Raw genomic sequence first — 55,089 nt, forward strand, 5'->3', positions numbered from 1 at the left:
ATATGTCTTGTGATGCTATGACTGCCTTTGTGTGGCTATGCGGCTAGTGCACCGTAAGGGGTGGTCGGCAGGTGGCGGCGACGGGGACCCGGGGTGCGAAGGCGCGCGCGGTGACGCAGGCGCTCTTCGAGCGGCTGACCGCCCTGGAGCCCGGGACCGCCGAGCACGCCAGGGTCCGGGGGGCGCTGATCGAGGCCAACCTGCCGCTGGTCCGCTTCGTGGCGCTGCGCTTCCGTAGCCGCAACGAGCCGCTGGAGGACATCGTCCAGGTCGGCACCATCGGCCTGATCCACGCCATCGACCGCTTCGACATGGAGCGCGGCGTGCAGTTCGCCACCTTCGCCATGCCGACGATCGTCGGCGAGATCCGGCGCTACTTCCGGGACAGCGTGCGCACGGTGCACGTGCCGCGCCGGCTGCACGAGCTGTGGGCGCAGGTGCGGACGGCCGCCGAGGATCTGACGGTGACGCTGGAGCGGCACCCGACGCCGGCCGAGATCGCCGAGCGGCTGCGGATCCCGGAGGACGAGGTGCTGGCGAGCATGGACGCGGGGCGCGCCTACCGGGTGTCCTCGCTGGAGGCGGCCAAGGAGCGGGAGGACGGCGGGCAGGGCCCGATCGACCGGCTCGGCTACGAGGACCCGGGGCTGGCGGACGTCGAGCACCGGGCGCTGGTGCGGCACCTGCTGGTCCAACTGCCGGAGCGGGAGCGGCGGATCCTGCTGATGCGCTACTACCGGAACCTGACGCAGTCGCAGATCAGCGCGGAGTTGGGTATGTCACAGATGCACGTGTCCCGGCTGCTGTCCCGAAGCTTCACCCGGCTCCGCTCCGCAAATCCGATCGAGAACTAAGCCTGACGAAGGACCCAACTCCGGGAACTCGCACATCAGCTGTGCCGTTTTATCGACATGAAGCTACGTCGCGTTGACGACGCGTGACATTCTGTGGAAACCGTGTTTGCCGTGGCGGCAGAGCCGGTATCTCCACGAGGGCGCGTTCTCTCGTCCTGTGTCACCGTCAGCGCGCCGCCGCGACCCGTCCACGACCTAAGGGGGTGGCATGTCCGTAGAACTGGGCAGCTCCAAGGTGCTCACCACGACCGGCACGCCGCATGTTCCCGCGCCGCACGTACCCTCGTTGCCGGCCGAAGCTCCCGCGGAGACCGACAACCTCGATACCCGCACCCTCTCCCGTTCACTCTTTCAGCGGCTCGCCACGCTCGACGCGGACAGCCCGGAGCGGGCCTACGTCCGCGACACCCTGATCGAGCTGAACCTGCCGCTCGTCCGGTACGCGGCGGCCAGGTTCCGCAGCAGGAACGAGCCGATGGAGGACATCGTCCAGGTCGGCACCATCGGCCTGATCAAGGCGATCGACCGCTTCGACTGCGAGCGGGGCGTGGAGTTCCCGACCTTCGCGATGCCCACCGTGGTCGGGGAGATCAAGCGGTTCTTCCGTGACACGTCCTGGTCGGTGCGGGTGCCGCGCCGGCTCCAGGAGTTGCGGCTCGCGCTCACCAAGGCGAGCGACGAGCTGTCCCAGCGTCTCGACAGGTCGCCGACCGTGCCCGAGCTCGCCGCCTGCCTGGGCGTCAGCGAGGACGAGGTCGTCGACGGGCTCGCCGTGGGCAACGCGTACACGGCCAGCTCGCTGGACTCCCCCTCGCCCGAGGAGGACGGCGGCGAGGGCTCGCTCGCCGACCGCCTGGGCTACGAGGACACGGCCCTGGAGGGCGTGGAGTACCGGGAGTCCCTGAAGCCGCTGCTGGCCCGGCTGCCGGCCAGGGAGCGGCGCATCATCATGCTGCGCTTCTTCGGCAACATGACGCAGTCCCAGATCGGCGAGGAGGTCGGCATCTCGCAGATGCACGTCTCGCGGCTGCTGACCCGCACCCTGGCGCAGCTGCGCGAGGGTCTGACGGCCGAGGAGTGAGGAGGCCCGGACCGGCGGTGGGCCGCCGGTCCGGGAGAAGAGGGCGCGTGGATCCCACGCCCACGCGTGCCCTCACCCGCTCTCGCGTTTTTCGGAGTTCGGTGTCAGCCCGTCAGCTGAACGCCAGCCAGGCCACCACGGCGAGCACCGTGATCGCGGCCGCGATGCCCAGGATGACGCCGATCCTGGGCCCTGAGGACTGCGGCGCCACCGGCGTCGGCTGCCGGCCCGCCGTGCCGCCGGGGGTTCCCCCCTGGTCGACGAACGCCTGGAACATCTGCGTGCTGCCGGCCGGGTCCGGTTGGTTCGGGCCCTGCGGCGCTTGGGGGTTGTGAGCCATGCCTGCCGACCCTAGCGAACCCCGGCCGGAGCGGAACAGCCCGGTCCGCCTCGTGGCGCGCGTCCGGTTCGGTCCAGACTCTTGAATTGGTCTACGCCAAGCGCTATGTCGTGTACATGAGACGCTTCTCACCCCCACACCTCCGCCGGCTGCTCACCGGCACCCTGCTGCTGGCCCTGGCCGGCGCGCTCCTCCAGACCCCCGCCGGCGCCGCCGCCGAGGCCCCGCCGCCGGACCAGGACCCGGCCCTCGCCGCGCCGCTGGCCGTGGTCTTCGAGGACACCTTCGACGGTCCCGCCGGCACCGCCGTCAACGGCGCCCGCTGGCAGCTGGAGACCGGCGACAACGTCAACAACCACGAGCTGCAGTACTACACGGGCGGCACCAACAACGCCGCGCTCGACGGCCAGGGCAACCTGGTGATCACCGCCCGCCGCGAGAACCCCGGCAACTACGCCTGCTGGTACGGCCGGTGCGAGTACACCTCGGCCCGCCTCAACACCGCGGGCCGGTTCACCGCGCAGTACGGCCACGTCGAGGCCCGGCTGCGGGTGCCGCGCGGCCAGGGCATGTGGCCGGCGTTCTGGATGCTGGGCAACGACATCGGCTCCATCGGCTGGCCGGCCAGCGGCGAGATCGACGTGATGGAGAACGTCGGCTTCGAGCCGGGCACCGTGCACGGCACGCTGCACGGCCCGGGCTACTCGGGGAGCGAGGGCATCGGCGCCGCCTACACGCTGCCCGGCGGCCAGGCGTTCGCCGACGGCTTCCACACCTTCGCGGTCGACTGGTCGCCCGGCCGGATCAGCTGGTCGGTCGACGGGCAGGTGTACCAGACCCGCACCCCGGCCGACCTGGGCGGCGACCCCTGGGTCTTCGACAAGCCGTTCTTCCTGATCCTCAACCTCGCGGTCGGCGGCTACTGGCCGGGCAACCCGGACTCCAGCACCGTCTTCCCGCAGCAACTGGTCGTCGACCACGTCCGGGTCAGCACCTCGGACGCCGGCACGCGCACCGGGCCGATCACCGGACTCGGCGGGAAGTGCGTGGACGTCGCGGGTGCCAACACCGCGAACGGCACCCCCGTCCAGCTGTACGACTGCAACGGCACCGCCGCGCAGTCCTGGACGGTGGGCGCCGACGGCACGCTGCGCGCGCTCGGCAAGTGCCTGGACGTGGTGGACGGCGCCACCGGCGACGGCGCCCGGCTCCAGCTGTGGGACTGCACCGGCGGCCCCAACCAGCGGTGGGTGGTCACGGCCGCCCGGGACATCGTCAACCCGCAGGCCGACAAGTGCCTGGACGTGACGGACCACTCCACCGCCAACGGCACCCGGCTCCAACTGTGGACGTGCGCGGGCACCGCCAACCAGAAGTGGACGGCGCCCTGACACCCGGCCGCGTGACGCCCGGCCCCGTGACGCCCGGCGGCGGCCGGCCCGCTACGGCGCCACCGCCAGCCTGAGCACCGGCACCCCGTCGAGCGTGCGGACCTCCAACCACTCGATGGCCGCCCGCGACATCGGGGTGCCGACCGTCATCGACGCGCTGTTCTCCGGCAGCGCGCGCCAGCTGGCCAGCTCCTCCGTCTCGCCGTCCCTGCCGACCGCGACCAGCACGTACGCGCCGCCCTCGCCGTCGCCGTACTGGCACTCCATCTCCACCCTGGTGCCCCAGTCGGCGTCGGCGAGCGAGACGTCCGCCCGCACCGGCCAGTCGCCGAGCGGCGTCATCGGGCCGCCGGCCGCCACCGGCGGACCGCCGTCCGGCACGCCCTCGCCGTCGGAGCCGTCGCCACCGCCCGCGAAGACCGCCGAGAACACCAGCACCAGGCAGGCCGCGAGCGCCAGCAGCGCGGCGGAGAGCGTGGTCGTGAAGCGCCGGCGGCGCTCCCGCGCCACCCGGGTCAGCAGCCCCGGCAGCAGGTCCTCCGGCGGAGCCGGCTCGACGCCGGCCGCGGCCAACCCGTCCGGGTCGGCCTGGCTGAGCAGCCCGGGTATGCCGGCGAGCTGCCGCACCGACTCGGCGCACCGGTCGCAGCCGCGCAGGTGCTCCTCGAAGTCGGATCTGTCCTGCGGGGAGAGCGCGCCGAGCACGTACGCGCCGTCCCAGGTCTCGAACGGGTCGACGCCCGCTGCCCCCACCCCGTTCATCGGGTCACGCCCTTCTCCTCGAGCACCAGGCGCAGCGCACGGAGGGCGTAGTGCGTCCGGGATTTGATGGTTCCCTCCGCGACGCCGAGGCGGGCGGCGGCCTCGGCCACCGAGTATCCCTGGAAGTAGCAGAGGGTCAGCACCTCGCGGTGGCGCGCGGAGAGCTCCGCGAGGGCGTCGGCGACCAGCCAGCCCTGCACCGCGCGCTCCGTGTCGTCGGGCACGGCGAGCTCGGGGGGCTCGTCGGTGGTTATCTCGGAGCGCGCCGCCGCCGAGCGCCACCCGTCGATGACGATGCGCCGGGCGACGGTGAACAGCCAGGCGCGCGCCGAGCGCGCGGTCTGGTCCAGCACGCCGGGGTGGCGCCAGGCCCGCAGCAGCGTCTCCTGCGTCACGTCCTCGGCCCTCGCCCGGTCGCCCCCGGTGAGGTGCAGGGCGAACGACCAGAGCGCGGCGGCGTGTTGCTCGTGCAGGGCACGCATCAACTCGTCCTCCGCGGCATCGCTCATGCCTGCCCGCCCTGGCCCTGCCCCTGGGCCTGACCCTGGCCCTGGCCCTGGCCCTGGAGCCCGCCGCGGTGCCGGCCCCGGCGGCCGGCGGGCGGCGGCAGGTCCCGCTTCCGCGACCTGGCGGCGTACCGCTGCGCCAGCAGCACGAGCCCGAAGACCACGCAGGCCGCCTCCGTGATCACGCCCCACAGTTCCTCGTCCGTCCTGAACTGCTCCTGGACGTCGAAGAAGCCGACCGTCAGCGACATCACATAGGCGCCGAGGGTGGCGACGCCGAAGCCGACCGCGGCCAGCTCGGGCAGCCAGTGGCCGCGCCAGAGCAGCACGGCGAGCGCGATCACCGGGCCCGCGATCACGTTGACCATGAAGAGCGGCCCGACGACGTCCATGAAGCGGGCCCAGTCGTCCCAGACCACCCAGTGCACCCACGCCGAGCCGATAAGTCCCGCCGCGACCAGCAGTCGCGACAGCCAGCCGATGACCATCCCTCGCTACCTTCCCGCCGCGCTCCCACGACGCACCCACGCTGCCATGCACGCTTCCGTCCGCGCACCCGTTCGCCCCTGACACGAGACGCGCGCCCCCCGGGTTCAATCGCGCGCCGCCCCGTTTCCCCGCGTTTTCCGCCCGGCGTTGAACCCAACCCCGGGCACTCTCGTTTGCTGGGGTATGACAGCGACCTCACACAGCCGCCGCACCGTGCTCGCCGCGACCGCCGCCTCGGCCGGAGCGCTGGCCCTGGCCGCGTGCGGCAGCGACGACGACAGCTCCTCCGGCTCCCCCTCCCCCAGCCAGGCCGCCGACGGCGGCGCCGGCTCGGAGGCCGGCGGGGACGAGGCCTCGGCCGGCTCGGGCTCCGGCTCGGCCGGCGGCACCGCCATCGCCGACGTCGCCGACGTGCCGGTGGGCGAGGCCGTCCCCGTCACCGCCGACGGCCAGGAGGCCATGCTCTTCCGCGCCGACGAGACGACCGTGGCCTGCTTCAGCGCCATCTGTACCCACGCGGGGTGCAGCGTGCAGCCCGAGGGCGTGGAGCTGCGCTGCCCCTGCCACCAGTCCGTCTTCGACGCCGCCACCGGCGAGGTGCTCGGCGGCCCGGCCCCCGAGCCGCTGCCCGCCATCGGGGTGAGGATCGAGGGCGACCAGATCGTCACGGAATAGCCGCCTCCGCCGCCGGGTTTGCCCCGGCATGAGCGCAGACACCCCCACCCTCAAGAGCACGATCGGCGCCTTCGGCGTCTGGAGCGCCACCCTCAAGGCCGAGGAGCCCGGCCGCCGCGCGGAGATCGCCGACGCGGCGGCCGAGCTCGACGAGCTCGGCTACGGCGCCATCTGGCTCGGCGGCAGCCCCGGCGTCGAACAGGCCGTGCCGCTGCTGGACGCCACCCGCCGGATCACCGTGGCCACCGGCATCCTCTCCATCTGGCTGCACTCGGCCGAGGACGTCGCCGCCCGGTACGCCGACGCCGACGAGAGCTCGGGCGGCCGCTTCCTGCTGGGCCTCGGCGTCAGCCACGGCGCCCTGACGGACCGTTACCGCAAGCCGTACTCCGCGATGCGCGACTACCTGACGGCGCTCGACGCCGCGCCGCGCCCCGTCCCCGCCGGGCGCCGGGTGCTGGCCGCGCTCGGCCCGAAGATGCTCGAACTCTCCCGCGACCGCGCCGCCGGCGCCCACCCCTACCTGGTGACGGCCGAACACACCGCCCAGGCCCGCGCCACCCTGGGCGAGGAGGCGCTGCTCGCCCCCGAGCTCAAGGCCGTCCTCGACCCCGAGCCGGCGCGGGCGCTCACCACGGCCCGCGCCTACCTCGCGCGCTACCTCGCGCTCCCCAACTACACCAACAACCTGCTGCGGCTCGGCTTCGCCGAGGAGGATCTCACCGGCGGCGGCAGCGACCGCCTCGTCCACGCGCTCTTCGCGCTCGGCGAGCCGACGACGGTGCGGGCCAGGGCCGAGGAGTTCCTGGCCGCCGGCGCCGACCACGTCGCGCTCCAGGTGGTCACGGGCGACGGACACGAGGACTTCCCGCTCGCCGCCTACCGCGCCCTCGCCGAGGCGCTCCCCCTGAAATAGCCCCGCGGCCCCGATCATGACCCCATGACCACTCCCGACCCCCACCCCCACACCCTCCACCTCGCCCAGCGCCCCGAGGCCGACGAACTCCTCGGCCGCAGCCCGCTGGCCCGGCTCGTCGGCATGCTCCTCGACCAGCAGGTGCCCATGGAGTGGGCCTTCACCGGGCCCTACACCATCGCCCGGCGGATGGGCGGCGACGACCTCGACGCCCGCGAGATCGCCGCCCGCGACCCCGAGGAGTTCGCCGCCCTGCTCGCCACCAAACCCGCCGTCCACCGCTACCCCGGCTCGATGGCGCGCCGGGTGCAGCAGCTGTGCCAGTACCTCGTCGACCACTACGACGGCGACGCCGGCGCGCTGTGGCGTGACGTCGACGACGGCCGCGAACTGCTGCGCCGGCTCAACGCGCTGCCCGGCTTCGGCAAGCAGAAGGCCCAGATCTTCCTGGCGCTCCTCGGCAAGCAGCTCGGCGTCACCCCCACCGGCTGGCGCGAGGCGGCGGGCGCCTACGGCGAGGAGGGCGCCTACCGCTCCGTCGCCGACATCACCGGACCCGACTCCCTGACCCGGGTCCGCGAGACGAAACAGGCCGCGAAACGCGCGGCGAAGTCGTAGCCTCCCCCTCATGCTCCTCGGGGAACTCATCGGCTCCGGCCGCACCGCCGACGTCCACGCGCTGGACGACCACCGCGTGCTGCGCCGCTACCGCGACGGCCGGGACGCCGCCGAGGAGGCCGCGGTCATGGCGTATCTCGGCACCCACGGCTACCCCGTCCCGGCCGTACACCCCGGCGCCCCCACCCCCGCCGACCTGATACTCGAACGCCTCACGGGCCCCACCCTCTTCGCCTCCCTCCTCGCCGGCGACACCCCCATCCCGGCCGGCGGCCGGCTCCTCGCCGACCTCCTCACCCGCCTCCACGCCGTCCCGCCCCGCCACGCCGACCCGATCCTCCACCTCGACCTGCACCCGGAGAACGTCCTCCTCACCCCGCGCGGCCCCGTCGTCATCGACTGGCACGACAGCGCCGAGGGCCCGCCCGGCTACGACCTCGCCGTCTCCGCGATGATCCTCGCCGAGGTCGCCGTCGCCGACTCCCCGATCGCCGGCCCCTCGGCGGCCCTCCTGACCGCCCTCCTCGACGCCCTCGGCCCGACCGCCGCCACCATCCCCACCCACCTCCCCCACGCCCACGCCCGCCGCGCCGCCAACCCCACCCTCCGCCCCGGCGAACACGAGGCGGTGGACGCCGCGCTGTCCCTGCTCCACCGCCAACCTCAAATTTCGCTCTGAGACTGGCGCCCACACACTTCGAGGGGCCCCTGCTCGGGCATGGTGGTGATGTGAAGGCGACCCTGCGGGACCGGACCTGCGTTCGGAGTGTGGTCATGACAGGAACTTCCTCCCCCCTGCCGTCCTCCGTCCCGGAGATCGGCACGATGGCACGCGACACCTCGCGCGACCGGGTCGGCAGAGTCATGGCCCACCTCTACGGCACGATCTGGCTCCGCCCACCCGGCGGCGGCCAGGAATGGACCGCCCGCCCGGAGGACGTCCGCCCCATCAGCGCGAGCGAGTCCCTGAGCCACCGCGTAGCCGAAGCCAACCGCCGCGCACGCAACGCGCGTTGACCGCTGTCGTCGCGGCGATGGTGACCGCCGTCGTCGGCATCGCCGGCACGCTCCTGGCCCCCTGGGTGACCCACCGCGTCAGCCGCCAACAGCGCCTCCTCGACGCCGAACTCGAGGACCGCCGCCGCCACGCCGAGGACCGCCGCACCACCTACATCGCGATGAACCGCGCGTCCCGCCAGTTCCACACCCTCCTCAAGGACGCCCTCCACCGCCTCCGCGACGGCGTCTACACGGACACGGAACGCGACCAACTCGAACGCGCCCGCCTCGACTACCGCGACCGCTACGCCGAGGCCCAACTCATCGCCGCCGAATCGGTCCTCGCCGCCTCCCGCGACCTCAACACCGTCCTGGCGGGCATCGACGCCGCCACCAAACGCATCGACCGCGGCCACCCCCGCGACGGCGAAACCCCCGACCAGGCCCTCCTGGCTCTCAAGGCCGCCGAACCGAAGCTCGCAGCCCTGATCCAAACCATGCGCGCAGAACACGGCACGCCGAGCTAAGGCCCGTCGGCGCGGAGTGCCGCACCTGCTACGAGCACTGCCAACGAGCAGCACGGTCTTGAAACCGTCGTGAGGTAACCCCTCACCGTGCGTTCAAATCCCACCGCCTCCGCCGCGAGAGCCTTGCGAACGGCCCCCGACCAGCGTATCTGGCCGGGGGCCGTCGCAGTTTCCCTCTCCCCGCCGACGACCGTGACTCCCCGCCATTCCCCGCCCGATGGGGCACGCGAGGGGCACGCCGTCGCCTGGGCCGTTGGCCCGTCGTTTGGCCGGTACGCGTCGGTCCACCAGAGGCTGCCTGCCCCGGTTACGGTAGTGGCCGGCATTGGCGGGTGAAGCAATCCCGTATGAGCTTCTGGGCAGAGATCGCCACGCAGTCGCTGGGCGCGCTGGCGGGCACCTTGGTCGGTGGTGCGATCACCGTGTTGGTGGCGCGATGGCAGACGAACAGATCGATCGCGGCTCAGGCAACTCTGGCGACTGCCGAGCACGCGGCCAGCCTGCGACTCGACCAGGTGAGTCAGGACCGTGCCCGGTCGACGGACGCGGCCCGGACGCTTCTGGAACGGTTAGCGGATCTGTACGCTTGGCTGCCGTCCCTGCCTGACGTTTCCGCTGAAACGCCCTACCTGAGCTGCCATGCGCGCGATCAATGCCGCCACGCCATGGAATCCCTCCGGCGAGGGATGATCACCGATCTCTACGCGATCAGCGACCACATGACTCGCGAGCGCTACCGCGAACTCGTGCGTCTCGCCTACGACGTCGGGTGGCGAGAGGTTGGCTCTGGAAACCGCGAGTGACAGGTACGGGACGTCAGGCACTACCTTCGCTACGTCCAGCACTCGCTTGAAGCACTCATCGACGGAAGCCCACTGCCCAGACACGTGGAGCCGCCGATCCTCGACCGGCCCGAAGACGAGCCATGGCAACCACCCGCCGTCCCCTGGCACTGGGGCGACCCCGCCGACGGGAGCTGATCTGGGCGGTCGACGCGAGTCGTCCCGAACTACGGCGGCGCGGGTGCTGAGGTCTGCCGGACTGATCACCAAGTGCCTCGGCCTGGAGAAGGTTGGCTGAGGCCACGGCGGTTGCTGTATGGCGCTGCCGACAACAGGGCTTATCTTCGCTGGGTGGGGCAACGCCAGTTGTCGGAGGCGGACTGAACGCCGTCAGCCCAGTCCAGGGGGACTGCCTCCAGCTCCACGATGTGCTGTCGCCGCTTTGGCTTCAGCGAAGATCGCTTTGCGTGCCGTACTGCCGTGATCAACGTTCCCCTTGGCAAGGATGTGGCGCCGAGCCACCGATTCTCTTATGCCTGCAGACTCATGCTGACCTGCTGAAACAGGTGAACATGAGATCGTTGCATCGCCGGCTAAGTGGTTCGCTGCAGTTCGCTATTCAGCCGAGAAGCCTCGGAGTAGGGTCACTTTCGCGAAGCGTGGCTCCGCGTAGGACGTGTTCGACCGGAAACGGTGCACTTTACAGGCCAGGACGATTGCGAAGATTGGCGCCATCAGTTGGCCGTCGCATCGCACTGGCTCCCCGTCAAGGAAGCGATCAACCCGAGCGCGGTCAATTCGGGCGAATAGAAAATATATAGCATATCGTAGTGAAGGGTGCGATGGTGGCTGACTTTCGTCCATCCTCGGGACTGCGAGGCGCACCTCGCGCTAAAGTGGGCATAGGGCAAACCGCACCTCGTCACCTATGACCGCAACGGGCTGAAATGGCAACTGAAATTCGTATCGAGGATGTTACTTCGTCCTTGGAGTCTGCTCTCTCCGTGTCTTCGTTGGTCCCATTGGCGCAGGGAGGGCAGAAATATGTCTTCGAATGCAAGCTTGAAGAGTTCGAAGCTGTCGCTAAGGTCGTGATGCTTCCGACTGGTCCAGATCACTTCCACGTTTTAGAGCGAGCGCAGCGCGAAGTCGAAATCCTTGCTGCCATTGATTCGCCTAGAGTGGTTTCTGTACTCAGCGAAGTCGTGGAGCTTGAGTATGCTGGGGCCCCATTTGCGGCTGCTTGGGTGGAAAAGCGACTCGATGGTACGGACATGCGCTTCAATTTGGAGGAGCCGTGGGACTCTGATAGATGCGCTCGTCTGCTTGTTCACATTGGGGAGGCGCTAACGGCTTTCCATGAGCAGGATGTTGTGCATCGAGACCTGAGTCCGGCCAATATCCGGGAACTGAGTGATGGGTCATTTGCGCTGATGGATCCAGGGTTGGCCCGTCATCTCGCGAAGAGCGCCCTTACCGGTCTCTATCAGCCAGGAACTCCCGGACATCGAAGTCCGGAACACGTGCCTGGCGGAGACATCCAACCGGTCAGCGATATATTCGCGCTTGGGATCCTTGCTTACCGAGCACTTACGGGAGCACTCCCTATTGACCCACTTGGGTCTGAAGATGAATATTTTCACAGGCTGCGTAATTTTGATTGTCCTGCGGTCGAAATCATGCGGCCCGATATGCCGGGGCCCATGTGTGCCATTATCAACCGTTGCTTGCAGAGGCAGCCCGCTCGACGATTCCTGGACGGTGGAGAATTGCTTGATGAGCTCAAGCTGCTGCCCGATTTCTTCGGCCTCCATTTTCTCGAATCCTAGATCTGGCGGAGGAAATAATGGCGGTATTCATTCAAGATGGTCGGCGAAGTGGTCATTTTAAGTGGTCAGTAGAGGCCATTCAGCGAGGTGCTGCGGATGGAACTGTGATCAGCGCCTTTTGTACGCCGCGTATTCCTCTTCCGCGGAATCGCGACGCTAGCGCAGTAGTCGCAGCGTTGGGTGACCGTGCGGAAATTCTATTCGACCCCATGACCCATGCTCGATTGTTGAGCGGCACAAATAGGCTTGACCTCTACGAGACATGGGGCTTGTGGGGCAACTCAGGGGTCGGTCTAGACAGCACCGTTCGTCAAGTCGAGCACATTGAGCGGGTATTCGCTCGGCAGGTCGAGCTTCAGGTACCCAGACTCGCCCCAACCTTAGCTCTCACATCAAGTCACTCAATGATGGCTGACTACGCGATCAGTACCGCTCGCATTGCCAAAGGCCTCGATGCCACTTGCTACCAAAGCCTTGTTGGGACTACAAGTTTTTATGCTTCCGGTAGTGACTTGGATGCATATGTGGGTAGGCTTGCTGGTCTACGCGCGCCGGTTTGGGTTCTGACCCTCATCCCTGATTCCAGCCCTAATCTGATCGCTGATCTAGCAACGTCAACCGCTGCCTTGGCGGGTTGGATGAGGACGATTCACTCTCTCAGTGCTCGGAGCCGAGTGATTGTTCAAAATTCAGATTTTCTCGGTTTGCTCGCGGTTGCAGCCGGAGCAAACACGATTGGTAGCGGCTGGGATCGAGGAATGAGGGTCTTTGATGCTAGTGGCTATCAGCTGTCCACTCCTGCACCGAGGCGGCCAGCATCTTACGTAACTCAGCAAGGCCTTCTGGCGGTCCTGCGTCGATCGGTCGCAGATGACATTCAGAGGTTGGATAGAGCAGCTGCTGAGCGTCTACGCGGTGGGCCAATGCCCCGAGATGAAGCACACCAGCGCCTTCATCATCTTGCTGTGCTGCGGCGATTGCTAGCCGGTATCCAGCACGTAACCGATCGGCGAGGTTCAGTGGCAACCCTCAAGGGCCACTATGAAACTGCACTAGCAGCCTTTTCCTGGCTTGACAGGCAAATTCCCAATATCGTGCCGCGCGCCGAGGTCGACACATGGGTCAACGCACCTCTGCGGGCATTGGAAGAATATGCTAAGGCAGAGGGAATCTGGTAGGGGTAAAGCCAATCGCGGCGACAAAATGCTCGCTTCCTAGAAGTCGATTGTGCATACCGATTGGAGAAATGCGGGGGCGAATGATCCACTCGTCCCCGCAGGCAAGTCCAAGATGCAATCTGCGCACTGCTTCGAGCAAAGGGGTTTTATCCTTCGGCATTCTCGCTACTACTAGGACGCTCGCATCGCACCATGCTCTGTAGCGAAAAGCCTGCCGCACGCCCGAGCGCCAATCATCCACCTTGGCTTCGAGAGCGTAAATCCGGCCGGTTGGTCTAACTTCTTCAGCTCGGTAGGCCAAACCGTTTCGGAGTATGGCGGCTCCATTTTGCGACAATTCTCGCAATGCTGCTGCTGTCCATTCATCGCTTTTCCCCAATCTCTTGGCAAGTGCCCGTACGCCAGTTCCTTGCTGAAATTTGAGCGTCACTAGCATATGGACGTGAGCTTGCTTCAGTACGGGGGGAATTCCGGAAGCGAGTCGATTCTTCAGCGCTTTTCCTGGCGCGGGCATTACCACCAGGTCGGGAATGCCGACAGGCCCTGGTACTTCTGCCATCATCGCCACGCCGCGATGAGCGCGTGGAAGGGATGCTGCCAGGCTGCGCATCATTGGCGCGAGCGCAGCCTCAATTGTTGGTGTGAATCGAACGCCGGCGGCAGTTGTATTGCTTCGATACTCTACAGTTTCTTGAAAATTGATAGAGACTTGTTGTAGAGACTTCGACCCCATGAGCATCTACACAATTTATCAAACAGCACTGACAGACGCTCGTGGGCGTGGCGAAACGGCAGGTGACCGTGTCAATGCGAGCCGCCCTTGGCCGCAGAGCCCCACGGTCGGTGGAGCGGGTTTGGCCGGTGTCCTGCCTGGGCTGGGGTCGGGCATGGTCACGGGGCCGTACGCTTCCTCAGCTGATCGGGCGGGGCGGAGCCCTGCCCGGTTAATCCGGCCGATGGCCCTCTGGCCTTGCCCGATGAGGGTCCCGGACCGGGCAGGTGGGTAAAGCCGTGGAGCTGACCCTCAGCCACGGCGGACCCCCTTCACCGCAACCAGGGTCGTGCCTGTACTGGTGCGCGGCCGGCGGGCCTGGGTCGGAGCGGGGCGGAGACAGGAGCGGCGGCCCAGGGGCCGCCGCTGCCGCGCACGCCGCGCTTGCGCGGCGCCTTGAAGTCGTAGAGAAGGTTGTAACTCACTCCGGCTGGCGGCGGTGTGGGCGTTGTCGGTCGCGTTCAATCTCGTAGGCGATGGTCTCGGCGCAGTCGAGGACGAGGCGGAGTTTGGTGAGGATGTCTCGGCGGGCCTGGTTCATGAGTTCGTAGTGGTCGGGGCTGTCTCCGTGCGGGGCCCATAGGCCGCGGTGGCCGTGTTCGTTGACGGCGTTGCGGCAGTACTGGATCACGGCGTTCATGGCTACGCGGAACTCGTCGCGGTAGCCCTGCTCGATCTCGGGGCGGAGTGGCGCCTCGTGCTCCTGGTCGTCGCCGTGGGTGGGGTGTTGGTGGTCGGTCATGGGGCCTGCTTGGGAAGTGCGGTGCGGTTGGCGGGCCGTACGGACAGCAAGTAACGAAGGCTGTCTTCGTGGATGGTGTGGGCGTACAACTCGCCCCCGACAAGGAGCGCGAGAGCGTGTTCGTGCTCGGCTTGGTCGGTGAGCCAGTGGTGGGCGATGGCGGCGGCTGGTGGGTCGAGTTGGTCTGCGATGTGCTTGGCGCGCGTATGGAGCCAGCGCATCGCTAGGCGGGGTGTGGCTGCGGGGCAGGAACCGAGCCAGAACGTCCGGTGCCCGTGGGGGTAGTAGGCGATCGCCTCGCACCAGAAGGCCAGGCGGAGTTCGAGGCGGACCGCGCGGGCCCTGGTCAGCATGAGCTGGCCCCTGGTGGCTTGGGGCGGAGTTCGGCGGTGACGGTGTGGCCTTGGTGGTCGCCGTGGATGTGGACCTTGGTCGCACAGGTGGTGACCAGGGCCAAGCCGCGACCGCTGGGGGAGTCCTCGGCAGGGTGCTCGACGTGCGGGTGGCTGGTGGTGCCGCCGGCGTCGGTCACGGTGATGGTGACGGTGGTCTCCGCGTGGGTGACGGCCAGGAGGAAGCTGCCATCTCCGCTCGCGGTGTGGGTGATCGCGTTGGCGCCGAGTTCGCTGACGACCAGGGCGGCGTCGTCCGCGCACGGATGGGTGCCGAGGATGGCTCGGGTCCAGCGGCGGGCCTGGCTGACCTCTTGGGGCAGGCCGGCGAAGGTGCGTCGGTGGGTCGGCATGGTGTCCTCCATCCCTGATGACCTGCGGTCTTCTGCGGCCCTTCGCTCGTTCGGGTCACACCCGGGGGAATGAGCCGTAGAATTAGTACGGGTACCGTACTTCACATACGGAAGCTTGGAGTGCGGGATCGCACTTTTCGTACGGGTGGATGCGGCATAGCGTTCGCCGCAAGGGCGGTGCCTGGCCGTTTCGCCGAAGAGAGAGGAACCGGGATGTTCGGACTGATGGTGCGGTTCACGTGCAAGGACGAGACCACTGCTGCCGCGTTCGATGAGCTGGTGGCGCGGACCGGGGCGCAGATTCGTGCGAACGAACCGGGAACGGTGATCTACACCGTGCACCGCGTTGACGGCCGGCCGCTGGAGCGGATCTTCTACGAGCTCTACCGCGACGTGGCCGCGTTCGAGACGCACGAGTCACAGGAGTACGTGCGGGCCTTCCTCGGCGAGCGGGAGCAGTACCTCGCCTCGACCGAGGTGGACCGCCTGGACTTCGTCTCCGGCAAGGGTGTGGACGTTGAGCAGTGAGTACGAGAAGGCGCTCGGCCGGAAGATCGCCGGCCACCGCAAGCGGCGTGGGCTGTCGCAGAAGGAGTTCGCCGGCCTGTTGGACCGCTCGGAAGCCTGGGTCTCCCAGGTCGAGCGGGGCGTGCGCCGCGTCGACCGGATGACGGTCCTGGTGAAGGTCGCCGAAGTCCTCGACATCCCCGTCGGCGAACTGGCCGCCGAAGCACCGATCGTCGCGTCCGTGGCGGAGGAGGAGGCCCCTGGGGCAGGCCGGTTGCGGCTGGTGCTCAGTGGCGCGCACGCGTTGCGGGCGGTCCTCGGACGGCCGGAGCCGGTGGACGTCGCTGCAGCGCGGGCCAAGGTGGAGCGGGCGTGGTCGTTGACGCACCAGGGTGACTACGCGGAGTTGGTCGCCCTGTTGGAGGGCTTGATTCCTCGGCTGGAGTCGGCCGCTCGGGTGGGCAGCACGGAGGAACGCCCAGAGCTGTTCCGTCTGTTGGCGACCATGTACCAGACGTGCGGGGCCGCGCTGGCCAACATGGGCGAGCCGGACGTCGCGTGGGTCGCCGTGGAGCGCGCCGTCATGGCCGCCGAACGGGCGGGCGATCCGCTGCTGATGGCGGCCGGCGGGTTCCGGTTGTCGGTCGGATTCCTCGGCGCGGGCCGTTACGAGCAAGCGGCGCAGGTCTCCGGCAGCACGGCGGAGGCCCTGGCCGGCGACGAGCGCGTCGAGGCCCTCGCGCTGCGCGGAGCCCTCGCCCTGCAACGCGCCCTCGCCGCCGGACGGCTCAACCAGGCCGAGGAGGCGTACGACCACCTCCGGCAGGCCAGGGAGTTCGCGGCACGGGTCGGTGAAGGGCGCAACGACTACAACACCGAGTTCGGGCCCACCAACGTCGCACTCCATGAAGTGGCCGTGGCCGTCGACCTCGGGGACGCCGGGGTCGCGCTGCGGGCGGCGGCGAGCGTCGACGCCTCGGGGTTGTCCCCGGAACGGCAGGCTCGTTTCGGTATCGACCTCGCGAAGGCCCATGCCCAGCGCCGCCAGATCGACCAGGCCGTCGACGCCCTCGTCAGAGTCCGGGAGTTGCTGCCCGAGATGTTCCGCACCAAGCCCACCGTCAAGCAACTCGTCGCCGACCTGCTCACCATGAGCCCACTGCCGTCCGACCGGCTCCGGGCGTTGGCGGATGAGTTGGGTTCACTCTGAGCGGCGTCAGAGGTGCCGCTTGGCCGCGCGGACCAGGGCGCTGATGGCGTCGCGGGTTTCGCGGCGGCGGGTGTCGAGTTCGGGGCGGCTGTCGGTCCTGGGGAGTTCGGTGACGGCGGCGAGGACGTCCTCGGCGGTGCGGCTCAGGGTTTCGTCGTCCGTCAGCATCTGGACGCGGAACAGGGCCTCCTGCGCCTCCGAACGCAGGTCGTAGGTGCGCGGCCGGACCGCCTCCGGGTCCTCTGGCGGCGGCTGTTCGTGGAGGCAGAACCACAGGTGGATCAGCGAGCGGCGGTAGTTGAGGAGGGTGCCGGCGTAGGTGGCGTAGGCGTCGAGGCGTTCCTGGCGAAGGCGCTCGTCGCGGGTGAAGGCGTGGGTGCGGTCGGTCGTGCGGCGTTGGAAGGCGAGGGTGAGGCCGGAGCCGAGGAGCGTGCCGAGGACGGCTATCGCGCTGGCGATGATGGCTTCCACGCACGGTAGGGGATCACGGGAGGTCGGCGTAGGACCAGCCGGTCCAGTGGGTGATGGTGATCTCGATGACGGGTCCCTCGGGTGGGTGGTCGCGGTACTGCTCGTACTTGGCGCGCAGCCAGGCGATGCGGGGGTCGGTCGGGAGGACGCGGGCCGTGCCGTCGCCGCGGGCCCACCAGAGGTGGGTCCAGTCGTCGTCGTAGTGGTCGACGAGGACGCAGACGCGGGGGTTGGCGGCGATGTTGGCGAGGCGGCGCAGCCGCTGATGCCGTTTCGGCTTGTGGTCGACCGCGGTGACGAGCGTGTCGCCGTGGGCGGCGAACGTGGCCGGGACCTGGTGGGGGGTGCCGTCGGGGGCGACGGTGGCCAGGCGCAGGACGCGGGCCTCGGTGACGAGGTGACGGGCCGTGGCGGGAGGGAGTCGCATGGTCCCGGGATAGCCGCCGGTGGTGACGAAAGCCACCCGAAGTGCGCCGGTTCGCGACTTGGTGCGCCATCTGGATGACCGATACGCTCCGTCAGACAACGAAAGCGCTCGGGGAAGTGCTCATTCCGCCGGACAAGGCGACACGGGCGGCCGTCAGGAGGTTCACCGGTGACTGAGACATCCCCTTTACGAGGTGAAGGGGTCGCCCCGCTGACCCCGTTGCCCGCCGACTTCCGCGCCTTCCACCAGCTCTACCGGCCGGCGTACGTGCGCTGGGCCGAGCTGCACCTCGGCGGTCGGGACGAGGCCGAGGAGGCCGTCGACCGCACGTTCGAGCAGATGGCCGCCGAGTGGGGCGAGGTGCTCCGGGCGGACAGCCCGGCCGGGCACGCCTGGGCGCTGCTCAAGCGGCACACCGAGGAGGCGGCGCGGGCGCGCGGGCGGCGGCCGGTGGTGATGGACACCGCCGCCTTCGAGACCGTGGCCCTGCGGGACGCCGTCGACCCGGTCGGGGAGCTCGCCGAGTCCCTCAGCGTGTACCAGGCCATCCGGGAGCTGCCCGAGCGGCAGCACGACGTCATCGTGCTGCGCTACTGCATCGGCTACAGCACCGCCGAGACCGCCGACATCCTCGGGATCAGCGAGCCCGGGGTACGCTCGACGGCCCGCTACGCGCGGCACCGGCTCAAGGAGACACTGGGGCTGAGCGGCGAGGCGGCGGAGGCGGCGAAGGAGGGCGGTGACGATGAGCAGGTCCATTGACGAGGTGCTCGCCCGGGCGGTGCTCGCCGGCGCGCCGCGCACCTACACCCGGCAGGAGATCGACGCGGCCGAGTCGCGGATAGCGGCCAGGGTCGCCGACCGGACGCGGTGCGGGGCGCTGGACCCCGACCAGATGGCGTGTCCCGGCAGCAGGGCCGCCGAGATCGCCCGCTCCCTCCGGACGCTCTGTCGCACGGTGGTCGAGCAGGAGGGCGCGCTCCAGCACATGGCGGACCTGCTCGGCGGCCGGATCCCCGAGCCGGACGGGGCGCGGGTGCTCGGCTGCGTGCTCCAGCTGGCCGGCCAGGAGGACGGCGCCCGCTTCTGGTGGCAGTTCTCCGCCGGCGCCGGGGACGGGGTCGCCTCCTACTGCCTCTACCTCCACCACCTCACCCTCGGGGAGGAGTGGGAGGCCGAGCTGTGGCACCGGCAGGCCGGGCCCGACCGGCACCCGCACGACCCGGTGGGCGAGCCGGAGGACGGCAGCGACCCGGCCCTCGTGCTGCGGGTGCTGGCCCTGCTGCGCGGCGAGCCGGGCTATCTGACGGCCGCCGCGGCGGCCGTCGTGCACTACGTCCCGGACGCCATGCGCTTCGTCGACGAGATCGAACTCCCCCTCCCCGACGAGGATTTCGCGCAGCGGATCGAGGAGCTGACCGCCTGACGATCATCAGGTGGATCCCTGAGGGTCCCTGACGAAGGACGAGTGCCCCCTCCACCTGTGGGAGGTGGAGCCAGGCCCCCTTCTACACCCTGGGGGGGATGTCCCATCGCGACCTGTGGCCGATCCGCAGGGGGGTCGATGTCTCCTAGTTTGTAAGGCATGACCACGCCCAGGACGGTCCAGATGGGGACCCCGCCGACCTTCACCTCGTATGTGCAGGCGCGCGGCCCGGTGCTGCTGCGCACGGCCCGCTCGCTGACGTCCAACCCGAGCGACGCCGAGGACCTGCTCCAGACCGCCCTCACCAAGACCTACCTGGCGTGGGAACGCATCGAGGACCACCGGGCCCTCGACGGATACGTCCGCCGGGCCCTGCTCAACACCCGCACCTCCCAGTGGCGCAAGCGGCGCGTCGACGAGTACGCGGTCGACGAGCTGCCCGAGCCCGAGCCGCTGCCCGAGCCCGACCCGGCCGAGCGGCAGGCGGTGCGGGACGCCATGTGGCGGGCGGTCGTCCGGCTGCCGGCCAGGCAGCGCGCCATGGTCGTCCTCAGGTACTACGAGGACATGAGCGAGGCCGCCACGGCCGAGCTGCTCGGCGTCTCCGTGGGCACGGTCAAGAGCGCCGTCTCGCGGGCGCTCGCCAAGCTCCGGGAGGACGCGGAGCTGGCGGGGATCGTCGACGGGGTGGAGCGCGCGGACACCGTGCTGGCCGCCGCCTGAACCACGCCCTCAGGGGGTGTCGGGGGATCGGCGCAGCCGCCAGAATCGGCGGGGACAACGTTGTCGACGCGTGCCCCCGGAGGTCCCGTTGTACGGCACCATGCAGGACGTCCCGCTCCTCGTCAGCCGCATCCTCACGCACGGCGCCACGATCCACGCCGGCTCGCGCATCACCACCTGGACCGGCGAGGGGCCGCCGCGCCGCCGCACCTTCGCCGAGAGCGCCGGACGCGCCGCCCAGCTCGCCCACGCCCTGCGCGACGACCTCGGGGTCACGGAGGGCGGCGTCGTGGGCACCCTGATGTGGAACAACGCCGAGCACGTCGAGGCGTACTTCGGCGTCCCGGCCATGGGTGCCGTGCTCCACACGCTCAACCTGCGGCTCCCGCACGACCAGTTGGCCTGGATCATCGAGCACGCCGGGGACCGCGTCGTCCTCGTCGACGGCAGCCTCGTGCCGCTGCTCGCCCCGCTGCTGCCGGCGCTGCCCCGCGTCGAGCACCTGGTCGTCGTCGGCCCCGGCGACCACGCGGCGCTCACCGCCACCGGCACCCGAGCCGCCGTCCACGACTACGAGGAGCTGATCGCCGGCCGCCCCACCTCGTACCCCTGGCCCGAGCTGGACGAGCGCACCGCCGCCGCCCTCTGCTACACCTCGGGCACCACCGGCGAGCCCAAGGGGGTGCTCTACTCGCACCGCTCGGTCTACCTGCACTGCATGCAGATCAACATGGCCGAGTCGATGGGCCTGACCACCGCCGACACGACGCTGCCGGTGGTGCCCATGTTCCACGTGAACGCCTGGGGCATCCCGCACGGGGCGTTCATGTCGGGGGTCAACCTGCTGCTCCCCGACCGCTTCCTCCAGCCGGGGCCGCTCGCCGACATGATCGCCGCCGAACGCCCCACCCACGCCGCCGCCGTCCCCACCATCTGGCAGGGCCTGCTCGCCGAGCTCGCCGAACGCCCGCGCGACATCTCGGCCCTCACCCGGGTCACCATCGGCGGCTCCGCCTGCCCGCCCACGCTGATGCGGGCCTTCGAGGAGCGGCACGGGGTCCACGTCCAGCACGCCTGGGGCATGACCGAGACCTCGCCGCTCGGCACCCTCTGCCAGCCGCCGAGCGGCCTCAGCCCCGAGGAGGAGTGGCCCTACCGCGTCACCCAGGGCCGGTTCGCGGCCGGCGTCGAGCCCCGGCTCGTCGGCCCGGACGGCACGATCCTGCCGTGGGACGGCGTCTCGGCCGGCGAGCTGGAGGTGCGCGGGCCCTGGATCGCCGGCGCCTACCACGGCGGCGCGGGCGCCGAACCGGAGCGCCCGGCGGACCGGTTCAGCCCCGACGGCTGGCTGCGGACCGGCGACGTCGGCGTCATCTCGCCCGACGGGTACCTCACGCTGACCGACCGCGCCAAGGACGTCATCAAGTCGGGCGGCGAGTGGATCTCCTCGGTGGCCCTGGAGAACCACCTGATGGCCCATCCGCGGGTCGCCGAGGCCGCCGTCGTGGCCGTGCCCGACGAGACGTGGGGCGAGCGCCCGCTGGCCGCCGTCGTGCCCGGGCCGGGTGTCGAGGCCGTCGACTACGCCGAGCTGCGCGCGTACCTCGGCGAGCGGGTGCCGCGCTGGCAGCTGCCCGAGCGGTGGGCCACCATCGCGGCGGTGCCCAAGACGAGCGTCGGCAAGTTCGACAAGAAGGCGCTGCGGGCCGGCTACGCCAAGGGCGACCTCGACGTCACCCTGCTGCCACGCCAGAGCCGGGGCGAGGCGGAGGCGGAGACGGATGCGGAGGCCGAGGCCCGGCCGTCCTGACGGCGGCCGGGCCGATCCGAGCTAGTGCGCCCCTATCTTGGTCAGCAGGTCGACGATCCTGGCCTGCACCTCGGGGTTGGTCGACCGCTCGGCCAGGAACAGCACCGTCTCGCCGGACGCCAGCAGCGGCAGCTGGCCCGGGTCCATCTCGGCCGCCGTGTAGACGACGAACGGGGTGCGGCTGAGCATCCCGTTCACCCGCAGCCAGTCGATGATCCCGGCCCGCCGGCGCCGCACCTGGTTGAGGTCCATCACCACCAGGTTGGGCCGGATCTGCGCCGCCACCTCCATCGCCTGCGCGTCCGAGGTGGCGTGCGCGGCCTGCATGCCGCGCCGCTCGAGCGAGGCGGTCAACGCGGCCGCGATCGCCGGCTGCTCCTCGACCAGCAGCACCCGTGGCGGGTGCTGCTCGCTGTCCCGGGGCGCCAACGCCTTCAGCAGCACGGCCGGGTCGGCGCCGTAGGCCGCATCCCGGCTGGCCTGCCCGAGGCCGGCCGTGACCAGCACCGGCACCTCGGCCGCCACCGCCGCGGCGCGCAGCGACTGGAGCGCCGTCCTGGTGATCGGCCCGGTCAGCGGGTCGACGAAGAGCGCCGCCGGATAGGCCGCGATCTGCGCGTCCACCTCCTCGCGGGAGTGCACGATGACCGGCCGGTAGCCCCGGTCCTGCAGCGCCTGCTGGGTCGACACGTCGGGCTCCGGCCAGACCAGCAGCCGCCGCGGGTTGTCCAGCGGCTCGGGCGGCAGCTCGTCGTCGGCGGGCCCGGGCAGCCGCATCGCGCCCTGCGAGGGATCGGTGACCTCCACCGCGCCGTTCGGCCCGTCCAGCGGCTCGGGGCCCTCGGCCGCGCCCTCGGCGGGGGCGCTGATCGCGTACTTGCGGCCGCGGCCCTGGGTGCCGGCCGGGGCCGCCGCCGGCGACTGCGCGGCCTGCTGCTGGCCGCCGCCGCGGGTGTCGTCCGCGGGCGGGGTGGCGAGCTTGCGGCGCCGGGTGGGCTGCGCCGCCGGCTGCGGCACCTGCGGGGCGGGCTGCGGCTGAACGGGCTGCGGCTGCACGGGCTGGGGTTGGGCCGGCTGCGGCTGCGCGGGTTGTGGGCGCGGCGGCCCTGGCCGCGGTGCCGCGGCGGGCAACGCGCCGGCCGCCGGGCGGCGCTCGGGCAGCGCGCCGGCCACCGGCACGCCCTGGCCCAGGGTCTGCACGGCGATGCCCGGCAGCGAACGGTCGGACCTGGCACGGTCGCTGCCCGGCATGGGCAGGGCGCGGGGCGGTCGGACGCTGGGGATCCGCGGCGCGGTGCCGTCGAGGATCGGGCTCGCCGCCACCACCGAGTGCTCGACCGGCGGGGGCTCCTCGGCCCCGGCCTCCTCCTGCGGCCCCTGGGGCGCCTGTTGGGCCTCCTGGACGGCGGGCAGCGCGGGGTTCTCCTGGCCGGGCTGCGGGCCGGCGTGGGGCGGCTGGGGGGCGCCGCCCGGCGGCGTCCCCGGCACGCCGGGCTGGCCCATCGCCGGTTCGAGGCCCACGGGCCCGGCCGGCGCCGGCGGTTGGGCCGGCGGCTGGCCCTGCGCCGGCACCGGCGCCGGGCCGAGCGCGATCGGCTCCTGCGGCGCGGGCTGCCCCTGCTGCTGCGGCAGTTGCACCCCCCCGCCCAGGCTGCCCTCCTGGCCGCCGCCCTGGCCGGCCGCGCGCCGCCGGCGGCCGGTCGGCTGCGCCGCCGGCTCGCCGCCGGGTGCCGGCTCGGCGGGCGCCTCCTCGGCCGGCGGCTGCGCCTGCGGCGCGGCCGTCAGCGAACGCCGCCGCCTGCCGTTTCCGCCGAGGGTCCCGGACTGCTGCTCCGGCACGTGCTCCACCGGCGAAGGACGCTCCTCGGACGCGGCGGCCCTGCGCCGCCGCCCGGTCGGCGGCTGCCCGGCCGGTTGCCCGTCGCTCTGCAGGTGCGCCGGCTCGATCGCCGCCGCGGGCCGGCGGGCCGGGCCGCCCGTGCCGCGTGCCGGCTGCGCCGGCACCGGCATCACCGTCGTGTCGCCACTGCCGTCCCGCACGGCGCCGGCCCCGGTCCCGGGCGCCAGCGTGCCGCCGCCGGCCGCCACCGGGACCTCGAGCACATACGCGGCGGCGCCGCCGACCTCGTGGGTCTGCAACACCCCACCGTGCATCCGGACGATGCCGCGGACGATCGGCTCGTGCACCGGGCTGCCGCCGCCGTACGGGCCACGCACCTCGATCCGCACCACGTCGCCGCGCTGCGCGGCCGCCACCACGATCGTCGAGTCGCCGGCCGGCGCGCCGCCGGCGGCGGTCTGCCCGGTCGCGTCGACGCCGGCCACGTCGGCCACCAGGTGGGCGAGGGCCTGCGCCATCCGCTCCGGGTCGACCTCGGCCTCGATGGGCGGGGCGTGCACCGCGAACTGCGCCCGCCCCGGGCCGATCAGCTCGGTCGCGCCCTCGACGCCCGCCGACACCACCTCGTCGAGCGACACCCGCTCGATCGACAGCTTCTCCCGGCCCTCGTCGAGCCGCTGGTAGCTCAGCACGTTGTCCAGCAGCGTGGTCATCCGCGAGTAGCCGGCGGCGAGATGGTGCAGCACCTGGTTGGCCTCGGGCCACAGCTGTCCCGCCGAGTCGGCGGCCAGCGAGCCGAGCTCGCCGCGCAGTTGGTCGAGCGGGCCGCGCAGGCTCTCGCCGAGCACCGACACCAGCTGGGCGTGCCGGGCCGCCAGCGCGTCGTACTTCCGGCGGTCGCTGAACGCCAGCACCGCGCCCACCAGTTGGTCGCCGTCCCGGACCGGCGCCGTGGTCAGGTCGACCGGCACCGGGCGCCCGTCCCTGGTCCACAGCACCTGGCCGCGGACCCGGTGCTTGCGGCCGGAGGTCAGGGTGTCGTGGAGCGGCGTCTCCTCGAAGGCCAGCGGCGTGCCGTCGACCCGCGAGTGCTGCGCCAACGGGTGCAGTTCCTGGCCACCGAGCTGGCTGGCCCGGTGGCCGAGGATCTGCGCGGCCGCCGGGTTCACCAGCACGATCCGGCCCGCCGTGTCGACGCCGATGACGCCCTCGGACGCGGCGCGCAGGATCATCTCCGTCTGCCGCTGCTGGCGCACCAGTTCGGCCTCGGTGTCCAACGTCCCCGACAGGTCGCGGATGATCAGGACCAACAGCTCCTCGCCGCCGTAGTCGTCCGCGAACGCCGCCTCTATCGCCGAGGCGTAGGGGGAGTGCGCGGAGTTGAGCCCGGCGCTCGTCACCTCGACCTGGAGCTCAACGCCGTCCGTGCGCCGGGCGACCATCCGGGTCGGCCTGGTCCTGGCGGTCGGGTCGTCGTCGGGGCGACGCATCGAGCCGGGGATCCGGCGCGGGTCGAACTCCGGGACGATGTCGAGGAGTCCGCGCCCGACGAGCGGGGCGCCCGGGGCGCCCAGGGTCTCCATCGCGATGGCGTTGGCGTTGACGACGGTGCCGTTACCGTTGACGAGCAACAGCGCGTCGGGCAGCGCGTCGAGTATCGCGGCGAGGCGAGCAGCGCCTCTCGCTGGCCTGCTGCTCACGACGTCGGTTCCTCCCTCTACCCACGTGTCTGTAGTGCACGTCCCGTGCGCGTCATTAGGGAGTCTACGGCCCGCCGCAACGGGCGCGACGGGGCGGCACAAAGTCGCTGTTCAGGCACGTTCAGGGCACCAGCTCGGGAAGCGCGGGCACCAACGCGTCCCAGCGGGCGATCTCGCACCCGTCCGACCTGGTGAACTCCGCGGACACCGACTCGCCTTCCCAGACGCCCTCGACGGTGGCGCGCGCCGGGCCGCCGTACATGTAGGTGCACAGCGTCCCCTCGTCGGTCGTGGCGAACGGCTGCTCGGTGTCGAGCAGCGTCTCGCAGGCCGCGTCGGCCTCGGGGTGGTCGCCGCCGGCCGGGCCACAGGTGAGGGTGTGGGTGCCGTCGACCTCGCCGGCGTCGGCGACGGTGATCACCAGCTCGTGCGAGGGGGCCGCGGCCGGCTCCACCCGCGGCCCGCGCGGCCCCTGCGGGGCGGCGGCCACGACGGCCGACGCCAGCAGGACGAGCGCGACGACGAGACCGTTCTTGTGTGTGTTGGGCATGCTCGGCATGGGGGTGCTCCAGGAGTGTCGGTGTGCGGTGCGTGATCGGATGGTTACTCGATCCTCACTGCTAACGCTCCCGACCGGCGTCCGTTGCGCAACTCGACGCGGCGGCGACACCCCCGTAGGGTGGAATCCGATTGGCTGCGGCCGTTCGGGCTGTGGCATCATTTGCGAGCACGTAGCGACCGCGCTGTCGTGCGAGGAGGCTTCGCCTAGTCTGGTCTATGGCGCCGCACTGCTAATGCGGTTTGGGGTTACCCCCCATCCCGGGTTCAAATCCCGGAGCCTCCGCATCCTCCAGTCGAGCCCCGGCCCATCCCGGCCGGGGCTTCACTGTTTCCGCAGGTCAGAGCCGCCCCAGTGCCCGCCGGGCAACTGATTTCACCCCTGGCCCGCAGTGCTGTAATGTTGTCCCCGCACCGGCCCCCAGGGCCCGGGCGCTCGTAGCTTAACGGATAGAGCATCTGACTACGGATCAGAAGGTTGCAGGTTCGAATCCTGCCGAGCGCACAGTAGGCCAGAGCCCCCGTCGATCACTCGACGGGGGCTTTCGCGTGGGCTCACGTCGCCCGATCGCGGCGGGACGGGAACGGCGACGGCCCCCGACCGCGGTGTGGTCGGGGGCCGTTCGCAAGGCTCTCGCGGCGGAGGCGGTGGGATTTGAACCCACGGTGAGGGGTTACCTCACGACGGTTTTCAAGACCGTTCCCTTCGGCCGCTCGGGCACGCCTCCTCGTGCGCGCCGGGGCGGCGCACTCGGACAGCGTAGCGGCTGTGGGTCACTGGTCTCCCACGCGTTCGCCCAACACGAGGGTGGTGGTGCGCTCCTGGCCGTCGCGCTGGTAGGTGATGTCGACCGAGTCGCCCGGCTGGTAGGTCCAGATCTGGCTGATGAGGGTGGGGCCGCTGTCGATGATGCGGTCGCCGAAGCGGGTGATCACGTCGCCCGCCTGGAGGCCGGCCTCGTCGGCCGGGCCGCCGGCGACGACGGGGTCGCTGCCGTCGTTGGTGGACTCGACGATCTGGGCGCCGTCGGTGACCGCGCCGCCGGACTCGACCGAGGCGCCGATGATCGGGTAGATCGGCTCGCCGCCGTCGATCAGGTCCTGGGCGACGCGCTCGGCCTGGTTGATCGGGATGGCGAAGCCGAGGCCGATGCTGCCCGCCTCGCCGCCGACGCTCGGGGTGGACTGGATCGCCGAGTTGACCCCGATGACCTCGCCGTCCGCGTTGAGCAGGGGGCCGCCGGAGTTGCCCGGGTTGATGGAGGCGTCGGTCTGCAGCGCGTTCATGTAGGAGGCGCTGCCGCCCTGGCCGTCGCTGGAGGCGACGGGGCGGTCCTCGGCGCTGATGATGCCGGTGGTGACCGTGCCGGAGAGGCCGAAGGGGGCGCCGATGGCGATGGTCGCGTCGCCGACGGCCACCTGGTCGGAGTCGCCCAGGGGCAGCGGCGCCAGGTCGCGGCCCTGGAGGTTGGTGATGCGGATCACCGCCACGTCGTAGCCCTCGGCGCGGCCGACGACCTCGGCGTCGTAGTTCTCCCCGTCGGAGAAGGTGACGCTGAGGGTGCCGCCGTTGGCCGCGCTGGCCACCACGTGGTTGTTCGTCATGATGTGGCCCTCCTCGTCGTAGACGAAGCCGGTGCCCGTGCTGCCCTCGGCGCCGTTGCCCGCCTCGATGGTGACCACGCTGGGCAGGGCCGCCTCCGCTATCCCGGCGACGGAGTCGGGCGGCCTGGCCACCGTGTCGCTGCCGCGGTCGGCGGAGAGCGAGGCGGAGGTGCCGTCGTCGTCGGCGACCAGGTAGCCGATGCCGCCGCCGACGCCGCCGGCGATCAGGGTGGCCGCGACGATGGCGGCGAGCAGCCCGGTGCGGCGCTTCTTCGGCGGGGGCGGCGGCGGGAACGCGGCCCAGGGCCCGGAGACCGGGCCGCCCGGCGGCTCGCTGGCGAGCGGGGCCGGCGCCGGGGCGGGGCCCGCGAAGGTGTGCTCGGCCGTCGGGGGCATGGCGGGCGCCATGGTGGTGTGGGGGGTCGGCGGCGCGGCCGGCGGCGGTGGTGGCGGCGGGGACTGGGGGGCGGGGCCCTGCGGAACGGACGGCTGCGGAGCCGGGGCCGCCCGGCCGCCGGCCTCCGGCGCACCGGTCGGCGACTCGTCCGGTGCGCCGGCGCGCTCGTTCTCGGTGCTCACGGCTCTCTCCTCGGGGACATGAAGCCAGGTCCGACATGACACGGTGTGCCAGCCAGTCTTTCCCATCCTCCGTCAGGCCGGGATAAACCCGCCGGGACCGTGACGGCCGGCCGCGTGACACCATGACGCGGTGACTGCCGACCGCCACCGCATCACGGTCATCGCGCACCGCGGGGCGTCCGAGGACGCGCCCGAGCACAGCCTGGCCGCGTACCGCAGGGCCATCGCGGACGGCGCGGACGCGCTGGAGTGCGACGTGCGCCTGACCGCCGACGGCCACCTGGTCTGTGTGCACGACCGGCGCGTCAACCGCACCTCCAACGGCCGCGGCGCCGTGTCGGCGATGGAGCTGGCCCAGCTCGCGGAGCTGGACTTCGGTTCCTGGAAGGGCCCCTCGGGCGCCGAGACGCCGGACGCCGCCGATCCGGAGCGGACCACGGTGCTGACCCTGGAGCGGCTGCTGCGCCTGGTGGGCGAGGCGGACCGGCCGGTGGGTCTCGCGATCGAGACCAAGCACCCGACCCGGTGGGCGGGGCAGGTGGAGGAGCGGCTGCTGGCGCTGCTCGAGCGGTGTCCGGTGCCGGGTCCGGTGCATGTCATGAGCTTCTCGGCGCGCTCGCTGCGCCGCGTCCGGCAGCGGGCGCCCGAACTGCCCACCGTGTACCTGATGCAGTTCCTGCTGCCCAGGCACCGGGCGGGCCGGCTGCCGCTCGGGACGGGCGTGGCGGGCCCGAGCATCCGGCTGCTGCGCCGCGACCCCGGGTATGTGGCACGCGCGCACCAGGCCGGGCACCGGGTGTTCGTGTGGACGGTGGACGAGCCGGCCGACGTCGAGCTGTGCGCGCGGCTGGGCGTCGACGCGATCATCACCAACCGGCCGCGCACGGTGCGTGATCAACTGGCGGGGCTCGGCCGGGCCGGTTGACGGGTCGGTGAACCGGCGGCGAAGGGCCGGCGACGAGCCGGCGGCCGCCTTTCTCGTTCGACAATGACCGTATTTACCCGGCGTGCAACGGCGCACCCGCTTCGTGTCGATCATTACGACTGCGTCACCAGATGTGACATCGCCGGTTTCCCGCATGCGCACCGAGGGCACCAATCCCATGGCGTGGGGCAAAGGAGGTCTCGGGGGTGGCTTTGATGGTCACACAACAGGTGCCGACGTCGTCTTCCATGTCGGTGCCCCACGGCCCGTCGGGCGTGGCGACGGCCCGGCGGCGTTTGCGACGGGAACTGCGCGAGAGCGGCGCGTCGGAATCGCTCGTCGACGACGCGGTGTTGATTCTCTCGGAGTTGTTGAGCAATTCCTGTCGCCACGCGAGACCGCTGGCCGGCGGCCAGGGGATCGAGGCGAGTTGGAGCCGGGACGGCGACGGCTCGGTCACGATCTCGGTCACGGACGGTGGCGGGCCGACGAGGCCGCGGGCCGGGGTGCCGTCGGTGACGGCGCGCGGCGGGCGGGGGCTCACCATCATCACGTCGCTGTGTCGCGCGTGGGGGGTCAGGGACGGCGAGCCGGCCGGTGCCGTCACCGTCTGGGCGGTGCTGAGCCCGATCTGAGCGGCCGCCGCGCCGAAGCGGCGGGGAACAACTAGGCTCCTGCGGCGAAACCGTCAGCAGCACGCACGCAGGAGACCCGCACGCCATGGCCAAGAAGCGCCGCCCCCGAAGCCAGCCGCAGCCGCAGGTCGTCGACGGGGAGGTTCCCGTCGTCGGCGCACGCGAGCCGTGCCCCTGCGGCTCGGGCCGCCGTTACAAGGCGTGCCACGGGCGCGCCGCCGCCCAGGCGGCCACCGAGCTGGTGCGCCGCCCGTTCGAGGGGCTGCCCGGCGAGTGCGACTGGGTCGCGCTCCGCGAGCTGGTGCCCGCCGCCACCGTGCCGCTGACGCTCCGCGAGGGGCTGCCGGCGGACGTGCCCTCGCTCACGCTGGCCACGGTGCTGCCGATGGCGTGGCCGGCGCTGCGCCGCTCGGACGGCGCGGTGCTCCTCGCCGTGCAGAACGACACGGCCACCGGCGACCTCAGCCGGGACCTGGCCGACGTGCTGACCAGGGCGCTGACCGCGACGCCCGGCGCGCCGGTGCCCTCGGGGCGCGGCGACGTGACGGGCCCGCGGCTGCAGGACCTGCTCGACCCCGAGGCCCCGTTCGTGCCCGAGGTGCACGAGGGCTTCGAGTTCTGGCTCGACGACGCGAGCCAGGCGACGGGCGAGGTGACCGCGTCGCTGGAGCGGGCCAACGCGGCGGCCACCCCGACGGCCAGGCTGTCCGGCGTCACGGCGGCCTACTGGTGCGAGACGCCGGAGAAGAACCACCTGCGCTGGGTGATGCCGCACCCCGAGGACGCGCTGCTCGACGCGCTGGCCAGGCTGCACGCGGCCGGGGCCGCCTCGCTCGGCGAGGGCACCCGCCTGGTGGGCTCGTTCCGGGCGCACGGCCTGACCGTTCCGGTGTGGGACCTGCCGAGCGCGATGGGCGCCGAGGAGTGCGAGAAGCCGGCCGCCGCGTTCGGCGAGCGGCTGGCCGAGGCGCTGGCCGCGACGACGCCGCTGACCGCGGAGGAGCGCAGCGCGCGCAGCGGGCTCACGAACCGTCAGATCACCCTGAACTGAAGGGAACTGACGGTGTGGAACCACCGGGGCGGCCCCGCCGACCCTAGTGATTCCGGTCACAACTGCCAGTAAATACTGGGTGTTCGGCCAATGTGCGGCCGCGTGGGATTTGCGAATCCCCGATGAGTTGTTACGGTCTGAGTGGGCCCGGTCGCTGGTGCATCCCCCGTCGCCAGCGATCGGGTCCGTCCATGTCCGGACGGCCGGCCCCGCGGTGGGCCCCTCAGTAGGACAGCCGGCCCTCCCGGTCGGGCGCGCTGAGCCCGGCCTCCACGAGCACGTCGAGCATCTCGCCGATCGAGGGCAGCGCCACCGCGCCGCGCCCCCGGTCCCTGGCCCGCTCCGGCTCCCGCACCCAGCCCACCTCGCCCGCGCCGGTCGCGGACGGCGGCAGCGGCACGTATCCGCCGGGTCCGTGGAACCGCAGCGAGCTCGGCACCAGCTCGCGGGCCGCCAGCAGCTCGCCGAGCTCGGGCAGCTCGTAGGGCTCGACCAGCAGCAGCCAGCGGGTCGGCGCCGCGATCACGGGGCCCGCGCCGGCCACCCCCCGGCGGCGCAGTTCGAGGTCGGCCCGCGCGCCGGCCACCGCCGGGAGGCTCACGGCGCAGGGCGCCCGGCCGCCGGTGGCCAGCAGGATCGGGGCCTGGGGCCTGGTCTCCCACCACCAGCCGACCATGCGGGCGTCCGTGGTGGCGGCCAGCAGGTCGGGGTCGGCGGGATGCGCGCCGGGCACCGGACAGTCGGCGCGCCCGCAGGCACAGCGGCCGTCGTCGAGCGCCTCGGCGCCGGGCACCACGGGCCACCCCCATCGCCGGGCGAAGGCCAGGGCGGCGCCGCGCAACGGCAGGCTCCGCCGCTGAACGCCGTCACCGCTGCCGCCGCCGTTGCCGTTTCCGTTCGTGCGTCGCTCTCCGAGGATCTCGCGCATCGGCGCTCGTTCCTTTCCTTCGCGGGTTCAGTTACACCACGTGGAACTTAGATCACCGTATGTAGCGGGTCGCGCTAGCGCGGAGCGGCGGGAGGGGGAAGCCTGGCCGCCCGTACCGGTTAGGACGCCGGAGTTCATCGATCCGTTCCGATATGTACCCAGCCCGCCCGGCCCGATCCGCCGCCCGGAAGGCCCAGTCGATCGCGCGTCGCCCCCAGTGGCGGTCCTTTTCCGCCAAACTCGTCCCGGCCCGGCCTGTCGGCGCCGGAACCCGCCCGCTACCTGGGCATCATCCATCACGGCAGGACAATACTGGACATCACCGCTGCCGTACTCCAGCCGGTGGAAAAAGTGCCATAGCGACACACTTATCTGGGGGTTCGCGACGCCTATGACCAGCTCACCCCCGCCAAAAGTGGCCGGAATCCACCCGGCGCGCTCCGCGTTGTCCGAAGCTTCGGCGCCCGGCGACGCCGTCACGCGCGGGGCGCGCGGCCAGGGGCGCGGACCCGGGATCCCGCAGACCTGTGTGCAGGACCGGCTGGCGTCCTGGATCTCCGACCTGACCACCCTCCACGACCTCACCGAACGGCTCGGCCGCACCCGGACCCTCGGCGACGCGCTGCAGGAGACGCTGCGCGCCGGCGCCGGCCTGGTGGGGGCGCGGCGCGGGCTGATCTCGCTGGCGCCGGCCGACGGGCTCGGGCCGCGCCGGCTGGCCGGCCTCGGCCTCGGCCACGCCGACCTCGGCCAGCTGGAGACCGTGCCGCGCGGCCTCGACGCGCCGCAGCCGGGCGCGGAGGGCGAGCCCGCCGAGGCCGTGCACGGGGACATCGCGCGCGAGGACCGGCTCGACCCGCGGCACCGCGAGGTCGCCGCCCGGCTCGGCTTCGCGGCCAGCTACGCGGTGCCGCTGACCGCCGAGTCGCTCACCGCCGGGGCGCCCGGGGCGCTGGGCGCCGCCGTCTGGCTGTACGACCAGCCGGGGCAGCCGGACGTCAGACAGCGCCACCTGCTGGCCCTCTACCTGCGCCAGGCCGGCCAGCACATCGCCAACCGGCTTGAGCTCTCCCGCGCCAGGGACGCCGTCGCCGCCGTGCACGAGGGGCTGCTGCCGTCCCGGCTGCCGCCGACCGCCGGCGTGCGACTCGCGGTGCGGCACCGCTCGGGACCGCGCGGCGGCGGCGACTTCTACGACGCGCTGCCGCTGCCGGACGCCGCGCTCGGGCTCGCCGTGGGCGGGACCACGGGCGCAGGGCCCGCCGCGCTCGCCGCGATGGGCCGGCTGCGCGCCGGACTGCGGGCCTACGCCGTGATGGAGGGGGAGGACCCGGTGGCGGTGCTCTCCGACCTCGAACTGCTGCTGCGGCTGACCGAGCCCGGCCGGTCGGCCACCGTGCTGTTCGGCTACGCGGAGCCCGCGGTGCGCCGCGTCACCCTGGCCTCGGCGGGGCACCCGCCGCCGCTGGTGATCGGCCGGGACCGGGCCGAGTTCGCCGAGACCGGCCTGTCGGCGCCGCTCAACATGCTGGCCTGCTGGGAGGCCCCGAGCGTGCGGATCGAGCTCGCCGAGGGAGAAACGGTCCTGCTCTACAGCGACGGACTGCTGCTCCGCACGGGGGAGCCGATGGACCGCGCCTTCGCCCGGCTCGGCACCGCCGCGCGGACCGCGCCGCCCGCCGCCCGCGCCGACCCCGAGGCGCTGCTCGACCACGTGCTGGCCACCATGCTCCCCGACCCGGGCGGGGCCGGGACCGCCGCGCCCGCGGAGGACGTCGTGCTGCTCGCCGCCCGCTTCTGCTGACCCGCTCCCGAACGCCGGGGACACGGCCGCCGGGCCCGCCCCTCGGCCCTGTCGCACGTGCGGCGCCCGCACATACGATGGAAGGCCGAGCATCGAGGAGGGCGCGACGTGGCCGAGGAAGAGCGGGCCGAGGAGCAGACGGCGGCGGCGGCGAAGACCGAGGCGTTCAAGGAGCGCAAGAACAGCGTCGCCCCGAAGGTGTCGGACGAGCTGGCCGAGAACATGAAGCATGGCTGGGCCGACACCGAGCGCCGGGACCTGCCGCCCGTCCCGCAGGCCGAGCAGACCGCGCGGCGCCGCGCCGAGCTGTCGGCCCGCTTCCCGGGCGAGCGCCTGGTGATCCCCGCGGGGCGGCTCAAGACCAGGTCGAACGACACGGACTACCCGTTCCGGGCCGCCGTCGAGTACGCCTACCTCACCGGCAACCAGACCGAGAACGGCGTGCTGGTCATGGAGCCGGAAGGGCCCTCGGGGCACCGGGCCACCCTCTACCTGCTGCCGCGCTCCAGCCGGGAGAACGGCGAGTTCTGGCTGAGCGGGCAGGGCGAGCTGTGGGTCGGCCGCCGGGAGAGCCTGGCCGAGGCGGCCCAGCGCTACGGGCTGCCGGTCGAGGACGTGCGCACCGTGCCGGACCTGCTGAAGGAGGCCACCGGGCCGGTCCGGGTGGTCCGCAAGCACGACGCGGTGGTCGAGGCGGCGCTGACGGACAAGGTGACCGCCGAGCGGGACGAGGAGCTGCGGGTCTTCCTCTCCGAGATGCGGCTGGTCAAGGACGAGTTCGAGATCGCGGAGCTGACCCGCGCCTGCGAGTCCACGGTGCGCGGCTTCGAGGACGTGGTCCGGGTGCTCGACCGCGCCGAGGCCACCTCCGAGCGCTACATCGAGGGAACGTTCTTCCTGCGGGCCCGCGTCGAGGGCAACGACATCGGCTACGGCTCGATCTGCGCGGCCGGGCCGCACGCCACCACGCTGCACTGGGTGCGCAACGACGGCCCGGTGCGCCCCGGCGACCTGCTGCTGCTGGACGCCGGCGTCGAGGGCACCGAGCTCTACACCGCCGACGTCACCCGCACGCTGCCGATCAACGGGCGCTTCGACGAGGTGCAGCGGCGGGTCTACGACGCGGTGTACGACGCCCAGGAGGCCGGCATCGCGGCGGTCCGGCCGGGCGCCAAGTTCCGCGACTTCCACGAGGCGGCGCAGCGGGTGCTGACCGAGCGGCTCGTGGAGTGGGGCCTGCTGGAGGGGCCGGTGGAGCGGGTGCTCGAGCTGGGGCTGCAGCGCCGCTGGACGCTGCACAACACCGGGCACATGCTCGGCATGGACGTGCACGACTGCGCGGCGGCGCGCCGGGAGACCTATGTGGAGGGGACCCTGGAGCCGGGCATGTGCCTGACCGTGGAGCCCGGGCTCTACTTCCAGCCCGACGACCTGACGGTGCCCGAGGAGTACCGCGGGATCGGCGTCCGGATCGAGGACGACATCCTGGTCACGGAGGACGGCAACCGCAACCTGTCGGCCGGGCTGCCGCGCCGGGCGGACGAGGTGGAGGCCTGGATGGCGGCCCTGCGCGGCTGAGCAGGGCGGATCCCCGGTGGGCCGACACCCGGCTCACCGGGGCTCAGGTGACGGTTGGGGCGAGAGTGACGTGACGGAGGTCGCGGAACGAAACGTGCGGTGAAGGTGTCAAGAGGGCGATTTCGGGTACAGCCTGGGGAACACGGGCGCGCTGTGACGCGTTGAGTGAGTCAAACCTCTGGAAGGAGAGCTCGTGTCCGCCCACTCGACGGACCCTGACGGGCATAGTCCCGGACCACCTCGCCGGCATATGGCTTGCCGCGGCACACGGCGGGGTGGTGTTAGGTGAGTGCCGCACTGCTGGGCCTGTTCGCCGTCCTCGTTCTGACGGCAGGCACCGGCTATTTCGTCGCCCAGGAATTCGCCTTCGTGGCGGCCGACCGACTCTCGCTCGGCCGTGACGCGGCCGCCGGCGACAAGCGCGCCGCTCGGGCCATGAAGGTCCAGGAGCGCCTTTCGTTCATGCTCTCCGGCGCCCAGCTCGGCATCACCGTGACGGGCCTGGTCGTGGGTTTCCTGGCCGAGCCCTCCGTCGCCGCGCTGCTCGACCCGGCGCTGAGCGCCGTCGGCGTCCCGGACGCCGCGGTCTCCGGTATCGCGCTGGTCCTCGCGTTCCTGCTGGCCACCGGCATCCAGATGGTGCTGGGCGAGCTGGCCCCCAAGAACATGGCGCTGGCCATCCCCGAGCGGCTGGCCAAGGCGCTGGCCTCCTCGACCCTGCTCTACCTGCGGGTGGCCGGCCCTGTGATCCACCTCTTCGACGCCGCGGCCAACCGGCTGCTGCGCCGGGTGGGCATCGAGCCGGTCGAGGAGCTGCACCACGGCGCCACGCTCGAGGAGCTCGGCCACCTCATCGACGAGTCGCACGAGCACGGGCAGCTGCCGCACGACACGGCGGAGCTGCTCGACCACGCGCTGGAGTTCTCCGAGCGGACGCTGGACGAGGTCATGGTGCCCCGGGTCGACGTGAACTCGGTGCGGGCCTCGGCGCCCGCCTCGACGGCCGTCGACCTGATCCGCGAGCACGGCCACTCCCACTACCTGGTGATCGGCGACCGGATCGACGACATCGTGGGCGTGATAGGCGTGCGCGAGCTGATGCGCGTCAGTCCGGAGCGGGCGGCCAGGCTGACGGCCGGCTCGCTGGCCCGGCGGGCGCTGCTGCTGCCCGACACGCTGCCGCTGCCGGGCGCGGTGGAGCAGATGCAGGACGCGGGCGAGGAGTTCGCCTGCGTGCTCGACGAGTACGGCGGCCTCGCCGGCATCGTCACCCTGGAGGACATCGCGGAGGAGCTGGTGGGCGAGATCGCCGACGAGAGCGATCTGGTCGAGGAGCTGGCCGTGGCCGACGGTGACGGCTGGCTGGTCGACGCGAGCCGCCGGGTGGACGAGATCTCGGTCGCGACCGGGATCGAGCTGCCCGAGGACGAGTCCTTCGAGACGGTGGCCGGCCTGGTCATCGACCGCTGCGGGGGCTTCCCCGCGGTCGGGGAGCGGATCGTGGTGGAGCTGGCGCACGGCGGGCTCGCCGAGCTCGAGGTGCTGTCGCTCGACCGGCGGGTGCCCGGCCGGCTGCGGCTGACGTCGCTGCCGGTGGCCGAGCTCTCCACGGTGGCCGAGCGTGAGGGGCAGCCCTCGTGAGCCCGGCGACGGCGATGGCCGTGACCGTGGTGCTGCTGATCTTCAGCGGCTTCTTCGTGGCCGCCGAGTTCGCGCTGGTGGCGGCCAAGCGTCACCGGATGGAGCAGGCGGTCGCCGACGGCCAGCGAGGCGCCAGGGCGGCGCTGTCCGGCATGCGCGAGCTGTCGTTGATGCTGGCGGGCGCCCAGCTGGGCATCACCGCCTGCACCCTGCTGCTCGGTTCGATCTCCAAGCCGGCGGTCTCGCACGAGATAGAGCCGCTGCTGGAGGACCTGGGCCTGCCCGGCGGGCTGTCCTACGGCATCGCGTTCGTGCTGGCCATGATCGTGGTGGTCTTCCTCCACATGGTGCTCGGCGAGATGGCCCCGAAGTCGTGGGCGATCTCGCACCCGGAGCGCTCGGCGATGCTGCTCGCGCCCGTGTTCCGCGCGATGGTGCGGGTGGTCAGGCCGCTGATCTGGGCGCTGAACCAGGTGAGCAACGCCCTGGTGCGGATGTGCAACGTCACGCCGCGCGAGGAGCTCGCCTCGGTGCACGACCGGGAGCAGCTGACGCACCTGGTCGCCGAGTCGCAGCGGCTGGGTTTGATCAGCGAGACCGACTCGGGTCTGATCACCCGCTCGCTGACCGAGCCGCAGTCCCCGGTGGGCGCCATCCAGGTGCCGGCCGCGCGGATCGCCGAGGTGTCGGCCGAGGCCGGCGCGGAGGCGATCCTGGCCGCCGCCTCGGCGAGCGACCACACCCGGCTGCTGGTGCGCGACGGCCAGCGCGTGGTGGGTTCGGTGCACGCGCGGGACGCCATCGTGGCGCGGGCGAGCGGCCGGCGGGTCACGGCCCGCGAGCTGGCGCGTCCGGTGCCCGAGCTGACGGCGGACGACACGGTGGCCTTCGCCGTGGAGCAGCTGCGGCAGCGGCGGGCGTCGCTCGCCGTGGTGCGCGGCGCGGACGGCGGGGTGACCGGGCTGATCAGCCTGGACGACCTGCTGGTGCGGCTGATGGGCCCGCAGCCGGTCTGACCGGCGAGCGGCGGATGACGGTCGGCGGCCGGGGACCCTCGTGGTCCCCGGCCGCCGGCGCGTTCAGCGGCGCTCGGTGCGGAGCAGGGTGCCGAGGGCCGGGACGTCCCGGTCGCCGTGGCCCTCGGCGGCCGCCCGCCGGAGCAACTCGCCCATGGGCCGGAGCAGCAGCGGGTCGACGCCGGCGGTCTCGCTGGCGTCGAGCAGGTTCGCGTAGGCGGCGGCCTGCATGGCCAGGTTGGAGGTGGCGGCACGGGAGTCGAAGTCGCCGGTGTCGAGCTGGCGGGCGAACTCCGGCACCGAGGCCATCATGGCCTGGAGCCAGGGGAGCAGCAGCGTCGAGGTGAACTCGGTGGCCCTGCCCTCCCCGGGGCCGACCAGGGCGATGGCGTGCAGCGCGCCGCCGAACAGGCCGTACATGGCGCTGAGCAGGGCGATGTCGTAGAGCGGCGCGGCTCCCGGGTCCTTGTCGAGGTAGGCGGCGACGCCGAACCGCTCAAGGGTCCGCTGGTGGGTGTCGAAGGCGGCCCTGGAGCCGCTGTAGAGCAGGGTGGCGCCGGGGTGGCCGATCATCGGCGGGATGGCCATGATGCCGCCGTCGAGGTAGTCGGCGCCGTGCCCGTTCGCCCAGGCGGCGGTCTCCCCGGCCTGGGCGGGGGTGCCGTTGGTGAGGTTGACCAGCGCCCGGCCCGCCAGGGCGGCGGCGGCCGGCTCCAGGGTCTGGCGCACGGCCGCGTAGTCCAGCACGCAGACGATCACCAGGGGGTTGGCGGCGGTCGCCGCCTCGGGGGTGTCGGCGACCGTGGCGCCCTCGGCCGCCAGCGCCTCGGCCCGGGCCCGGGTCCTGTTCCACACGGTCACCGGGTGGCCGGCGGCCAGCAGTGTCCTGGCCAGGGCGGTGCCCATGGCGCCGAGCCCGAGCACGGTCACGCCTCCGGCCGCGTCGGCGGATGTGCGCTCACTCATCGCGTTCTTCTCTCCTGCTTCACTGTGCGTGGTTCGGAACTGAGGGGTGAACGCGGGCCCGCGCCGGTGTCCAGACTTCTCCAGCGCCTTACGATCGGCAAGTACCGACAAAAAAGTGCGTACTGACCTACAGGTCAGTACGGGCGAGGGGAGGTTCGGGCCGTGGGCATGACGAAGGGCCCCTACACGTGCGGCATCGACGCGGCCATCGACGTCGTCGGGGGCAAGTGGAAGGTGTTGATCCTGTGGGCGCTGCACGAGCGGACGCGGCGCTTCGGCGAGCTGCGCCGGGAGCTGCCCGGGGTCAGCGAGAAGGTGCTGATCCAGCAGCTGCGGGAGTTGGAGGCCGACGAGATCGTGCACCGGGAGGTCTACCGTGAGGTGCCGCCGCGGGTGGAGTACTCGTTGACCGACTTCGGCGCGTCGCTGAACGACGCGCTGCGCCCGCTCGGCGCCTGGGGCAGGGAGCACATGGCGCGGATCGTGCGGATCCGCGCCACGGCGGGCGACGTCCCGGAGGAGGCGGAGCGGGTCAGCCGACGCTGATCGACTCGATGACCACGTCCTCCACGGGGCGGTCCTGGGCGTCGGTCTCGGTGGTGGCGATGGCGTCGACCACGGCCCGGCTCTCGTCGTCGGTGACCTCGCCGAAGATGGTGTGCATGCCGTTCAGCCAGTCGGTCGGGGCGACGGTGATGAAGAACTGCGAACCGTTGGTGCCGGGGCCGGCGTTGGCCATGGCCAGCAGGTAGGGCTCGTCGAAGGTGAGGTCGGGCACGATCTCGTCCTCGAACTGGTAGCCGGGCCCGCCGGTGCCGGTGCCCTCGGGGTCGCCGCCCTGGATCATGAACCCGTCGATGACGCGGTGGAAGATGGTGCCGTCGTACAGCGGCGTCTCCTCCTGCTGGCCCAGCCACTCCAGCGAACCGTCCGCCAGGCCCACGAAGTTGGTCACCGTGAGCGGCGCCTGCTCGGGGAAGAGGGTGACCGCGATGTCGCCCTCGCTGGTGTGGATGGTGGCGCTGGTGGCGTCCGAGACCTCGGCGGCCGCGGGCCCCGCCGGGCCGTCGGCGGGCGTCTCCTCGGCACCTTCGGCGTCCTCGGCCGGCTCGGTGGCCTCGTCCGTGGCCTCGGGCGCCGCCGTCCCCTCGTCGTCGCTTTCGGAACCGCAGGCCGTCAGTGCGAGCCCGAGGCAGAGCAGTGCGGTCGCGAGGCGCCGGGAGGAGCGGGTCATGTCAGATGCCTTTCCGTATGCCCGTATGCGGAATCGCAAGCAGCCACATCATGCCCCACGGACACCACGAATGCTCCCCCCGCCCACCGCACTAGGGGAGGCGGGGGCGGGGGAGGCGGATCGGAGGCCGGTGCCGGCCGTCAGCCGAGCAGGTCCAGCCACTCCTGGCTGCCGGCGATCCCGACCAGCTCGTCGGCGGTCAGGGGCAGTTCGGCCCCGTCGCTCGGGTAGACGCTGATGTCCACCGAGGAGCCGCTGGCGTGGTACACGTCCGCGTAGAGCTGGGGTTCGTAGCCGTCGGCCGCCAGCCAGTCGCAGAGGTAGACCCGGGTGTCGTCCCCGTAGCCGTCGGCCGGTTCGCACTCCGGGTCGATGGGCCCGTCGCTGTAGTCGTAGGAACCGGCGGCCCAGGTGTTGATCTCCACCAGGGCGGACACCTCACCGGCGCTGGCCCGGAAGGTGACGGATCCCCGGGACTCGTCGGCGATCTCGTCGATCTCCAGGTCGGCGGGCGCCAGCTCGTCGAAAAGGGCGCGCAGTTCCTCGGCCGGGACGGCACTGGACATGCTCATCTCGTCGATGGACTCCTCGGGCGCGCCGTGCTCGGCGTCCGCGGTGGCCAGCACCTCCTGCCAGACGGACGACCGCGCGATCTCGGCCAACTGGCCCTCGGTGAGCGGGGGTTCGAAGTCCGGGTCGAGGGGCTCGTCGGTCATCGAGGTCAGGGAGGCGTTGATCTGCCACAGCCCCTCCTCGCCCGGGCCCCAGCTGGCCGGCATCGCGAGCTGTGCGTTCCAGGACGCGAAGTAGGTGTCCCCCCACTCCTCCACGTCCTGGAGGTCGGACTCGGCGAACTCCGTGCCGGGGTCCACCACCGGCGAGTCGTCGTATCGCACGCTGCCCACCGAGAGCACCGAGCCGTCCTCCAGCTCGGTCTCCTCGCACCGGTCGGAGTCCTCCCAGTCGTACGAGCCGCAGCCGACGGCGGACCGCCAGTCCTCGGCCTGCCAGCGCAGCATGGACACGTCGAGGGTGAGGGAGTCATCCCCGGTGCCGAGCGTGATCGAGACGCCGGGGTCGCCGCTCTCCACCGGCGTGATGGCGTAGGAGTCGGTGCCCGAGACGCCCTCGGGCAGCATGGCGGTCAGGGTCGCGATCAGCTCCGACTGGCTGCGCGGCGCGTCCGCGACATGGAGCGGCTCGTTGTCCTCTCCCCCGCCGCCCCCGGGCAGTTGGACCGCGGCCACGGCGACGGCCGCCACCGCGGCGGCGCCCGTGACCATGGCGGCTCTCCGCCGCCACAGCCGGACCTTGCCGCGCCGCAGCCCCGCCTCGGCGAGCGCCTGGCTGTCCGGCTGGAAGCCCCCGCCGGCCTGACGCAGCATCGCGCCGAACTGCTGCTCGAACTCGGTGGGCCCGTCTATGTCGTGCATGTCGTGTGTCATCGGGATTCCTTCCCTGCCCTAGGCCCTGGTGAGTTCGGCGAAGCCCGAGCTGCCCAGCATGGTCCTGAGCTTGGCGAGGGCACGGCTGGATCGGGAACGGACGGCGCTCGAACTCGTCCGCATCGCGTCCGCGGTCTGCTCGATGCTGAGGTCCTCCCAGAACCGCAGCACCAGCACCGCCCGGTCCTTCGGCGGCAGCTCGCCGAGGGCCTGCAGCAACGTGACGCGCAGCGAGGAGTCCGCCATCTCCACGGGCCGCTCGGGGAGCCGCAGCGCCGGCTGCTCGCCGCTGCTGCGCCGCCGACGGTGGGTCAGGTAGGCGCGGACCAGCACGGTCTTGGCGTAGGCGTCCGGATTGTCTATGCACTTCCTCTTGTGCCACACCGTGTACATCCGGCTGAGGGTCTCCTGCACCAGATCCTCCGCCAGGTGTGTGTCCCCGCTGGCCATCAGGCACGCCGACCGGTAGAGCGCCGCGCTCCGGCTCACGGCGAACTGCCGGTACGAATCCTCGTCGCGCCGTCCCATCCGTCCCCCTCGAATCCGCTTGAAGCCCCCCGCACTCGTTCAGACGCGCGAGTGGGTCGAGATTGTCGCACCGGGTGGTGCCGCACACCTGTGCGGCACCACCCGCGCGGTCAGATCAGCGAACCGCCGATCAGCCGAAGAGCGCGCGCCACTCGTCGGCGGTCGCTATCTCGGCCAGCTGCTCACCGGTGAACGGGGCGTCGGCACGGCTCGGCTCGGCGTCCCAGTCGGCGACGTTGTACGCCGTGATGTCCAGCGAGGAGCCGTCGGGGTAGGTGACGACGGCCCAGTTCATGGCGATCGGGTCGTCCGCACTGGCCGGCCAGTCGCAGACGCTCACCACGGTGCCGTCCTCCAGGGTGGTGTCCTGGCAGTCGGGGCCGTCCGCGACCTCGCCCTCCGCCAGGGCCTCGCCCTCGCCGAAGGCGTACTCGCCGCTCAGGAAGCCGCCCTCGCCCTCGGACCCGGTGGCCTCGTAGGCGGTGATGTCCACCAGGCCGGCGCCCTGACCGTCGTCCACGCTGAGCTGGGCCCAGCCCGTCTCCTCGGTCTCGACGTCGACGATCTCCAGGCCCTCGGGGGCCAGCGCGCGGAAGGTGTCCCTGAGGTCGGAGGCCGGGATGTCACTGCTGGCCGGCACCTCCTCCTCCCACTCCCCGGGGCCGCCGTACTCGGCGTCCGCCGCGTCGAGCACGCTCCCCCAGACCGGCGCCTGGACGACCTCGGCGAGCTGGTCGAGGTCGAGCGGCGGGGTGTACGCGTCCGGGTCGGCCGCGTCCGTCAGGTCCTTGGACTCGGTGAGGACGACGGACCGGCCGCCGGGCTGCTCCAGGTCGGAGCCGCCGGGACCCTCCAGCCAGACCTGCCAGTCACGGCTTCGGTAGGTCTCCCCCTCCTCGTCCTCGTACTCGTACTCGCTGGTGACCAGCGAGAGGATGGAACCGTCGGGGAGGGTGGTGTCCTCGCAGGTGAAGCCCTCCTCCGGCTCGCCGAAGCCCTGGCAGCCGGCGATGTCGTGCCAGTCGTCCGTGGCCCAGCGGGAGACGCTGAGGTCGAGGGAGACGCCGCCCGCGCCGTCGTCCGCGATGAGGGAGACCGAGGTGTCGGGCCCCTCCTCCAGCCCGGTCGCGTAGGACTCGGTGACCTGGAGGTCGCCGGGGAGGAGGCCGGTCAGCGCGTCGATCAGCTCCTGCTCCGTGCGCGGGACGTCCGCCGCGTCCGCCGCGTCGGCCGCCCCCGAGGTGGCCGCCGCGGTCGGCTCGGCGTAGCTCGGCGAGGCGGCGACCATCGACGCCATCGCCGCGGTGGCGATCGCGGCGGTCAGCCCGATCCGACGCTTCCAGAGCGGCCGGTTCGCCTCGTCCTTGCGTGTGCTCATGTCTGCTTTCCCCTTACTTCGGCTCGGGCCCCCGCTGGGGGCCCCGGCGAGCCGCGTCCCCCGCGTTCTCGCCCCGTCACAGATAGGGATGCGTGAGCCCCCGGGGGATGTCGCAGACTTCTTCGAGGAATTTTTTCCCGGCCGGGTCGGAGCGGATAGCCTGGCGGTAACGCCCGGGCGGCAGGCACTCGGGCCGCGCCTCAGGAGTCCCCCTTCATGGAAGCTCTCGCTCTCGGGCCCAGCTGGCTCGACCCGGAGTACCTCATCCAGAGCTTCGGCCTCGTCGGGATCCTCGCGGTGGTCTTCGCCGAGTCCGGCCTGCTGATCGGCTTCTTCCTGCCGGGGGACTCGCTGCTCTTCACCACCGGGCTGCTGGTGGCCACCGACCAGTACCTGCACTACCCGCTGTGGCTGGTGTGCCTGCTGATCGTGCTGGCCGCGGTGGCCGGCGACCAGGTCGGCTACCTCTTCGGGCGCAAGGTCGGCCCGGCCCTGTTCCGGCGGCCGGACTCCCGGCTCTTCAAGCAGGAGAACGTGGAGAAGGCGCACGCCTTCTTCGAGAAGCACGGCCCCAAGTCACTGGTGCTGGCCCGCTTCGTGCCGATCGTGCGCACCTTCACGCCGATCATCGCCGGCGTGAGCAACATGCGTTACCGCTCGTTCGTCACGTTCAACGTCGTCGGCGGGGTGCTGTGGGGGGCGGGCGTGACCCTGCTGGGCGCCGCGCTCGGCCAGGTCGACTTCGTGCACGAGCACATCGAGCTGATCCTGATCGCGATCGTGCTGCTGTCGATCGTCCCGATCGTCATCGAGTACCTGCGGGCCCGAGGCTCCTCGGCCGGTGACGGCCAGCCCGGCGCCCCCGCGCCCGGCGGCGCGGCCCCCGCGCGCGGGCCGGGCCGCCACGCCAAGCGATAGGCGGTGGCGGCCCGGCCCAGGCCAGCGGCGTCGGGCAGTGCCCAGCGTTGGGCGGCGCTCAGCCGCGCGGAGCGGCGTCGTGCGGCTCCTGGGCCGGACGCACGGTGCTGACGTCGACCGGCGCGGCCTTGATGGTGCGGGGCTCGGAGCCGGCCTGCTGGGGCTCCGGCTGCGGCTGGGCGGGCGGGTTGGCCGCCGCGCCCTCGGCCTTCATCGCGGCCGCCTCGCTCTTGAGGATGCGCGCCGACTTCCCGAGGGAGCGGGCGAGGTCCGGGAGCCGCTTGGCGCCGAACACCAGCAGCACGATGATCGCCAGGACCACAAGCTCTCTTAGCCCGATCTGACCCATGGTTTCCACCTCCAGAGGGAACGTCCGGGTGCATCCCCCTCAGAGCGCCACGGTACCGGGTCCCGAGTAAAGAGCCCAGAAGTAAATTCCTGGACAATCCCAGGCCAAGGCCGGGGGGCGGCAGGGCGCCTCCGGTCGGCAGTAGCGGCCAGGCCCTGTCCGGGCCTAGGAGGCTCGAAGCAGCGCCGCGTCCTCGCGCCATTTGAGGATCTTGTCGAAGGTGACGACGGCTCCGCCGCTGCCCGGTTGGTTGCCGATGCGGAGGCGGTCCGAGAGGGCCTCGATCAGCCGCAGGCCGCGCCCGCCGGGCAGCAGCTCGCGGGGCTCGGCCATCGGGACGGCGGCCCCGTCGGGGAACCCCGGGCCGCAGTCGGTGACCTCGATCCGGCACATGTCGCCCAGGATCGAGGCGGTCACCCGGTAGACCTCGGAGCGGTCGCCGCCGTGCTGGACGGCGTTGGCGCAGGCCTCGGAGAGGGCGACCGAGAGCTCGTGGGAGATGTCCGCGTCCACCCCGGCCGTCTCCATCGCGCCGAGCAGCAGGCGCCGGGCCAGTGGGACGCTGGCCGCTTCCCGGCGCAGTTGGAGAGACCACCAGATGCTCATGCTCCAGCCTCCTGGCCGCGGCTCGACATATCTGTAGGTATTGCCTACCGGCACGACCGGTAAGCGCGGACGCCACCCAGCACCCCCCGTTCGGCGGATGTATCAGGACACAGGCATCGATATGGCGACACCTCGGCACGAGTGAAGGTACGTACTCGCGTGCGAGAATCCGGCCCCGCGCCCACGCGGCGGCGGGGCCGGTGAGATGATGACGCCGCCATGCGTGCCGGAGCCGATCTGCGACTGCTGCGAGCCGCGGTCTTCGCCGCGGCCTGCGCCACGCTGGCCGCGGCCGGTCACCTCTCGGCCGGCGGGCCGGGGACAGCCGGCTGGGCGCTGGCCGCCGGCTGGCTCGCCGCCTTCACGTTCGCCGCGCCGCTCGCGGGCCGCGAACGCCGCTCCTTCCCCGCCATCGCCGCCGCGCTCGGCGCCGGGCAGCTCGCCCTGCACGCCCTCTACGGCCTCGGGCAGCACGGCTCGACCGGCGGCGGACACGCGGCCGGCGGGAGCGCCGTCGAGCAGGCCAGGCGGCTGCTCTGCAACGACCAGCTCATGGCCCTCACCGAGGCCAGGGCGACGCGGATCGTCTCGGCCGCCGGCCTCCGGCCCGCCGCGCACCCGGGCGGCGCGGCCGTGGCGCACGACTGGCTGCCCTCAGGGCCCATGCTGCTCGGCCACCTGGTGGCCGCCGTCCTCGCCGGCTGGCTGCTGCGCCGCGGCGAGCGGGCGCTGTGGCGGCTGATCGACCTCGCCCGGTTCGGCGGTGCCGCGCTCGACGTGCTCGCCCCGCCGCTCAGGCGCGCGCTGCGCCTCGCCCGGCTGCTGTGCGCCGGCGCGCTGCCACACCCGCCCGCCGCGCGCCGCCCGCGCCCAGGACACCGTCCGCACCCCGCCGTCACCGGCATCTCGCTGCCGCCCGCACTGACCAGGCGCGGCCCGCCGCGCGTCGGGGGCGCGGCGGAACTGGCGCTCGCGGCCTGACGCACTCCCCGGGAAGGACCGGGCAGGGTGCGCCGGCGCCGTGCGCCCGGGGCCGCCCACCATCACCGCGCGCGTCGCGCGGGCCACGCCCCCTCGCTCGCGCCTGCTCTCTCCTTTCCTTCCCTTCTCACTCTCCGCGCCCCCGTGGCGCGGGGACTCACCGTGGAGTGCTCATGAAGCGCACGCGCATGGCCGTCTGCACGGCGATCGGCGCGGCGGCCGTCGTCCTGACCGTCGCCGCCCCCGCCGCCCAGGCCCATGTCAGCATCGACCCGAGCGAGGCCGAGCAGGGCGGCTACGCCGTCCTGACCCTCCGGGTGCCCAACGAGAGCGACACCGCCTCGACCACCAGGCTCGAGGTCCACCTCGACCCCGAGCACCCGCTCGCCTCGGTGCGGCCGCAGCCGGTCCCCGGCTGGGACGTCGAGGTCCAGACCGCCGAGCTCGACGAGCCGATCGAGCTGCACGGCGGCCAGGTCACCGAGGCGCCCACCACCATCATCTGGAGCGGGGGCGAGATCGAGCCCGGGATGTTCCAGCAGTTCCCGATCTCCGTCGGCCCGCTGCCCGAGGACACCGACCAGCTCGTGCTCAGGGCGCTGCAGGAGTACGACGACGGCGAGGTCGCGCGCTGGATCGAGGAGCCCACCGAGGACGGTGTGGAGCCCGAGAACCCGGCGCCGGTCCTGACGCTGACGCCGGGCGAGGGCGGCCACCACGGCGCCGAGTCGGGCGAAGGGGCCGACGCCACGGCCGACGAGGCGGCGCACGACGCCGCCGAACCGGCCGCGGCCGGCTCCTCCGACGAGGCCGGCACCGACACCACGGCCCGGGTACTGGCCGGCGTCGGCATCGCGGTCGGCGTCGCCGGCGTCGCCTTCGGCGTCCTCGCCGGCCGCCGGCGGAGCGCCGGCGACGGCGCGGAGCGCACCACCGCCCCCTGACCATCCGAACCGTGAGACCACGCGGGGCGGAGTCGTCCTCCGCCCCGCGCCACGACCACCACACCAGGAACACTCGATGCACCTGCGCAAGATCAGCACCACCGCCGTGGCCCTCGGGGCCGCGCTCGTCCTGGCGGCCTGCGGCGGCGACTCACCGGGCGGCGACGGCGAGGGCGACGGGGCCGCCGCCGAAGTCCACGGCGCCCAGGCCGCGGACGAGGGCACCGTCCTCGACACCCCCTTCGACAAGCCGGAGCTGGTGCTCACCGACACCAACGGCGAGGAGTACGACTTCGTCGAACGCACCGCGGGTCGGGCCACGCTCCTCTACTTCGGCTACACCCACTGCCCCGACATCTGCCCGCTCACCATGAGCAACATCGGCATCGCCAGCGCCGGCCTGACCGAGGAGCAGCGCGACCGGCTGGACGTCGTCTTCGTCACCACCGACCCGGAGCGCGACACCCCCGAGTCGCTCGGTCCCTGGCTGGAGTCCCAGGGCCCCGACTTCACCGGGCTCACCGGCGACTTCGAGACCATCCAGGAGGCCGCCCGCTCCCTCGGCGTCCACATCGAGCCGTCGACCGTGGACGAGAACGGCGACATCGTCTCCACCCACGGCACCCAGGTGGTCGCCTTCCTGCCCACCGACGACCGGGCGCACGTCGTCTACACCGAGGGCGTCACCAGCGACACCTTCGCGCGCGACCTGCCAGGACTGATCGAGGGGGAGCTGCCGTGACGCGCCGGTCGGCGGCGGCGCTCCTCGCCGGCGCGCTGACGCTCGGCCTCGCCGCCTGCTCGGGCGGCGAGGGGCGGCCCGAGCTGCGGGCCAGCGGCGCCTATGTGCCGCAGCCGCCCACCCAGGAGGTCGCCGGCGCCTTCCTGACCATAGAGAACACCGGGGACGCCGACGACACCCTGGTCTCGGTGAGCAGCGACGTGGCCGGCACGGTCGAGATCCACGAGACCGTGGACAACCGGATGCGGCAGGTCGACTCGCTGCCCGTGCCCGCGGGCGGCCGGCTCGACCTCGCCCGCGGCGGCAACCACGTGATGCTGCTCGACCTCTCCCGCCGGCTCGTCGAAGGCGAGACCGTGAGCCTCGAACTGCGCTTCGAGACCTCGGACCCCCTCACCGTCGACGTGCCGGTCGAATCGGCCACCCACACCGGGGAGTGAGACCTGACGCCATGAGAGCCACGACCACCCTTCCCCGCCCCCTCGTCACGCTGCTGCTCGGCGCGCTGGCCACGGTCGCCGCGCTCGCCGGCCTGCTCGCCGGCGCCGGCCCCGCCGCGGCCCACGCGGCGCTCGCCGACACCACGCCGGGGGACGGGGAGGTGGTCGCCACGGCACCCACCGAGGTCTCCCTCACCTTCACCGAGGGGGTCTCGCTCGCGCCGGACGCCATCCGGGTCCTCGACCCGGACGGCGAGCGCGCCGACGCCGGCGAGACGACCGGCTCAGGGCGCACCCACGCCGTCGCGCTCCGGCCCGGACTCGCCGACGGCACGTACACCGTGGCCTGGCAGGCCGTCTCGACCGACAGCCACCCCATCTCGGGCGCCTTCACCTTCTCCGTCGGCGCGCCTTCCGAGACGTCGGTCAGCCCGGAGAAGGTGACCGCGACCGGCGACGACGGGCTCGTCGGGCTGCTGTACGACGTCGGGCGCTACGCCGCCTACACCGGATTCCTACTGCTCGTCGGCTCCTGCGTCTTCGTTCTGGTGTGCTGGCCGGCGGCCGCCGGCCGGGGAGCCGCGCAGCGGGTGACCCTGGCCGGCTGGATCGTGCTGACCGGCGCCACCCTCGCGCTGCTCTGGCTGCGCATCCCCTACACGGGCTCCGGCGAGCTGGCCGACGCCCTCGACGCCGGCGGCCTGCGGGACGTCGTGGCCACCAGGACCGGCACCGCGCTGGTCACCCGGCTGCTGCTGGCGGCGGCGGCCGGCCTCTTCATCGCACTGCTCTACGGCTCCTACGCCCGGCTGCGCACCGCCGCGCGAGGGGGAGCGGAGGACGCCGAGCACCCGGAGGACGCCGAGGACCGCGCCGCGCGGCTGCGCGACCTCACCTTCGGTCTCGGCATCGGCGGCGTCATCATCGCCGTGGGTCTGGCCGCCACCTGGGCCACCTCGGAGCACGCCGCCAGCGGACGGCAGACCGCCCTGGCCATCCCCGCCGACGTCGTCCACCTGCTGGCCGTCGCGACCTGGCTCGGCGGCCTGGCCACCCTGCTCGTCCTCCTGCACCGCTCGCCCGGCGGGCCGCCGCGGGCCGCCGTCCGCCGCTACTCGGCGCTCGCCACCGGCAGCGTCGTCGCGCTCGCCGGCACCGGGCTCTACCAGTCCTGGCGTCAGGTCGGCCTGTCCTGGACGGCGCTCACCGACACCTCCTACGGGCGCCTGCTGATGGTGAAGGTCGCGCTGGTCGCCGTCCTGCTGGCGGTCGCCGTGGCCTCCCGACGCTGGACGGCCCGGCTGGCCGACACCGCGGAGGCCGCCGGGACCAGCGAGACCAGCAAGACCACGGAGACGGCCGAGCCCGTGGCGGTGGGCGCCGGCGAGAGCGACGAGGCCGCCGAGGGCACCGACCCGGCCCGCGCCCGGCAGTTGGCCAGGCAACGCGCCGCCGTCGAGCGCACGGCCCGCCTCCGGGCCCGCGACGCCGACCAGAGCCGCTCCGGACTGCGCCGCTCCGTGCTGGCCGAGGCCGCCGTCGCCGCCGTGCTGCTCGGCGTCACCACCGCGCTCACCACGACCACCCCGGCCCACACCGCGGCCGCCCAGGCGGCCGCGGACGACGCGACCGGCGGCGGCGCCGCGGACCGGCCGGCCGGCGAGCCCCTGTCCCTCTCCCTCCCCTACGACACCGGCGGCGAACTCGGCCGGGGCGAGGCGCGGCTCGACCTCTCACCGGCCCGCACCGGCGACAACACCCTGCACATCCGGCTCACCGACCCCGACGGCCTGCCCACCACGGCTGAGGAGGTCCGGATCGCCCTCACCCTGCCGGCCGAGGACATCGGCCCGCTGCGCTACGAACCCCTGCACGTCGACGTCGGCCACTGGACCGTCACCGACCTCCAGCTGCCCCGCCCCGGCACCTGGGAGCTCGCCCTGACCGTCCGCACCTCCGACATCGACCAGGTGACCGAGACCGCCTCCCTCACCGTCGACTGACCCCGACCCGACGAAACCCCGACCGAACAGTGACAGACAGACCATGACTGACATCTCCCGCCGCCGCCTGCTCACCACCGCCGGCACCGCGGGCGCCGCGGGACTCGCCCTCGGCACCGCCGGCGGCGCCGTCGCGCACGCCGCCGTCGCCGCCCCCGGCGCCCCGGCGCTCACCACCCTCGGCGCCACCGCCCACCCCTTCCACGGCGCCCACCAGCCCGGCATCACCACCCCGGCCCAGACCCACGGCCACCTCGTCGCCCTCGACCTCGCCCCGGGCGCCGGCCGCCGCGAGGCCGCCGACCTGCTGCGCCGCTGGTCCACGCTGGCCGCCCGGCTGATGGCCGGCGAGGCCCCGCCGGACGACACCGACGTCGCCCGGGACGCGGGACCGGCCGCCCTCACCGTCACCATCGGCCTCGGCCACGGCTTCTTCGACGCGACCGACCTCGCCGCCGCCCGACCCGCCGCCCTCGCCCCGCTGCCGGTCTTCTCCAACGACGCCCTCGACCCGGCCCGCTCGGACGGCGACCTGTGGCTCCAGGTCGGCGCCGACGACGCGCTCGTCGCCTTCCACGCGCTGCGCGCGCTGCAGCGCGCCGCGGCGGGCACCGCCGCCGTCCGCTGGCAGATGACCGGGTTCAACCGCAGCCCGGGCGCCACCGCCCGCCCCATGACCAGCCGCAACCTGATGGGGCAGGTCGACGGCACCAACAACCCGAAGCCCACCGACGAGGACTTCGACCAGCGCGTCTTCGTGCCGGAGGGCGGCGACCCCGGCTGGATGGCCGGCGGCTCCTACGTCGTGGTGCGCCGGATCCGGATGCTGCTCGACGACTGGGAGCGGGTGAGCGAGGCCGAGCAGGAGCGGGTGATCGGGCGCCGGAAGTCCGACGGCGCCCCGCTCACCGGCGGCGACGAGACCACCCCCGTCGATCTGGAGGCGACCGACGCGGACGGCGGCCCGGTGATCGCCGCCAACGCCCACGTCCGGGTCAGCGCGCCGGAGACCAACGGCGGCGCGGCGATGCTCCGCCGCCCCTTCTCCTTCCACGACGGGTTCCTGGACGACGGCAGCCCGGACGCCGGCCTGCTGTTCGTCTGCTGGCAGGCCGATCCGCTGCGCGGCTTCGTGCCGGTGCAGCGCAAGCTGGACCGCGGGGACGCGCTCTCGGCGTTCGTCAAGCACGAGGCGAGCGCGCTGTTCGCGGTGCCGGGCGGCGCCGCCGAGGGCGAGTACGTGGGCCAGCGGCTGCTCGAGGGCTGACCGGGGGAACGGGCGGGCGGAGGGGGCGGGCCCAAGGGGGCGGGCCGACGTTCGAAGGCTGATACCGCGACGCGATCGGCCGCGCGCCACGGCTACCGTTGCGTCATGACAGCAGCGAGTCGCTACACCTACCTGGGCCCCGAGGGCACCTTCACCGAAGCCGCCATCCGCACCCTGCCGGAGGCGGCCACCCGCGAGCTCGTACCGATGATCTCCGTGCCGGCGGCCCTGGACGCGGTGCGCTCCGGGGAGGCGGCGGGCGCGCTGGTGCCCATCGAGAACTCGGTGGAGGGCGGCGTGGTGGCCACGGTGGACGAGCTGGCGTCCGGCAAGCCGCTGATGATCTACCGCGAGGTGCTGCTGCCGATCGCGTTCGCGCTGCTGGTCAGGCCGGGCACGAGCATCGAGTCGATCAAGACGGTCACCGGGCACCCGGTGGCCCAGCCGCAGGTGCGGGGCTGGCTCAGGCGCTACCTGCCGGAGGCGCAGTGGGAGTCGGCGGCGTCCAACGCGGACGGCGCCCGCCTGGTGCAGGAGGGGCGGTACGACGCGGCGTTCGCCGGCGAGTTCGCGGCCGCGATCTACGGGCTCGAGCCGCTGGTCACCGACATCCACGACGCGCACAACGCCACCACCCGCTTCGTGCTCGTGGGCCGGCCGGCGCGTCCCGCGGCGAGCACCGGAGCCGACAAGACCTCGGTGGTGCTGTGGCTGCGCGCCGACCACCCGGGCGCGCTGCTCGAGGTGCTCCAGGAGTACTCGGCGCGCGGGGTGAACCTGACGCGGATCGAGTCGCGGCCCACCGGCAAGGGGATCGGGCAGTACTGCTTCTCGGTCGACTGCGAGGGGCACATCTCGGACCGCCGGGTGGGCGACGCGCTGATGGGGCTCCGGCGGCTCTGCCCCGACGTGCGCTTCCTCGGCTCCTATCCGCGGGCCGACCACGTCGAGCCCACGGTGCGCGCCGGCACGACCGACGAGGACTTCCTGTCGGCCGCCGACTGGCTGACCAGGTGCCTGGACGGCCGGCCGGGCGAGGCGGGGCGGACGGCGTCGGAGCGCTGACGTCCGGGTGTCCGGTGGGTGCCCGAGGGGTTATCCACGAGTTATCCACAGGACACCCTCCGTGCCTGTGCATAAGTCGACACGGCCAATCGGACATCGTCGACATATCGCCCCGACGGGCATCAAGTCGTCCACAGCCCGCGGAACCCCTTTTCGTCACCCAAAACGACGGGCATCCCTCCGGCGAGTGAGGCAATTCTCTTCGATTTCCCTCGTAAGAGAGTGTGAGCGGGGTTTGAGCGGGGAATTCTACGGCCCCACGCGGAGCCCCTCCGAGAAGCCGTCCGGTTATCCACAGGGGTGGACGAAGCCCTGTGGATAACCCGGTGGGCAACCCGCTGACCTGTGGATTTCCTCGGCTCCACTTTTCGGTGGATTCCGGCGAATTCCCGACGAAACAGGCAAAACGCACTTCGACGTGGGTGGCTACGCGAGGGGACGCCGAATTCGGATGCGGTGCCGCACAGCGCCCCCGGTAGCCTGGTGCCGTGATCGACCTACGGCTGCTTCGCGAGGAACCGGACCGAGTGCGCGCCTCTCAGCGCGCCCGTGGAGAGGACGTCGACCTCGTCGACGCCCTGCTCTCCGCCGACGAGCGGCGCAGGTCGTCCAGCTCCCGCTTCGACGAGCTGCGCGCCGAGCAGAAGCAGCTCGGCAAGCGCGTCTCCCGGGCGAGCGGGGACGAGAAGGCGGAGCTCCTCGCCAGCGCCGGCGAACTGGCCGCCGCGGTCAAGGCCGCCGACGCCGAGCGTGACGCGGCAGCAGCCGAGGCCCAGGCGCTGCTGCTGCGGATCGGCAACCTCGTCCACCCCGACGTGCCGGTCGGCGGCGAGGACGACTTCGTGGTGCGCGAGACGCACGGCACCGTCCGCGACTTCACGGCCGAGGGCTTCGAGCCCAGGGACCACCTGGAGCTCGGCCAGGCGCTGGGCGCCATCGACACCGAGCGCGGCGCCAAGGTCTCGGGAGCGCGCTTCTACTACCTGACGGGCGTGGGCGCCCTGCTCGAACTCGCGCTGGTCAACGCGGCGATCGCGCTGGCGACCGAGGCCGGCTTCGTCCCCATGCTGACCCCGGCGCTGGTCAAGCCGCGCGCCATGGAGGGCACCGGCTTCCTCGGCCAGGCCGCGCAGGACGTCTACCACCTGGAGAAGGACGACTACTACCTGGTCGGCACCTCCGAGGTGCCGCTCGCCGCCTACCACATGGACGAGATCCTGGACGCCGGCGAACTGCCGCGGCGCTACGCCGGCTTCTCGCCCTGCTTCCGCCGCGAGGCCGGCTCCTACGGCAAGGACACCAGGGGCATCTTCCGCGTCCACCAGTTCGACAAGGTGGAGATGTTCTCCTACGTCGCGCCGGAGGACGCCGAGGCCGAGCTGGCCAGGCTGCTGGAGTGGGAGAAGCAGTGGCTCACCTCCCTCGAACTGCCCTTCCGGGTGATCGACGTGGCCAGCGGCGACCTGGGCGCGTCCGCCTCCCGGAAGTTCGACTGCGAGGCGTGGATCCCCACCCAGGGCAGGTACCGGGAGCTGACCTCCACCTCCAACTGCACCGAGTTCCAGGCGCGCCGGCTGGGCATCAGGACGCGCACCAAGGACGCCGGGGTGCGCCCGCTCGCCACCCTCAACGGCACGCTGTGCGCGGTGCCGCGCACCATCGTCGCCCTGCTGGAGAACCACCAGCGGGCCGACGGCTCGGTGCGGGTGCCGGAGGCGCTGCGGCCCTACCTGGGCGGGCGCGAACTGCTCGAGCCAGTCGCCGGGCCGACCGCGGGGGCGGGCCGGTGACGCTGCCGACCGCCTTCCCCTACCGGCTGGTCGCCACCGACCTGGACGGCACGCTGCTGCGCGGCGACGAGACGATCTCTCCCAGGACCCGCGCGGCGCTCACCGCCGCGCAGGCCGCCGGGGCCGAGCACATCGTCGTCACCGGCCGCAGCGTCGCCTGGACCCGGCACATCCTGGACGACCTCGGCTACCGGGGTCTCGCGGTCTGCGGCCAGGGCGCGCAGCTCTACCACGCGGGCGAGCACCGGCTGCTGACCTCCGTCACCCTGGACCGCGAGCTGGCGCGCGCCGCCGTGGCGCGGCTGGAGAAGGTGCTCGGCCCGCTGCACGTCGCGGCCAACCGGGACGGGCTCGACGGCCAGGTGGTGATGGAGGGCGGCTTCCACGAGACGGTGGGCAGCACCTACGGCACCCACGGCGACGGCAGCCCGGTGCCGGTGCGGGTCGACGAGCGCGCCGAGCTCTTCGCCGAGCCGGTCATCAAGCTCTACCTGCACCATCCTGAGCTGTCGGACGACGAGCTGGCCGCCGCCGCGCTCGACCAGCTGGGCGACGTGGTGGGCGTCGTCGTCTCGGGGGAGCGGCTGGTGGAGATGCTGCCGCTGGGCCTCACCAAGGCGACCGGCCTCTCGCTCGCCGCGCGCCGGCTCGGGGTCAAGGGCTCGGAGACCATCGCCTTCGGCGACATGCCCAACGACCTCCCGATGTTCGACTGGGCCGCGCACAGCGTCGCCATGGCGGGGGCGCACCCCGACGTCAGGGCCAGGGCCGACGAGGTCACCGCGGGCAACGA

At 72.4% G+C, this 55,089-nt stretch carries 55 protein-coding genes, 3 tRNA genes and 1 pseudogene (1 of these 59 cut by a window edge); 37 read left to right on the top strand and 22 right to left on the bottom strand.

Annotation, left to right across the window (positions count from 1 at the left end):
• Positions 1-71: 71 nt before the first annotated feature.
• Together RNC47_RS06925 and RNC47_RS06930 are read left to right on the top strand one after the other, a co-directional pair.
• A complete protein-coding gene (locus RNC47_RS06925; RefSeq protein WP_311596470.1) occupies positions 72-854 on the top strand; it encodes a SigB/SigF/SigG family RNA polymerase sigma factor in 783 nt (260 codons plus the stop codon).
• 208 nt (positions 855-1,062) lie between these two features.
• Entirely contained in the window at positions 1,063-1,935 is an 873-nt protein-coding gene (locus RNC47_RS06930; RefSeq protein WP_311596472.1) for an RNA polymerase sigma factor SigF, read from the top strand.
• A 112-nt stretch (positions 1,936-2,047) separates the two neighbouring features.
• Here the strand turns inward: RNC47_RS06930 and RNC47_RS06935 are convergent, their stop codons facing one another.
• Entirely contained in the window at positions 2,048-2,275 is a 228-nt protein-coding gene (locus RNC47_RS06935; RefSeq protein WP_311596474.1) for a hypothetical protein, read from the bottom strand.
• 116 nt (positions 2,276-2,391) lie between these two features.
• Here RNC47_RS06935 and RNC47_RS06940 point away from each other — a divergent pair, with 116 nt between their 5' ends.
• Positions 2,392-3,666 (top strand): lectin, encoded by a 1,275-nt coding sequence (locus RNC47_RS06940; protein ID WP_311596475.1) that lies wholly within the window; start codon positions 2,392-2,394, stop codon positions 3,664-3,666.
• A gap of 51 nt (positions 3,667-3,717) precedes the next feature.
• On the opposite strand, the gene RNC47_RS06945 is transcribed toward RNC47_RS06940, so the two are convergent.
• Genes RNC47_RS06945 through RNC47_RS06955 form a run of 3 tightly spaced genes read right to left on the bottom strand, consistent with a single transcriptional unit; the run spans position 3,718 to position 5,422 of the window.
• Positions 3,718-4,428, bottom strand: coding sequence for an anti-sigma factor family protein (locus RNC47_RS06945; protein ID WP_311596477.1), 711 nt, complete (start codon positions 4,426-4,428; stop codon positions 3,718-3,720).
• Positions 4,425-4,937, bottom strand: a complete 513-nt coding sequence (locus RNC47_RS06950) for a sigma-70 family RNA polymerase sigma factor (protein ID WP_132932233.1) — start codon at positions 4,935-4,937, stop codon at positions 4,425-4,427. Before RNC47_RS06950 ends, RNC47_RS06945 begins: the two co-directional genes overlap by 4 nt.
• Complete coding sequence (locus RNC47_RS06955; protein WP_311596479.1) at positions 4,934-5,422, bottom strand: hypothetical protein; 489 nt, start codon at positions 5,420-5,422, stop codon at positions 4,934-4,936. Before RNC47_RS06955 ends, RNC47_RS06950 begins: the two co-directional genes overlap by 4 nt.
• Positions 5,423-5,606: 184 nt before the next feature.
• Here RNC47_RS06955 and RNC47_RS06960 point away from each other — a divergent pair, with 184 nt between their 5' ends.
• The 8 genes from RNC47_RS06960 (at position 5,607) to RNC47_RS06995 (ending at position 11,769) form a co-directional block, all read left to right on the top strand.
• The gene (locus RNC47_RS06960) at positions 5,607-6,098 is read left to right on the top strand and encodes a QcrA and Rieske domain-containing protein (RefSeq protein ID WP_311596481.1); all 492 of its coding nucleotides are present in this window, start codon (positions 5,607-5,609) and stop codon (positions 6,096-6,098) included.
• A gap of 28 nt (positions 6,099-6,126) precedes the next feature.
• Positions 6,127-7,014 (top strand): LLM class F420-dependent oxidoreductase, encoded by an 888-nt coding sequence (locus RNC47_RS06965; protein WP_311596483.1) that lies wholly within the window; start codon positions 6,127-6,129, stop codon positions 7,012-7,014.
• A 24-nt stretch (positions 7,015-7,038) separates the two neighbouring features.
• On the top strand, positions 7,039-7,632 hold the full coding sequence (locus RNC47_RS06970) for an HhH-GPD-type base excision DNA repair protein (protein WP_311596484.1): 594 nt from the start codon (positions 7,039-7,041) through the stop codon (positions 7,630-7,632).
• A gap of 10 nt (positions 7,633-7,642) precedes the next feature.
• The gene (locus tag RNC47_RS06975) at positions 7,643-8,311 is read left to right on the top strand and encodes a phosphotransferase (RefSeq protein ID WP_311596486.1); all 669 of its coding nucleotides are present in this window, start codon (positions 7,643-7,645) and stop codon (positions 8,309-8,311) included.
• A 95-nt stretch (positions 8,312-8,406) separates the two neighbouring features.
• Positions 8,407-8,649, top strand: coding sequence for a hypothetical protein (locus tag RNC47_RS06980; protein WP_311596488.1), 243 nt, complete (start codon positions 8,407-8,409; stop codon positions 8,647-8,649).
• Positions 8,646-9,158, top strand: coding sequence for a hypothetical protein (locus RNC47_RS06985; RefSeq protein ID WP_311596490.1), 513 nt, complete (start codon positions 8,646-8,648; stop codon positions 9,156-9,158). The genes RNC47_RS06980 and RNC47_RS06985 overlap by 4 nt, the downstream gene beginning before the upstream one ends.
• Positions 9,159-9,505: 347 nt before the next feature.
• A complete protein-coding gene (locus RNC47_RS06990; RefSeq protein WP_311596492.1) occupies positions 9,506-9,961 on the top strand; it encodes a hypothetical protein in 456 nt (151 codons plus the stop codon).
• A gap of 926 nt (positions 9,962-10,887) precedes the next feature.
• A complete protein-coding gene (locus RNC47_RS06995; RefSeq protein ID WP_311596494.1) occupies positions 10,888-11,769 on the top strand; it encodes a serine/threonine protein kinase in 882 nt (293 codons plus the stop codon).
• A 1,155-nt stretch (positions 11,770-12,924) separates the two neighbouring features.
• Here RNC47_RS06995 and RNC47_RS07000 read toward each other — a convergent pair.
• From RNC47_RS07000 to RNC47_RS07015, 4 genes are all read right to left on the bottom strand, one after another.
• Positions 12,925-13,686 (bottom strand): hypothetical protein, encoded by a 762-nt coding sequence (locus RNC47_RS07000; protein WP_311596496.1) that lies wholly within the window; start codon positions 13,684-13,686, stop codon positions 12,925-12,927.
• A 454-nt stretch (positions 13,687-14,140) separates the two neighbouring features.
• Positions 14,141-14,461: a hypothetical protein gene (locus tag RNC47_RS07005; RefSeq protein ID WP_311596498.1), complete on the bottom strand. Its 321-nt coding sequence runs from the start codon at positions 14,459-14,461 to the stop codon at positions 14,141-14,143.
• Entirely contained in the window at positions 14,458-14,814 is a 357-nt protein-coding gene (locus tag RNC47_RS07010; RefSeq protein ID WP_311596500.1) for a hypothetical protein, read from the bottom strand. The genes RNC47_RS07005 and RNC47_RS07010 overlap by 4 nt, the downstream gene beginning before the upstream one ends.
• Positions 14,808-15,206, bottom strand: a complete 399-nt coding sequence (locus RNC47_RS07015) for an ATP-binding protein (RefSeq protein ID WP_311596501.1) — start codon at positions 15,204-15,206, stop codon at positions 14,808-14,810. Before RNC47_RS07015 ends, RNC47_RS07010 begins: the two co-directional genes overlap by 7 nt.
• Positions 15,207-15,419: 213 nt before the next feature.
• Between RNC47_RS07015 and RNC47_RS07020 the strand changes: the two genes are divergently transcribed.
• A complete protein-coding gene (locus RNC47_RS07020) occupies positions 15,420-15,734 on the top strand; it encodes a putative quinol monooxygenase (RefSeq protein ID WP_311596503.1) in 315 nt (104 codons plus the stop codon).
• Positions 15,715-16,923 (top strand): helix-turn-helix domain-containing protein, encoded by a 1,209-nt coding sequence (locus RNC47_RS07025; RefSeq protein ID WP_311596506.1) that lies wholly within the window; start codon positions 15,715-15,717, stop codon positions 16,921-16,923. Before RNC47_RS07020 ends, RNC47_RS07025 begins: the two co-directional genes overlap by 20 nt.
• A gap of 6 nt (positions 16,924-16,929) precedes the next feature.
• On the opposite strand, the gene RNC47_RS07030 is transcribed toward RNC47_RS07025, so the two are convergent.
• Both RNC47_RS07030 and RNC47_RS07035 read right to left on the bottom strand, forming a co-directional pair.
• Positions 16,930-17,394 carry a hypothetical protein gene (locus tag RNC47_RS07030; RefSeq protein WP_311596508.1) on the bottom strand — a complete coding sequence of 155 codons (465 nt, stop codon included), beginning with the start codon at positions 17,392-17,394 and terminating at the stop codon, positions 16,930-16,932.
• Positions 17,395-17,407: 13 nt separating this feature from the next.
• On the bottom strand, positions 17,408-17,821 hold the full coding sequence (locus tag RNC47_RS07035; protein WP_311596509.1) for a TIGR03668 family PPOX class F420-dependent oxidoreductase: 414 nt from the start codon (positions 17,819-17,821) through the stop codon (positions 17,408-17,410).
• Between the two features lie 168 nt (positions 17,822-17,989).
• Here RNC47_RS07035 and RNC47_RS07040 point away from each other — a divergent pair, with 168 nt between their 5' ends.
• The 4 genes from RNC47_RS07040 (at position 17,990) to RNC47_RS07055 (ending at position 21,780) form a co-directional block, all read left to right on the top strand.
• Entirely contained in the window at positions 17,990-18,583 is a 594-nt protein-coding gene (locus RNC47_RS07040; protein ID WP_311596511.1) for an RNA polymerase sigma factor, read from the top strand.
• Positions 18,567-19,247 carry a hypothetical protein gene (locus tag RNC47_RS07045; RefSeq protein WP_311596512.1) on the top strand — a complete coding sequence of 227 codons (681 nt, stop codon included), beginning with the start codon at positions 18,567-18,569 and terminating at the stop codon, positions 19,245-19,247. The genes RNC47_RS07040 and RNC47_RS07045 overlap by 17 nt, the downstream gene beginning before the upstream one ends.
• 159 nt (positions 19,248-19,406) lie before the next feature.
• Positions 19,407-19,970 carry a SigE family RNA polymerase sigma factor gene (locus tag RNC47_RS07050; RefSeq protein WP_311596513.1) on the top strand — a complete coding sequence of 188 codons (564 nt, stop codon included), beginning with the start codon at positions 19,407-19,409 and terminating at the stop codon, positions 19,968-19,970.
• An 88-nt stretch (positions 19,971-20,058) separates the two neighbouring features.
• The gene (locus tag RNC47_RS07055; protein WP_311596669.1) at positions 20,059-21,780 is read left to right on the top strand and encodes a long-chain fatty acid--CoA ligase; all 1,722 of its coding nucleotides are present in this window, start codon (positions 20,059-20,061) and stop codon (positions 21,778-21,780) included.
• Positions 21,781-21,801: 21 nt separating this feature from the next.
• Here the strand turns inward: RNC47_RS07055 and RNC47_RS07060 are convergent, their stop codons facing one another.
• Together RNC47_RS07060 and RNC47_RS07065 are read right to left on the bottom strand one after the other, a co-directional pair.
• A complete protein-coding gene (locus tag RNC47_RS07060; protein WP_311596515.1) occupies positions 21,802-25,320 on the bottom strand; it encodes a hybrid sensor histidine kinase/response regulator in 3,519 nt (1,172 codons plus the stop codon).
• Between the two features lie 121 nt (positions 25,321-25,441).
• Positions 25,442-25,870, bottom strand: a complete 429-nt coding sequence (locus RNC47_RS07065; RefSeq protein ID WP_311596517.1) for an SSI family serine proteinase inhibitor — start codon at positions 25,868-25,870, stop codon at positions 25,442-25,444.
• A 204-nt stretch (positions 25,871-26,074) separates the two neighbouring features.
• Between RNC47_RS07065 and RNC47_RS07070 the strand changes: the two genes are divergently transcribed.
• A tRNA-Ser gene (locus tag RNC47_RS07070) sits at positions 26,075-26,164 on the top strand.
• 146 nt (positions 26,165-26,310) lie between these two features.
• Positions 26,311-26,383, top strand: a tRNA-Arg gene (locus RNC47_RS07075).
• 135 nt (positions 26,384-26,518) lie between these two features.
• Here the strand turns inward: RNC47_RS07075 and RNC47_RS07080 are convergent.
• Positions 26,519-26,606: transfer RNA gene (locus tag RNC47_RS07080), tRNA-Ser, on the bottom strand.
• Between the two features lie 46 nt (positions 26,607-26,652).
• Positions 26,653-28,062, bottom strand: a complete 1,410-nt coding sequence (locus tag RNC47_RS07085) for a S1C family serine protease (RefSeq protein ID WP_311596518.1) — start codon at positions 28,060-28,062, stop codon at positions 26,653-26,655.
• A gap of 130 nt (positions 28,063-28,192) precedes the next feature.
• Between RNC47_RS07085 and RNC47_RS07090 the strand changes: the two genes are divergently transcribed.
• The 3 genes and pseudogenes from RNC47_RS07090 to RNC47_RS07100 all read left to right on the top strand — a co-directional run bounded on the left by RNC47_RS07090 (position 28,193) and on the right by RNC47_RS07100 (position 30,673).
• Positions 28,193-28,987: a glycerophosphodiester phosphodiesterase gene (locus RNC47_RS07090; protein ID WP_311596520.1), complete on the top strand. Its 795-nt coding sequence runs from the start codon at positions 28,193-28,195 to the stop codon at positions 28,985-28,987.
• A 173-nt stretch (positions 28,988-29,160) separates the two neighbouring features.
• Positions 29,161-29,610: pseudogene (locus tag RNC47_RS07095) on the top strand (ATP-binding protein); the annotation flags it as partial.
• Between the two features lie 97 nt (positions 29,611-29,707).
• A complete protein-coding gene (locus RNC47_RS07100) occupies positions 29,708-30,673 on the top strand; it encodes a DUF5926 family protein (protein ID WP_311596522.1) in 966 nt (321 codons plus the stop codon).
• Between the two features lie 223 nt (positions 30,674-30,896).
• Here the strand turns inward: RNC47_RS07100 and RNC47_RS07105 are convergent, their stop codons facing one another.
• Positions 30,897-31,601, bottom strand: a complete 705-nt coding sequence (locus tag RNC47_RS07105; protein WP_311596523.1) for a bifunctional DNA primase/polymerase — start codon at positions 31,599-31,601, stop codon at positions 30,897-30,899.
• A 391-nt stretch (positions 31,602-31,992) separates the two neighbouring features.
• On the opposite strand from RNC47_RS07105, the gene RNC47_RS07110 reads away from it, so the two are divergent.
• From RNC47_RS07110 to RNC47_RS07125, 4 genes are all read left to right on the top strand, one after another.
• Positions 31,993-33,405, top strand: coding sequence for a PP2C family protein-serine/threonine phosphatase (locus RNC47_RS07110; RefSeq protein WP_311596527.1), 1,413 nt, complete (start codon positions 31,993-31,995; stop codon positions 33,403-33,405).
• Between the two features lie 108 nt (positions 33,406-33,513).
• On the top strand, positions 33,514-34,983 hold the full coding sequence (locus tag RNC47_RS07115) for an aminopeptidase P family protein (protein WP_311596529.1): 1,470 nt from the start codon (positions 33,514-33,516) through the stop codon (positions 34,981-34,983).
• A 285-nt stretch (positions 34,984-35,268) separates the two neighbouring features.
• Positions 35,269-36,624, top strand: coding sequence for a hemolysin family protein (locus RNC47_RS07120; protein WP_311596531.1), 1,356 nt, complete (start codon positions 35,269-35,271; stop codon positions 36,622-36,624).
• A gap of 14 nt (positions 36,625-36,638) precedes the next feature.
• Entirely contained in the window at positions 36,639-37,640 is a 1,002-nt protein-coding gene (locus tag RNC47_RS07125; protein ID WP_394814727.1) for a hemolysin family protein, read from the top strand.
• 63 nt (positions 37,641-37,703) lie between these two features.
• On the opposite strand, the gene RNC47_RS07130 is transcribed toward RNC47_RS07125, so the two are convergent.
• Positions 37,704-38,606, bottom strand: coding sequence for an NAD(P)-dependent oxidoreductase (locus tag RNC47_RS07130; protein ID WP_311596535.1), 903 nt, complete (start codon positions 38,604-38,606; stop codon positions 37,704-37,706).
• 168 nt (positions 38,607-38,774) lie between these two features.
• Here RNC47_RS07130 and RNC47_RS07135 point away from each other — a divergent pair, with 168 nt between their 5' ends.
• On the top strand, positions 38,775-39,152 hold the full coding sequence (locus tag RNC47_RS07135) for a winged helix-turn-helix transcriptional regulator (RefSeq protein WP_311596671.1): 378 nt from the start codon (positions 38,775-38,777) through the stop codon (positions 39,150-39,152).
• Here RNC47_RS07135 and RNC47_RS07140 read toward each other — a convergent pair.
• The 4 genes from RNC47_RS07140 to RNC47_RS07155 form a co-directional block, all read right to left on the bottom strand.
• Entirely contained in the window at positions 39,139-39,621 is a 483-nt protein-coding gene (locus RNC47_RS07140) for a peptidylprolyl isomerase (protein ID WP_311596673.1), read from the bottom strand. The two genes, RNC47_RS07135 and RNC47_RS07140, sit on opposite strands and share 14 nt — an antisense overlap.
• A gap of 359 nt (positions 39,622-39,980) precedes the next feature.
• A complete protein-coding gene (locus RNC47_RS07145; protein ID WP_311596538.1) occupies positions 39,981-41,285 on the bottom strand; it encodes a hypothetical protein in 1,305 nt (434 codons plus the stop codon).
• An 18-nt stretch (positions 41,286-41,303) separates the two neighbouring features.
• Positions 41,304-41,813, bottom strand: coding sequence for a SigE family RNA polymerase sigma factor (locus RNC47_RS07150; protein WP_311596539.1), 510 nt, complete (start codon positions 41,811-41,813; stop codon positions 41,304-41,306).
• 130 nt (positions 41,814-41,943) lie between these two features.
• Positions 41,944-43,191 carry a hypothetical protein gene (locus tag RNC47_RS07155; protein ID WP_311596541.1) on the bottom strand — a complete coding sequence of 416 codons (1,248 nt, stop codon included), beginning with the start codon at positions 43,189-43,191 and terminating at the stop codon, positions 41,944-41,946.
• Positions 43,192-43,407: 216 nt separating this feature from the next.
• Between RNC47_RS07155 and RNC47_RS07160 the strand changes: the two genes are divergently transcribed.
• Complete coding sequence (locus RNC47_RS07160; protein WP_311596543.1) at positions 43,408-44,109, top strand: DedA family protein; 702 nt, start codon at positions 43,408-43,410, stop codon at positions 44,107-44,109.
• 58 nt (positions 44,110-44,167) lie between these two features.
• Here the strand turns inward: RNC47_RS07160 and tatA are convergent, their stop codons facing one another.
• Both tatA and RNC47_RS07170 read right to left on the bottom strand, forming a co-directional pair.
• Positions 44,168-44,458, bottom strand: a complete 291-nt coding sequence (tatA, locus tag RNC47_RS07165; protein ID WP_311596546.1) for a Sec-independent protein translocase subunit TatA — start codon at positions 44,456-44,458, stop codon at positions 44,168-44,170.
• Positions 44,459-44,623: 165 nt separating this feature from the next.
• On the bottom strand, positions 44,624-45,064 hold the full coding sequence (locus tag RNC47_RS07170) for an ATP-binding protein (protein WP_311596548.1): 441 nt from the start codon (positions 45,062-45,064) through the stop codon (positions 44,624-44,626).
• 219 nt (positions 45,065-45,283) lie between these two features.
• Here RNC47_RS07170 and RNC47_RS07175 point away from each other — a divergent pair, with 219 nt between their 5' ends.
• The 9 genes from RNC47_RS07175 to RNC47_RS07215 form a co-directional block, all read left to right on the top strand.
• The gene (locus RNC47_RS07175) at positions 45,284-46,045 is read left to right on the top strand and encodes a hypothetical protein (RefSeq protein WP_311596549.1); all 762 of its coding nucleotides are present in this window, start codon (positions 45,284-45,286) and stop codon (positions 46,043-46,045) included.
• A 173-nt stretch (positions 46,046-46,218) separates the two neighbouring features.
• Entirely contained in the window at positions 46,219-46,989 is a 771-nt protein-coding gene (locus tag RNC47_RS07180; RefSeq protein ID WP_311596551.1) for a YcnI family copper-binding membrane protein, read from the top strand.
• 76 nt (positions 46,990-47,065) lie between these two features.
• On the top strand, positions 47,066-47,731 hold the full coding sequence (locus RNC47_RS07185; protein WP_311596553.1) for an SCO family protein: 666 nt from the start codon (positions 47,066-47,068) through the stop codon (positions 47,729-47,731).
• Positions 47,728-48,171 (top strand): copper chaperone PCu(A)C, encoded by a 444-nt coding sequence (locus RNC47_RS07190; RefSeq protein WP_311596555.1) that lies wholly within the window; start codon positions 47,728-47,730, stop codon positions 48,169-48,171. Before RNC47_RS07185 ends, RNC47_RS07190 begins: the two co-directional genes overlap by 4 nt.
• Before the next feature lie 11 nt (positions 48,172-48,182).
• Positions 48,183-50,174, top strand: a complete 1,992-nt coding sequence (locus RNC47_RS07195) for a copper resistance CopC/CopD family protein (protein WP_311596556.1) — start codon at positions 48,183-48,185, stop codon at positions 50,172-50,174.
• Between the two features lie 43 nt (positions 50,175-50,217).
• A complete protein-coding gene (efeB, locus tag RNC47_RS07200; protein WP_311596558.1) occupies positions 50,218-51,441 on the top strand; it encodes an iron uptake transporter deferrochelatase/peroxidase subunit in 1,224 nt (407 codons plus the stop codon).
• A 105-nt stretch (positions 51,442-51,546) separates the two neighbouring features.
• Positions 51,547-52,506, top strand: coding sequence for a prephenate dehydratase (pheA, locus tag RNC47_RS07205; RefSeq protein WP_311596560.1), 960 nt, complete (start codon positions 51,547-51,549; stop codon positions 52,504-52,506).
• Positions 52,507-52,994: 488 nt separating this feature from the next.
• Entirely contained in the window at positions 52,995-54,296 is a 1,302-nt protein-coding gene (gene serS / locus RNC47_RS07210; RefSeq protein WP_311596562.1) for a serine--tRNA ligase, read from the top strand.
• Positions 54,293-55,089, top strand: the 5' portion of a protein-coding gene (locus RNC47_RS07215; protein ID WP_311596564.1) for an HAD family hydrolase. The gene runs 58 nt beyond the window's last position; 797 of the gene's 855 nt are visible here — the first part of the coding sequence; the start codon lies at positions 54,293-54,295; its stop codon lies off the right edge, out of view. Before serS ends, RNC47_RS07215 begins: the two co-directional genes overlap by 4 nt.

The organism is Streptomyces millisiae (genome assembly GCF_031845425.1).
In the GTDB taxonomy this organism is placed as follows: domain Bacteria; phylum Actinomycetota; class Actinomycetes; order Streptomycetales; family Streptomycetaceae; genus Streptomyces; species Streptomyces millisiae.

Bases quoted from the DNA above. Each gene is read 5' to 3' on its own strand.
- RNC47_RS06930 (WP_311596472.1), top strand. From the start codon at position 1,063: ATGTCCGTAGAACTGGGCAGCTCCAAGGTGCTCACCACGACCGGCACG.
- RNC47_RS06935 (WP_311596474.1), bottom strand. From the start codon at position 2,275: ATGGCTCACAACCCCCAAGCGCCGCAGGGCCCGAACCAACCGGACCCG.
- RNC47_RS06940 (WP_311596475.1), top strand. From the start codon at position 2,392: ATGAGACGCTTCTCACCCCCACACCTCCGCCGGCTGCTCACCGGCACC.
- RNC47_RS06945 (WP_311596477.1), bottom strand. From the start codon at position 4,428: ATGAACGGGGTGGGGGCAGCGGGCGTCGACCCGTTCGAGACCTGGGAC.
- RNC47_RS06950 (WP_132932233.1), bottom strand. From the start codon at position 4,937: ATGAGCGATGCCGCGGAGGACGAGTTGATGCGTGCCCTGCACGAGCAA.
- RNC47_RS06955 (WP_311596479.1), bottom strand. From the start codon at position 5,422: ATGGTCATCGGCTGGCTGTCGCGACTGCTGGTCGCGGCGGGACTTATC.
- RNC47_RS06960 (WP_311596481.1), top strand. From the start codon at position 5,607: ATGACAGCGACCTCACACAGCCGCCGCACCGTGCTCGCCGCGACCGCC.
- RNC47_RS06965 (WP_311596483.1), top strand. From the start codon at position 6,127: ATGAGCGCAGACACCCCCACCCTCAAGAGCACGATCGGCGCCTTCGGC.
- RNC47_RS06970 (WP_311596484.1), top strand. From the start codon at position 7,039: ATGACCACTCCCGACCCCCACCCCCACACCCTCCACCTCGCCCAGCGC.
- RNC47_RS06975 (WP_311596486.1), top strand. From the start codon at position 7,643: ATGCTCCTCGGGGAACTCATCGGCTCCGGCCGCACCGCCGACGTCCAC.
- RNC47_RS06980 (WP_311596488.1), top strand. From the start codon at position 8,407: ATGACAGGAACTTCCTCCCCCCTGCCGTCCTCCGTCCCGGAGATCGGC.
- RNC47_RS06990 (WP_311596492.1), top strand. From the start codon at position 9,506: ATGAGCTTCTGGGCAGAGATCGCCACGCAGTCGCTGGGCGCGCTGGCG.
- RNC47_RS06995 (WP_311596494.1), top strand. From the start codon at position 10,888: ATGGCAACTGAAATTCGTATCGAGGATGTTACTTCGTCCTTGGAGTCT.
- RNC47_RS07000 (WP_311596496.1), bottom strand. From the start codon at position 13,686: ATGCTCATGGGGTCGAAGTCTCTACAACAAGTCTCTATCAATTTTCAA.
- RNC47_RS07005 (WP_311596498.1), bottom strand. From the start codon at position 14,461: ATGACCGACCACCAACACCCCACCCACGGCGACGACCAGGAGCACGAG.
- RNC47_RS07010 (WP_311596500.1), bottom strand. From the start codon at position 14,814: ATGCTGACCAGGGCCCGCGCGGTCCGCCTCGAACTCCGCCTGGCCTTC.
- RNC47_RS07015 (WP_311596501.1), bottom strand. From the start codon at position 15,206: ATGCCGACCCACCGACGCACCTTCGCCGGCCTGCCCCAAGAGGTCAGC.
- RNC47_RS07020 (WP_311596503.1), top strand. From the start codon at position 15,420: ATGTTCGGACTGATGGTGCGGTTCACGTGCAAGGACGAGACCACTGCT.
- RNC47_RS07035 (WP_311596509.1), bottom strand. From the start codon at position 17,821: ATGCGACTCCCTCCCGCCACGGCCCGTCACCTCGTCACCGAGGCCCGC.
- RNC47_RS07045 (WP_311596512.1), top strand. From the start codon at position 18,567: ATGAGCAGGTCCATTGACGAGGTGCTCGCCCGGGCGGTGCTCGCCGGC.
- RNC47_RS07050 (WP_311596513.1), top strand. From the start codon at position 19,407: ATGACCACGCCCAGGACGGTCCAGATGGGGACCCCGCCGACCTTCACC.
- RNC47_RS07065 (WP_311596517.1), bottom strand. From the start codon at position 25,870: ATGCCCAACACACACAAGAACGGTCTCGTCGTCGCGCTCGTCCTGCTG.
- RNC47_RS07100 (WP_311596522.1), top strand. From the start codon at position 29,708: ATGGCCAAGAAGCGCCGCCCCCGAAGCCAGCCGCAGCCGCAGGTCGTC.
- RNC47_RS07105 (WP_311596523.1), bottom strand. From the start codon at position 31,601: ATGCGCGAGATCCTCGGAGAGCGACGCACGAACGGAAACGGCAACGGC.
- RNC47_RS07110 (WP_311596527.1), top strand. From the start codon at position 31,993: ATGACCAGCTCACCCCCGCCAAAAGTGGCCGGAATCCACCCGGCGCGC.
- RNC47_RS07125 (WP_394814727.1), top strand. From the start codon at position 36,639: ATGGCCGTGACCGTGGTGCTGCTGATCTTCAGCGGCTTCTTCGTGGCC.
- RNC47_RS07130 (WP_311596535.1), bottom strand. From the start codon at position 38,606: ATGAGTGAGCGCACATCCGCCGACGCGGCCGGAGGCGTGACCGTGCTC.
- RNC47_RS07135 (WP_311596671.1), top strand. From the start codon at position 38,775: ATGACGAAGGGCCCCTACACGTGCGGCATCGACGCGGCCATCGACGTC.
- RNC47_RS07145 (WP_311596538.1), bottom strand. From the start codon at position 41,285: ATGACACACGACATGCACGACATAGACGGGCCCACCGAGTTCGAGCAG.
- RNC47_RS07150 (WP_311596539.1), bottom strand. From the start codon at position 41,813: ATGGGACGGCGCGACGAGGATTCGTACCGGCAGTTCGCCGTGAGCCGG.
- RNC47_RS07155 (WP_311596541.1), bottom strand. From the start codon at position 43,191: ATGAGCACACGCAAGGACGAGGCGAACCGGCCGCTCTGGAAGCGTCGG.
- RNC47_RS07160 (WP_311596543.1), top strand. From the start codon at position 43,408: ATGGAAGCTCTCGCTCTCGGGCCCAGCTGGCTCGACCCGGAGTACCTC.
- tatA (WP_311596546.1), bottom strand. From the start codon at position 44,458: ATGGGTCAGATCGGGCTAAGAGAGCTTGTGGTCCTGGCGATCATCGTG.
- RNC47_RS07170 (WP_311596548.1), bottom strand. From the start codon at position 45,064: ATGAGCATCTGGTGGTCTCTCCAACTGCGCCGGGAAGCGGCCAGCGTC.
- RNC47_RS07175 (WP_311596549.1), top strand. From the start codon at position 45,284: ATGCGTGCCGGAGCCGATCTGCGACTGCTGCGAGCCGCGGTCTTCGCC.
- RNC47_RS07180 (WP_311596551.1), top strand. From the start codon at position 46,219: ATGAAGCGCACGCGCATGGCCGTCTGCACGGCGATCGGCGCGGCGGCC.
- RNC47_RS07185 (WP_311596553.1), top strand. From the start codon at position 47,066: ATGCACCTGCGCAAGATCAGCACCACCGCCGTGGCCCTCGGGGCCGCG.
- RNC47_RS07195 (WP_311596556.1), top strand. From the start codon at position 48,183: ATGAGAGCCACGACCACCCTTCCCCGCCCCCTCGTCACGCTGCTGCTC.
- efeB (WP_311596558.1), top strand. From the start codon at position 50,218: ATGACTGACATCTCCCGCCGCCGCCTGCTCACCACCGCCGGCACCGCG.
- pheA (WP_311596560.1), top strand. From the start codon at position 51,547: ATGACAGCAGCGAGTCGCTACACCTACCTGGGCCCCGAGGGCACCTTC.